Annotated in this window: 53 protein-coding genes, 2 tRNA genes and 1 pseudogene (1 of these 56 cut by a window edge); 16 read left to right on the top strand and 40 right to left on the bottom strand. The window is 68.9% G+C overall.

Annotated elements, in window-relative coordinates; genetic code table 11:
- The 12 genes from murG to ACE3OG_RS01610 form a co-directional block, all read right to left on the bottom strand.
- Window positions 1–822 carry the 5' portion of an undecaprenyldiphospho-muramoylpentapeptide beta-N-acetylglucosaminyltransferase gene (murG, locus tag ACE3OG_RS01665; protein ID WP_374305443.1) on the bottom strand. The gene continues 303 nt to the left of window position 1, outside the view, so 822 of the gene's 1,125 nt are visible here — the first part of the coding sequence; its start codon is at window positions 820–822; the stop codon falls past the left edge of the window.
- Window positions 819–1,985, bottom strand: a complete 1,167-nt coding sequence (locus ACE3OG_RS01660) for an FtsW/RodA/SpoVE family cell cycle protein (RefSeq protein WP_374305441.1) — start codon at window positions 1,983–1,985, stop codon at window positions 819–821. The genes murG and ACE3OG_RS01660 overlap by 4 nt, the downstream gene beginning before the upstream one ends.
- A gap of 69 nt (window positions 1,986–2,054) precedes the next feature.
- Window positions 2,055–3,446, bottom strand: a complete 1,392-nt coding sequence (murD, locus tag ACE3OG_RS01655) for a UDP-N-acetylmuramoyl-L-alanine--D-glutamate ligase (RefSeq protein WP_374305439.1) — start codon at window positions 3,444–3,446, stop codon at window positions 2,055–2,057.
- A gap of 2 nt (window positions 3,447–3,448) precedes the next feature.
- Window positions 3,449–4,531, bottom strand: coding sequence for a phospho-N-acetylmuramoyl-pentapeptide-transferase (gene mraY / locus ACE3OG_RS01650; RefSeq protein ID WP_374305437.1), 1,083 nt, complete (start codon window positions 4,529–4,531; stop codon window positions 3,449–3,451).
- A gap of 1 nt (window position 4,532) precedes the next feature.
- Window positions 4,533–6,002 (bottom strand): UDP-N-acetylmuramoylalanyl-D-glutamyl-2,6-diaminopimelate--D-alanyl-D-alanine ligase, encoded by a 1,470-nt coding sequence (locus ACE3OG_RS01645; RefSeq protein ID WP_374305436.1) that lies wholly within the window; start codon window positions 6,000–6,002, stop codon window positions 4,533–4,535.
- 1 nt (window position 6,003) lies between these two features.
- Window positions 6,004–7,458, bottom strand: a complete 1,455-nt coding sequence (locus tag ACE3OG_RS01640; RefSeq protein ID WP_374305434.1) for a UDP-N-acetylmuramoyl-L-alanyl-D-glutamate--2,6-diaminopimelate ligase — start codon at window positions 7,456–7,458, stop codon at window positions 6,004–6,006.
- Window positions 7,458–9,263 carry a peptidoglycan D,D-transpeptidase FtsI family protein gene (locus ACE3OG_RS01635; protein ID WP_374305432.1) on the bottom strand — a complete coding sequence of 602 codons (1,806 nt, stop codon included), beginning with the start codon at window positions 9,261–9,263 and terminating at the stop codon, window positions 7,458–7,460. Before ACE3OG_RS01635 ends, ACE3OG_RS01640 begins: the two co-directional genes overlap by 1 nt.
- 19 nt (window positions 9,264–9,282) lie before the next feature.
- Window positions 9,283–9,663, bottom strand: a complete 381-nt coding sequence (locus ACE3OG_RS01630) for a hypothetical protein (RefSeq protein WP_374305430.1) — start codon at window positions 9,661–9,663, stop codon at window positions 9,283–9,285.
- 106 nt (window positions 9,664–9,769) lie between these two features.
- Window positions 9,770–10,816, bottom strand: coding sequence for a 16S rRNA (cytosine(1402)-N(4))-methyltransferase RsmH (gene rsmH / locus ACE3OG_RS01625; RefSeq protein WP_374305429.1), 1,047 nt, complete (start codon window positions 10,814–10,816; stop codon window positions 9,770–9,772).
- Window positions 10,813–11,304: a division/cell wall cluster transcriptional repressor MraZ gene (locus ACE3OG_RS01620; protein WP_374305427.1), complete on the bottom strand. Its 492-nt coding sequence runs from the start codon at window positions 11,302–11,304 to the stop codon at window positions 10,813–10,815. The genes rsmH and ACE3OG_RS01620 overlap by 4 nt, the downstream gene beginning before the upstream one ends.
- Before the next feature lie 371 nt (window positions 11,305–11,675).
- Window positions 11,676–11,852: a hypothetical protein gene (locus tag ACE3OG_RS01615; protein WP_374305425.1), complete on the bottom strand. Its 177-nt coding sequence runs from the start codon at window positions 11,850–11,852 to the stop codon at window positions 11,676–11,678.
- Window positions 11,853–11,938: 86 nt separating this feature from the next.
- Window positions 11,939–14,335: an ATP-binding protein gene (locus tag ACE3OG_RS01610; RefSeq protein ID WP_374305423.1), complete on the bottom strand. Its 2,397-nt coding sequence runs from the start codon at window positions 14,333–14,335 to the stop codon at window positions 11,939–11,941.
- Between the two features lie 311 nt (window positions 14,336–14,646).
- Between ACE3OG_RS01610 and ACE3OG_RS01605 the strand changes: the two genes are divergently transcribed.
- Window positions 14,647–14,723 (top strand) — tRNA-His (locus ACE3OG_RS01605).
- Window positions 14,724–15,053: 330 nt separating this feature from the next.
- On the opposite strand, the gene ACE3OG_RS01600 is transcribed toward ACE3OG_RS01605, so the two are convergent.
- Window positions 15,054–15,290: a hypothetical protein gene (locus tag ACE3OG_RS01600; RefSeq protein ID WP_374305421.1), complete on the bottom strand. Its 237-nt coding sequence runs from the start codon at window positions 15,288–15,290 to the stop codon at window positions 15,054–15,056.
- On the opposite strand from ACE3OG_RS01600, the gene ACE3OG_RS01595 reads away from it, so the two are divergent.
- Entirely contained in the window at window positions 15,281–15,493 is a 213-nt protein-coding gene (locus tag ACE3OG_RS01595; protein WP_374305419.1) for a hypothetical protein, read from the top strand. The genes ACE3OG_RS01600 and ACE3OG_RS01595 overlap by 10 nt on opposite strands.
- Before the next feature lie 49 nt (window positions 15,494–15,542).
- On the opposite strand, the gene ACE3OG_RS01590 is transcribed toward ACE3OG_RS01595, so the two are convergent.
- The 6 genes from ACE3OG_RS01590 to ACE3OG_RS01565 form a co-directional block, all read right to left on the bottom strand.
- Window positions 15,543–16,256, bottom strand: coding sequence for a hypothetical protein (locus ACE3OG_RS01590; RefSeq protein ID WP_374305417.1), 714 nt, complete (start codon window positions 16,254–16,256; stop codon window positions 15,543–15,545).
- Window positions 16,253–16,735, bottom strand: a complete 483-nt coding sequence (locus tag ACE3OG_RS01585; RefSeq protein ID WP_374305415.1) for a helix-turn-helix domain-containing protein — start codon at window positions 16,733–16,735, stop codon at window positions 16,253–16,255. Before ACE3OG_RS01585 ends, ACE3OG_RS01590 begins: the two co-directional genes overlap by 4 nt.
- An 8-nt stretch (window positions 16,736–16,743) precedes the next feature.
- Window positions 16,744–16,911, bottom strand: coding sequence for a helix-turn-helix domain-containing protein (locus ACE3OG_RS01580; protein ID WP_374305413.1), 168 nt, complete (start codon window positions 16,909–16,911; stop codon window positions 16,744–16,746).
- A gap of 105 nt (window positions 16,912–17,016) precedes the next feature.
- The gene (locus ACE3OG_RS01575) at window positions 17,017–17,736 is read right to left on the bottom strand and encodes a hypothetical protein (RefSeq protein ID WP_374305411.1); all 720 of its coding nucleotides are present in this window, start codon (window positions 17,734–17,736) and stop codon (window positions 17,017–17,019) included.
- 83 nt (window positions 17,737–17,819) lie between these two features.
- Window positions 17,820–19,040 (bottom strand): tyrosine-type recombinase/integrase, encoded by a 1,221-nt coding sequence (locus ACE3OG_RS01570; protein WP_374305409.1) that lies wholly within the window; start codon window positions 19,038–19,040, stop codon window positions 17,820–17,822.
- Between the two features lie 155 nt (window positions 19,041–19,195).
- Window positions 19,196–19,280 (bottom strand) — tRNA-Leu (locus ACE3OG_RS01565).
- A 130-nt stretch (window positions 19,281–19,410) separates the two neighbouring features.
- On the opposite strand from ACE3OG_RS01565, the gene ACE3OG_RS01560 reads away from it, so the two are divergent.
- Window positions 19,411–20,418 carry a complex I NDUFA9 subunit family protein gene (locus ACE3OG_RS01560; RefSeq protein WP_374305407.1) on the top strand — a complete coding sequence of 336 codons (1,008 nt, stop codon included), beginning with the start codon at window positions 19,411–19,413 and terminating at the stop codon, window positions 20,416–20,418.
- A gap of 2 nt (window positions 20,419–20,420) precedes the next feature.
- Here the strand turns inward: ACE3OG_RS01560 and ACE3OG_RS01555 are convergent, their stop codons facing one another.
- Both ACE3OG_RS01555 and ACE3OG_RS01550 read right to left on the bottom strand, forming a co-directional pair.
- Window positions 20,421–21,107 carry an EI24 domain-containing protein gene (locus ACE3OG_RS01555; protein WP_374305405.1) on the bottom strand — a complete coding sequence of 229 codons (687 nt, stop codon included), beginning with the start codon at window positions 21,105–21,107 and terminating at the stop codon, window positions 20,421–20,423.
- A 20-nt stretch (window positions 21,108–21,127) separates the two neighbouring features.
- Window positions 21,128–21,319, bottom strand: a complete 192-nt coding sequence (locus tag ACE3OG_RS01550) for a YqaE/Pmp3 family membrane protein (RefSeq protein ID WP_374305403.1) — start codon at window positions 21,317–21,319, stop codon at window positions 21,128–21,130.
- Window positions 21,320–21,556: 237 nt separating this feature from the next.
- Here ACE3OG_RS01550 and ACE3OG_RS01545 point away from each other — a divergent pair, with 237 nt between their 5' ends.
- The 5 genes from ACE3OG_RS01545 (at window position 21,557) to ACE3OG_RS01525 (ending at window position 26,890) form a co-directional block, all read left to right on the top strand.
- Complete coding sequence (locus ACE3OG_RS01545; RefSeq protein WP_374305401.1) at window positions 21,557–22,615, top strand: class I SAM-dependent methyltransferase; 1,059 nt, start codon at window positions 21,557–21,559, stop codon at window positions 22,613–22,615.
- Between the two features lie 6 nt (window positions 22,616–22,621).
- Entirely contained in the window at window positions 22,622–23,425 is an 804-nt protein-coding gene (locus ACE3OG_RS01540) for a hypothetical protein (RefSeq protein WP_374305399.1), read from the top strand.
- Between the two features lie 64 nt (window positions 23,426–23,489).
- The gene (gene bioB, locus ACE3OG_RS01535; RefSeq protein ID WP_374305397.1) at window positions 23,490–24,512 is read left to right on the top strand and encodes a biotin synthase BioB; all 1,023 of its coding nucleotides are present in this window, start codon (window positions 23,490–23,492) and stop codon (window positions 24,510–24,512) included.
- A gap of 327 nt (window positions 24,513–24,839) precedes the next feature.
- Window positions 24,840–25,550 (top strand): hypothetical protein, encoded by a 711-nt coding sequence (locus ACE3OG_RS01530; protein WP_374305395.1) that lies wholly within the window; start codon window positions 24,840–24,842, stop codon window positions 25,548–25,550.
- Between the two features lie 29 nt (window positions 25,551–25,579).
- Window positions 25,580–26,890: a hypothetical protein gene (locus tag ACE3OG_RS01525; RefSeq protein ID WP_374305393.1), complete on the top strand. Its 1,311-nt coding sequence runs from the start codon at window positions 25,580–25,582 to the stop codon at window positions 26,888–26,890.
- 12 nt (window positions 26,891–26,902) lie between these two features.
- Here ACE3OG_RS01525 and trpB read toward each other — a convergent pair whose 3' ends face one another.
- The 8 genes from trpB to ACE3OG_RS01485 form a co-directional block, all read right to left on the bottom strand.
- A complete protein-coding gene (trpB, locus tag ACE3OG_RS01520) occupies window positions 26,903–28,153 on the bottom strand; it encodes a tryptophan synthase subunit beta (protein WP_374305391.1) in 1,251 nt (416 codons plus the stop codon).
- An 82-nt stretch (window positions 28,154–28,235) separates the two neighbouring features.
- The gene (locus tag ACE3OG_RS01515) at window positions 28,236–28,901 is read right to left on the bottom strand and encodes a phosphoribosylanthranilate isomerase (RefSeq protein WP_374305389.1); all 666 of its coding nucleotides are present in this window, start codon (window positions 28,899–28,901) and stop codon (window positions 28,236–28,238) included.
- Between the two features lie 37 nt (window positions 28,902–28,938).
- The gene (locus ACE3OG_RS01510; protein WP_374305387.1) at window positions 28,939–29,265 is read right to left on the bottom strand and encodes a lipopolysaccharide assembly protein LapA domain-containing protein; all 327 of its coding nucleotides are present in this window, start codon (window positions 29,263–29,265) and stop codon (window positions 28,939–28,941) included.
- 75 nt (window positions 29,266–29,340) lie between these two features.
- Window positions 29,341–29,631, bottom strand: coding sequence for an integration host factor subunit beta (locus tag ACE3OG_RS01505; RefSeq protein WP_374305385.1), 291 nt, complete (start codon window positions 29,629–29,631; stop codon window positions 29,341–29,343).
- Between the two features lie 134 nt (window positions 29,632–29,765).
- Window positions 29,766–30,737 (bottom strand): signal peptide peptidase SppA, encoded by a 972-nt coding sequence (gene sppA, locus ACE3OG_RS01500; protein WP_374305383.1) that lies wholly within the window; start codon window positions 30,735–30,737, stop codon window positions 29,766–29,768.
- Window positions 30,738–30,822: 85 nt separating this feature from the next.
- The gene (locus ACE3OG_RS01495; protein ID WP_374305381.1) at window positions 30,823–31,383 is read right to left on the bottom strand and encodes a GNAT family N-acetyltransferase; all 561 of its coding nucleotides are present in this window, start codon (window positions 31,381–31,383) and stop codon (window positions 30,823–30,825) included.
- Between the two features lie 4 nt (window positions 31,384–31,387).
- A complete protein-coding gene (locus tag ACE3OG_RS01490) occupies window positions 31,388–32,086 on the bottom strand; it encodes a phosphatidylserine decarboxylase (protein ID WP_374305379.1) in 699 nt (232 codons plus the stop codon).
- 95 nt (window positions 32,087–32,181) lie between these two features.
- On the bottom strand, window positions 32,182–34,122 hold the full coding sequence (locus ACE3OG_RS01485; protein WP_374305377.1) for an ABC transporter ATP-binding protein/permease: 1,941 nt from the start codon (window positions 34,120–34,122) through the stop codon (window positions 32,182–32,184).
- A gap of 273 nt (window positions 34,123–34,395) precedes the next feature.
- Here ACE3OG_RS01485 and ACE3OG_RS01480 point away from each other — a divergent pair, with 273 nt between their 5' ends.
- The 3 genes from ACE3OG_RS01480 to ACE3OG_RS01470 all read left to right on the top strand — a co-directional run bounded on the left by ACE3OG_RS01480 (window position 34,396) and on the right by ACE3OG_RS01470 (window position 36,966).
- Window positions 34,396–35,034, top strand: a complete 639-nt coding sequence (locus ACE3OG_RS01480) for a TIGR00730 family Rossman fold protein (protein WP_374305375.1) — start codon at window positions 34,396–34,398, stop codon at window positions 35,032–35,034.
- A 107-nt stretch (window positions 35,035–35,141) separates the two neighbouring features.
- On the top strand, window positions 35,142–36,182 hold the full coding sequence (locus ACE3OG_RS01475) for a TonB family protein (RefSeq protein ID WP_374305373.1): 1,041 nt from the start codon (window positions 35,142–35,144) through the stop codon (window positions 36,180–36,182).
- A gap of 94 nt (window positions 36,183–36,276) precedes the next feature.
- Window positions 36,277–36,966 carry a hypothetical protein gene (locus ACE3OG_RS01470; RefSeq protein ID WP_374305371.1) on the top strand — a complete coding sequence of 230 codons (690 nt, stop codon included), beginning with the start codon at window positions 36,277–36,279 and terminating at the stop codon, window positions 36,964–36,966.
- 58 nt (window positions 36,967–37,024) lie between these two features.
- On the opposite strand, the gene cimA is transcribed toward ACE3OG_RS01470, so the two are convergent.
- The 3 genes from cimA to cysS are packed head-to-tail and all read right to left on the bottom strand — an operon-like array spanning window position 37,025 to window position 40,508.
- Window positions 37,025–38,683, bottom strand: coding sequence for a citramalate synthase (gene cimA / locus ACE3OG_RS01465; protein ID WP_374305369.1), 1,659 nt, complete (start codon window positions 38,681–38,683; stop codon window positions 37,025–37,027).
- Complete coding sequence (locus tag ACE3OG_RS01460) at window positions 38,680–39,156, bottom strand: GNAT family N-acetyltransferase (protein WP_374305367.1); 477 nt, start codon at window positions 39,154–39,156, stop codon at window positions 38,680–38,682. The genes cimA and ACE3OG_RS01460 overlap by 4 nt, the downstream gene beginning before the upstream one ends.
- Window positions 39,153–40,508 (bottom strand): cysteine--tRNA ligase, encoded by a 1,356-nt coding sequence (gene cysS, locus ACE3OG_RS01455; RefSeq protein WP_374305365.1) that lies wholly within the window; start codon window positions 40,506–40,508, stop codon window positions 39,153–39,155. The genes ACE3OG_RS01460 and cysS overlap by 4 nt, the downstream gene beginning before the upstream one ends.
- Window positions 40,509–40,857: 349 nt before the next feature.
- On the opposite strand from cysS, the gene ACE3OG_RS01450 reads away from it, so the two are divergent.
- A complete protein-coding gene (locus ACE3OG_RS01450; protein ID WP_374305363.1) occupies window positions 40,858–41,271 on the top strand; it encodes a hypothetical protein in 414 nt (137 codons plus the stop codon).
- 9 nt (window positions 41,272–41,280) lie between these two features.
- Here the strand turns inward: ACE3OG_RS01450 and ACE3OG_RS01445 are convergent, their stop codons facing one another.
- On the bottom strand, window positions 41,281–41,805 hold the full coding sequence (locus ACE3OG_RS01445) for a CreA family protein (RefSeq protein WP_374305361.1): 525 nt from the start codon (window positions 41,803–41,805) through the stop codon (window positions 41,281–41,283).
- 220 nt (window positions 41,806–42,025) lie between these two features.
- On the opposite strand from ACE3OG_RS01445, the gene ACE3OG_RS01440 reads away from it, so the two are divergent.
- The gene (locus tag ACE3OG_RS01440) at window positions 42,026–43,096 is read left to right on the top strand and encodes a DUF2865 domain-containing protein (protein WP_374305359.1); all 1,071 of its coding nucleotides are present in this window, start codon (window positions 42,026–42,028) and stop codon (window positions 43,094–43,096) included.
- Here ACE3OG_RS01440 and ACE3OG_RS01435 read toward each other — a convergent pair.
- A complete protein-coding gene (locus ACE3OG_RS01435) occupies window positions 43,059–44,417 on the bottom strand; it encodes a glutamate--tRNA ligase (protein WP_374305357.1) in 1,359 nt (452 codons plus the stop codon). The two genes, ACE3OG_RS01440 and ACE3OG_RS01435, sit on opposite strands and share 38 nt — an antisense overlap.
- A 97-nt stretch (window positions 44,418–44,514) precedes the next feature.
- On the opposite strand from ACE3OG_RS01435, the gene ACE3OG_RS01430 reads away from it, so the two are divergent.
- Window positions 44,515–45,654: a ceramide glucosyltransferase gene (locus ACE3OG_RS01430; RefSeq protein WP_374305356.1), complete on the top strand. Its 1,140-nt coding sequence runs from the start codon at window positions 44,515–44,517 to the stop codon at window positions 45,652–45,654.
- Window positions 45,655–45,676: 22 nt separating this feature from the next.
- Here the strand turns inward: ACE3OG_RS01430 and ACE3OG_RS01425 are convergent, their stop codons facing one another.
- The 5 genes from ACE3OG_RS01425 to rpiA all read right to left on the bottom strand — a co-directional run bounded on the left by ACE3OG_RS01425 (window position 45,677) and on the right by rpiA (window position 50,583).
- Window positions 45,677–47,068 (bottom strand): class II 3-deoxy-7-phosphoheptulonate synthase, encoded by a 1,392-nt coding sequence (locus tag ACE3OG_RS01425; RefSeq protein WP_374305354.1) that lies wholly within the window; start codon window positions 47,066–47,068, stop codon window positions 45,677–45,679.
- A 181-nt stretch (window positions 47,069–47,249) separates the two neighbouring features.
- Window positions 47,250–47,807, bottom strand: a complete 558-nt coding sequence (locus ACE3OG_RS01420) for a sugar O-acetyltransferase (protein ID WP_374305352.1) — start codon at window positions 47,805–47,807, stop codon at window positions 47,250–47,252.
- Window positions 47,807–49,225: a glutathione-disulfide reductase gene (gene gor / locus ACE3OG_RS01415; protein WP_374305350.1), complete on the bottom strand. Its 1,419-nt coding sequence runs from the start codon at window positions 49,223–49,225 to the stop codon at window positions 47,807–47,809. The genes ACE3OG_RS01420 and gor overlap by 1 nt, the downstream gene beginning before the upstream one ends.
- Window positions 49,226–49,246: 21 nt before the next feature.
- A complete protein-coding gene (locus tag ACE3OG_RS01410) occupies window positions 49,247–49,840 on the bottom strand; it encodes a DUF2059 domain-containing protein (RefSeq protein WP_374305348.1) in 594 nt (197 codons plus the stop codon).
- A 26-nt stretch (window positions 49,841–49,866) separates the two neighbouring features.
- Complete coding sequence (rpiA, locus tag ACE3OG_RS01405; protein WP_374305346.1) at window positions 49,867–50,583, bottom strand: ribose-5-phosphate isomerase RpiA; 717 nt, start codon at window positions 50,581–50,583, stop codon at window positions 49,867–49,869.
- Window positions 50,584–50,956: 373 nt separating this feature from the next.
- On the opposite strand from rpiA, the gene ACE3OG_RS01400 reads away from it, so the two are divergent.
- Window positions 50,957–51,655 carry an HAD-IA family hydrolase gene (locus tag ACE3OG_RS01400; RefSeq protein WP_374305344.1) on the top strand — a complete coding sequence of 233 codons (699 nt, stop codon included), beginning with the start codon at window positions 50,957–50,959 and terminating at the stop codon, window positions 51,653–51,655.
- Window positions 51,656–51,703: 48 nt separating this feature from the next.
- Here the strand turns inward: ACE3OG_RS01400 and ettA are convergent, their stop codons facing one another.
- Window positions 51,704–53,356 carry an energy-dependent translational throttle protein EttA gene (gene ettA, locus ACE3OG_RS01395; protein WP_374305342.1) on the bottom strand — a complete coding sequence of 551 codons (1,653 nt, stop codon included), beginning with the start codon at window positions 53,354–53,356 and terminating at the stop codon, window positions 51,704–51,706.
- Window positions 53,357–53,639: 283 nt separating this feature from the next.
- On the opposite strand from ettA, the pseudogene ACE3OG_RS01390 reads away from it, so the two are divergent.
- Window positions 53,640–54,102, top strand: a pseudogene (locus tag ACE3OG_RS01390) (hypothetical protein); the annotation flags it as partial.

Below are 54,102 nucleotides of genomic sequence, written 5' to 3'. Positions count from 1 at the left end.
CGAGGCGCCGGCCCGCCCGATGACGAGATGGGCGCCCGCGATGCGCGCCGGCAGGTCGGAAAAGAAGCTTTCGACCTCAGCCTCGACGCCGAGCCGCGCATAGGCCTCGCGCACGCGCGCCTCGTCCTCGCCGCGCGCCTGCTGGACGACGACGAGCGCCTTGCGCTCTTCCTCCGGCAGCGCTTCGACCGCCGCCGGCACGACGTCCGACATCACCCGCGCGCCCTGCGAGCCGCCGGTTACGAGCAGCCGCAGCCTGCCGTCGGAGAAGCCCGGATAGGGGATCGCCGCCGCCTCCACCACCATGGGGCGCACCGGATCGCCGGTCAGATGCGTCTTCGCGGCGACCGCGGCGCCGATCCCGCCGAGCGACGCAAATCCCTTGGCGATCGCGTCGACGCGGGGGCTGAGGAAGAGATTGGCCTTGCCGATGACGGCGTTGCCCTCATGGATCACGGCGGCGACGCCAAGCTGCGTCGCGGCGAGCACGGGCGGCACGCTCGGGTAGCCGCCGAAGCCGACCATGGCGAACGGCCGCGCCCGGCCGACGATCCCGCGCGCCTGCAGCGTCCCGCGCGCGAGCGCCAGCGCCGCGACCGCCTTGGCCATGACGCCCGCGCCGCGCGGCGAGGCCGAGGCGACGATATGGATCTTTCGCGCCGGGAAGGCGCCGCCGTATTTGCGCGCGCGCTCGTCGGTGAACAGCTCGACGGCGCAGCCGCGCCGGGCGAGGGCCTGAGCCAGCGCCTGCGCCGGAAACAGATGGCCGCCGGTGCCGCCGGCGGCGAGCATGACGAGACGCCGCTCGGCCTGCGCGCTCACGCGTAGGCGTCCTTGACCGGAGCCTGCGGCGGCGCCGGCGCGGCCTCGGCGACGAGGCGTTCGCCGGGCCGCCGGCGGGTGACGGCGAGGAGGAAGCCGACGCTGAGGCCGAGCGAGACGAGCGAGGAGCCGCCGTAGGAGATGAACGGCAGCGTCATGCCCTTGGCCGGCATCAGGTGCAGGTTGACCGCCATGTTGATCGAGCTCTGGACGCCGAACATGATGGAGAGGCCGGCGGCGGCGAAGCGGCGGAAAGGGTCTTCCGCGCGCGAGGCGAGCACGAGGCCGCGCAGCACGATGAAGGCGAAGATCGAGGCGACGAGCAGGCAGGCGGCGATGCCGAACTCCTCGCCGGTCACCGCGAAGATGAAGTCGGTGTGCGAGTCGGGCAGGATGCGCTTGACCGTGCCCTCGCCCGGCCCCTTGCCGAACCAGCCGCCGGAATAGAAGGCGTCGAGCGCGGTGTCGACCTGGAAGGTGTCGACGATGCCCCCGCCCGCGCTCGGATCGAGGAAGCGGATCACGCGCGAGCGCACGTGCGGCACGAACTTATAGGCCAGAAACGCGCCGCCGAAGCCCGCGCCGCCGATGAAGGCGACCCAGAACCAGTGCAGCCCGGCCATGAAGAACAGGCTCGCCCAGACGACGCAGACGAGCAGCGTCTGGCCGAAGTCGGGCTGCAGGATGAGCGGGACGATGGTCAGCGGCAGCAGCGCGAGGGCGATCAGATTGCCGGGCGTGTCGCGCCGCTTCGCCCCTTCCGAGAAGGCCCAGGCGGCGAGGATGGCGAAGGCCGGCTTTAAAAACTCCGAGGGCTGCACGCCGAAGATCCAGCGCCGCGAGCCCTTGACCTCGGCGCCGAACAGCAGCGCGGCGATGATCAGCGCCATCGAGACGGCGAACACGACGAGGGCGGCGCGGCGCGTCTGGCGCGGCGACAGGAAGGAGGCGGCGAGCATCACGACGACGGTCGGAATCAGCGCCAGCGCCTGCCTGTGCACGAAATGGAACGTCGGCAGGCCGAGCCGCTCGGCGACCGGCGGGCTGCCGGCCATGGTCAGCACCAGCCCGACGACGATCAGCGCGCCGATCGCGGCGAGCAGCCATCGGTCGATCGTCCACCACCAGTTGGCCAGGGCCGATCGTTCGGTGCGCGCCGCCATGCCTGACCTCTCGAAAGCCGGAACTTCAATCGTTCGGACTTTCGCAGCCTTTGGTTAATGTTTCGTAGGTTAGCGCTTCGAGCCGGCGATGAGCGAGAGGGCGATCTCGCGGAAGCGGTCGCCGCGCTTCTCGAAGTCGGGGAACTGGTCGAAGGAGGCGCAGGCCGGCGACAGCAGCACGACCGGCTCGGACGCCGCGCTTTTCTGCGCATCCGCGACGGCGGCCGGGACGGCCTTTTCGAGCGTCTCGCACCGGGCGACCGGAAAAGCGTCGCCGATCTCCTGCGCGAAGGCGTCGGCCGCCTCGCCGATCAGATAGCCCTTCGCGACGCGCGGGAACAGCGGACGCAGCGGGGCGATCCCGCCCGCCTTGGGCCGCCCGCCGAGGATCCAGTAGATGTCGCGGAAGGAGAGCAGCGCCTTCTCCGCGGCGTCGGCGTTGGTCGCCTTGGAGTCGTTGACGAGCAGCGCCTTGCCGGCCCGCCCGACCTCCTCCATGCGGTGCGCAAGACCGGCGAACGAGGCGAGCGCCCGCGCGACGCCGACGCCTTCGAGCCCGACCGCGCGCAGCGCCGCGACGGCGGCGGCGGCGTTCTGCCCGTTATGGGTGCCGCGCAGCGAGCCGATCCCGGACAGGTCGGCGATGAGGCCGCGCCCATGCTCGTCGAGCCGGTAGAGCGCGCCGTCCTCATAGGAGACGCCCCGCCCTTCGAGCCGGCCGGCGGCCGAGATCTCGACGACGTCGCGCCCCGATTCCTCGAGCCTGCGCGCGACGGCGGCGCAAAAAGCGTCGTCGACGCCGACCACCGCGTGCTCCGCCCCGGCGACGAGGCGCTCCTTGATCGCGGCGTAGTTCTCCATCGTCCCGTGCCGGTCGAGATGGTCGGGCGTCACGTTGAGCAGCACGCCGACCGTCGGATCGAGCGTCGGGGCGAGGTCGATCTGGTACGACGAGCACTCGACGACATGGACGCGCCCGGGCGCCGGCGGCGCGAGCGCGAGGATGGGCGTGCCGATGTTGCCGCCGACCTCGACGTCGAAGCCGAGCTCGCGGAAGAGATGGGCGGTCAGCGCCGTCGTCGTCGACTTGCCGTTGGTGCCGGTGATGGCCACGAAGGGCGCGTCGGGGGCGAGGCGCCGGCGCTCGCGGCAGAACAGCTCGATGTCGCCGACGACTTCGACGCCGGCTTCGCGCGCCTTGACGACGCTCCAGTGCGGCGCCGGATGGGTCAGCGGCACGCCGGGCGACAGGACGAGGGTTTCGAACCAGCTCCAGTCGGCGCCGGCGAAATTGTCGATGCGCAGCCCCGCCGCCCGCGCCTTCTCGCGCGCGTGCTCATTGTCGTCCCAGACGCGCACGTCGGCGCCGCCGGCGACGAGGGCCTGCGCGGTGGAAAAGCCCGAGCCGCCGAGGCCGAAGACCGCGACGCGCTTTCCCGCGAAGGCGAAGACGGGGATCATGCCTATCTCAGCTTGAGGGTGGAGAGGCCGATCAAGGCCAGCACGAAGGCGATGATCCAGAAGCGCACCACCACCTGCGGCTCGGCCCAGCCGAGCTGCTCGAAGTGATGGTGGATCGGGGCCATCCTGAAGACGCGCTTGCCGGTGAGCTTGAACGAGATCACCTGCACGATGACCGAAAGCGTCTCGAGCACGAACAGGCCGCCGACGATGGCGAGCACGATCTCGTGCTTGACGGCGACGGCGATCGTCCCGAGGAGGCCGCCGAGCGCCAGCGAGCCGGTGTCGCCCATGAAGATCTGCGCCGGCGGCGCGTTGAACCACAAAAAGCCGAGCCCCGCGCCGATCACCGCGCCGGCGACCACCGAAAGCTCGCCCGCGCCGGGCACGAAATTGATGCCGAGATAGTTCGAGAAGATGGCGTTGCCGGCGAGATAGGCGATGACGCCGAAGGTTCCGGCGGCGATCATCACCGGCACGATGGCGAGGCCGTCGAGGCCGTCGGTGAGGTTGACGGCGTTGCCGGCGGCGACGATCACGAACGCCCCGAACGCCAGGAAGAACAGGCCGAGGTCGAAGGCGAAGCCGTTGATCGCCGGCAGCGACAGGAAGGTGGTGTGCGGTCCGCCGAACGCCATCATGACGCCGCAGGCGGCGGCGGCGATGGCGACTTCGAGCGCGAGGCGCAGCCGGCCCGAGAATCCCTTGTCGGTCTGCTTCGTCACCTTGAGATAGTCGTCGTAGAAGCCGATCGCGCCGAAGCCGATGGTCACGAACAGCACGACCCAGACATAGTGGTTGCGCAGATTGGCCCACAAAAGGGTCGAGACGACGAGCCCCGAGAGGATCATCAGCCCGCCCATCGTCGGCGTGCCCTTCTTGGTGATGAGGTGCGACTGCGGCCCGTCGAGGCGGATCGGCTGGCCCTTGCCCTGCTTGAGGCGCAGCGCGGCGATGATCCGCGGCCCGAAGAAGAACACGAAGAACAGCGCCGTCGCCGTCGCCCCGCCGGTGCGGAAGGTGATGTAACGGAACAGGTTCAGCGGCTGGAAATGAGCCGAGAGAAGGGTGAGGAAGGTCAGCATCTCAGGCGTTCCGCGCGGCGTCGGCGCCAGCCGAGGCCTCCTTGAGAGCCGCGACGACGGCCGAAAGGCGCGCCCCGTTCGAGCCCTTGACGACGATGAGGTCGCCGGCGCGGACTTCGCCCGCGACGGCGGGGGCGATCCCGGCCGCGTCCGGCGCCCATGCGCCGCGCGCCGACGCCGGGAGCGCGTCGTAGAGATGGCGCGACAGCGGTCCGGCGGCGAAGACGAGGTCGAAGCCTGCTTCAGCAAGCGGAGCGGCGAGCTCGGCGTGCAGGCGCGCGGAGTCTTCGCCGAGCTCCAGCATGTCGCCGAGTACGGCGATGCGCCGACCTCGCCCCTGCGGCGCGAGCGCGCCGGCGAGCGCGAAGGCGGCGCGCATCGAGGCGGGGTTGGCGTTGTAGCTCTCGTCGATCAGCGCATAGCGGCCGCCCGGCGCCTCAAGCGTCAGCCGCTCGCCGCGTCCCGGCTGCGCCCTGAAGCCTTCGAGCGCGGCCGCCGCAGTCTTGAGGTCGGCGCCGAGCGCGTGGGCGCAAAGCAGCGCGGCGATCGCGTTCATCGCTTGGTGGGCGCCCGGCGCGCCGAGCCGGAACGACAGAATGCGGCCGCAGACATCGGCCTCGACGAAGCCCCGCCCGTCCTCGATCGTCGCCGACAGCAGCCGCGCCTCGACGCCCTGCGCCTCGCCGAAGCTCGCCACGACGTCGGCGCCGCACGCCCTCGCGCGCGCCTTCAGCCGCGCGAAATAAGGATTGTCGGCCGGCAGGACGGCGACGCCGCCGGGCTCGAGCCCCTCGAAGATCTCGCCCTTGGCGTCGGCGATCGCCTCGACGCTCTCGAAGGCCTCGAGATGCACTGGCGCGACCGTGGTGACGAGCGCCAGGTGCGGGCGGACCATGCCCGTCAGCGGCCTGATCTCGTCCGGGTGATTCATGCCGATCTCGAACGCTCCGAAGCGGGTTTCGCGCGGCATGCGCGCCAGGGTGAGCGGCACGCCCCAGTGATTGTTGTAGGAGGCGACCGAGGCGTGCGTCTGCCCCGCCGTCGCCAGCGCGAGCCGCAGCGCCTCCTTGGTCGAGGTCTTGCCGACCGAGCCGGTGACGGCGGCGACGCGCCCGCCCGTGCGGGCGCGGGCCGCGCGGCCGAGATCCTCGAGGGCGCGCTGCGTGTCGCGCACGACGTAGAGCGGCCCTAGCCCATTGAGCGCGTCGGCGCGCTCCTCCTCGACCACGGCGGCGAGCGCGCCCGTTTCGAACGCCGCCGCCACATGCTCATGGCCGTCGCTCGAGACGCCGCGGATGGCGAAGAACAAATCGTCCGGCTGCAGGGTGCGCGTGTCGATCGAGACGCCGCCCGCACCCCGCCGCGGCACGCCGCCGCGCACATGCGCGCCGAGCGGAGCGACGAGCTCGAGCCCGGTCCACAAGGAGGGCGCGGACGCGACAGGCCCGTCGCGCAAGACGGCATCGCTCATCTCAGGCAAATTCCCTCAAGGCCTCCCTGGCGCAGTCCGCGTCGGAAAACGGGAGCACGACCTCTCCCACGATCTGGCCGGTTTCATGGCCCTTTCCGGCGATGAGCAGGATATCGCCGCGCTCGAGCCCGGCGACGCTCTCGCCGATGGCCTGCGCGCGGTCGCCGATCTCGCGCAGGTCCCGCGCGCCGGCGGCGCCCGCGAGGATGGCGGCGCGGATCGCCGCCGGCGCCTCGCTGCGCGGATTGTCGTCGGTGACGACGACCCGGTCGGCGAGGCGCGCGGCGACCTCGCCCATGATGGCGCGCTTGCCGGCGTCGCGGTCGCCGCCGCAGCCGAACGCCACGACGAGCTTTCCGCTCGCGTAGGGCCGCAGCGCGGCGAGCGCCTTTTCGAGCGCGTCGGGCTTGTGCGCATAATCGACGTAGACCGCGCCGCCGCGCCGTTCGCCGATCTTCTCGAGCCGGCCCGGCGCGCCCTCGAGCTTTTCGAGCGCCGCGGCCACCGCCTTCGCCGGCGAGCCGACGGCGAGCGCGAGGCCGGCGGCGACGAGGGCGTTCGAGGCCTGGAAGGCACCGGCGAGCGGCAGCCTGATTTTTTGCCGCGTTCCCAGAATTTCGAGATCGAGCAGCGTCGCCGCCGGCTCAAGCCCGGCCGCGCGCACGCGCAGCGCCTCGCCCGCCGCGCCGACCGTGACGAGCTTCAGCCCCCGCGCGGCGCAGGCGGCCGCGACCGTCCGTCCGGCGTCCGCATCGACGTCGACGACGGCGGGCTGGCCCGGCGCCAGCAGCCGCTCGAACAATTCGAGCTTGGCGGCGAGATAGTCCTCCATCGTCGGGTGATAGTCGAGATGGTCGCGCGACAGGTTGGTGAAGCCGCCGGCCGCGAGCCGCACGCCGTCGAGGCGGCGTTGGCGCAGCCCGTGCGAGGAGGCCTCCAACGCGAGATGGGTGACGCCCTCCCCGGCCAGCGCGTCGAGCGTCTCGTGCAGGCTGATCGGGTCCGGCGTCGTCAGCGAGCCGTAGACGGCGCCCGACGGCGCGACGACGCCGAGCGTGCCGAGCGAGGCCGCTTTCAGTCCCTGCGCGGCGAAGATCTGCCGCGCGAAGGCGGCGACGGAGGTCTTGCCGCTGGTGCCGGTCACCGCGACGATCGTCTCCGGCTGGCGCGCAAAGGCGCGCGCGGCGGCTCTCGCCAACGTCTCACGCACATCCTCGACATGGACGACCGGAACGCCCTCGACGCTTTCGGGAGCGCCCTTTCCCGCGACGATCGCCGCCGCGCCGCGCCGCGCCGCCTCGGGGGCGTAGGCGAGGCCGTCGGCCCTGACGCCGGGGACCGCGAAGAACAGCGCGCCCTTCGTCGCCTTGCGGCTGTCGCAGCATGGCGCCGCGACTTCGGCCGCTTCAAGAGACTTCGGAAGAACCGCGCCGGGAAGTAGCTCGGCGAGCCGCATCAATGCTCCCTTCCGCCGCTCTGCGGAACATTGGCGAACCCATAGCCCAGTTTGGCGAGAAGCGGAAAGGGCTGCGTCGGCAGCTCGAAGCGCGGCGGCAGGCCGAGCAGCGGGCCGACGCGCTCGATGATCTTGCCGGCGACCGCGCCGGCGTTCCACGCCGCCGTGCGGTAGCCGTGCGTCTCGGGCAGCGCCTGCGGCTCGTCGAGCAGCGTGAGCACCAGATATTTCGGCTTGTCGGCCGGCATGATCGCCATGAAGGTGGTGAACACCCTGTCCTGCGCGTAGCGGCCGTGCACGATCTTGTCGGCGGTGCCGGTCTTGCCGCCGATGAAATAGCCGTTGACGTTGGCGATCTTGGCCGAGCCGATCTCGGCGTTGAGGCGCATGACGTAGCGCAGCTCCTCCGAGGTCTCGGGCTTGACGACGCGGGTCGCGATCTTGCGCGCCGCCGCCTCGTCGCGTTTGAGGAAGGTCGGCGTCACCAGCAGACCGCCGTTGACGAGGGCGCCGACCGCCATCATCGCCTGCAGCGGCGAGACGTTCATGCCCTGCCCGAAGGCGATGGTCATGGTGTTGAGCTCGCCCCAGTTCTTCGGCACCAGCGGCTCGGCGGTCTCGGGCAGCTCGGTCTTCAGCTTGCTCATCTGGCCAAGCTTGCGCAGGAACGCCTTGTGCCCCTCGACGCCGACCATCAGGGCGAGCCGCGCCGCGCCGATGTTCGAGGAGTAGGTGAACACCTCCGGCACCGTGAGGATGCGGTGCTGGGCGTGGAAGTCGTGGATGGTGAAGCGCCCGTAGCGCAGCGAGTCGCGCGCGTCGACGCGCGAGTTGAGGTTCGCCTTGCCGGAGTCGAGCGCCATGGCGACGGAGATCGCCTTGAAGGTCGAGCCCATCTCGTAGACGCCGACCGAGACGCGGTTGATGTGGTTCGGGTCGAGCGCGTCGGCCGGGGTGTTGGGGTCGTAGTCGGGCAGCGAGGCGAGCGCGACCACCTCGCCGGTGTTGACGTCGAGGATGACCGCCGCGCCCGACTTCGCCTTGAACTTGGCGATGCCCTTCATCAGCTCGTCGCGCGCGGCGTAGCTCGCCTTGCGGTCGAGCGAGGTGGTGATCGGCGACAGCGCGTCCGGGGTGAGGCGGAAGCCGGCGCCCGACAGCTCCGAGAGACCCTGCCCGTCGATGTATTTCTCGAGCCCAGAGACGCCGACGCCGTCGAGGTTGGCGAAGCCCAGCACATGCGCGGCGAGCGGCCCGTTCGGATAGACGCGCTTGTTCTCGGGCAGGAAGCCGACGCCCGGCAGACCGAGCCGGTAGACCTCCTCCTGCTGCTTCGGCGTCACCGCGCGCTTGACCCAGATGAAGCCCTTGCGCGAGCCGAGGCGCCGGCGCAGGTCCGCGGCGTCGACGTCGGGCAGCACGGCGGTCAGCAGCTCGACCGCCTCGTCCTTGTCGATGATCCGGCGCGGCTCGGCGAACACGCTCATCACGCGAATGTCGGTCGCCAGCACGTCGCCGTTGCGGTCGAGGATGTCCGGGCGAGCCGCCGCGACCACGTCGCCGCCGCGCCGCGCGACGCTCGCCTGCTCCTGATGCAGGCCGAAATAGACGAGCCGCCCGGCGATCACCGCGTAAAGCGCGAGGAAGGCGCAGCCGACCAGCTTGAGGCGCGTCGGCGTCTTGGCGAGATTGGTCGAGAACAGCCCGGCGACGAGCGCCTTCAGCCGGCGCGGTTTCGACGCCGCTTGCGGCCTCGCCGGCGAAGACGGCTGCGGGTGTGGCAGGGGCTCGATCCTGTCGGCCATCGCGTCGATCCGGTTGTCGTTAACGCGCCGCGGGCGCTTGCGTCGGGGCGGGCGCCCCCGGCTGGGCGGCGTCTTCGGCGAGGCCGAGGGCGCCGAGCTTGTCGCCGATCGCGTCGGAGCGCTCGACGCGCCGCGGCAACGCGTCGAGGGCGACGATCTGGCGCAGGGCGAGCGGCTGAAGGTCGAGGAACTTGTCGGCGAGCATCTGCACGCGCTCGGGCCGGGTGAGGTGCGACCATTCCGCCTTCAGCGTCGCCACGCGGTCCTGCTCCGCCTTGATCTGGTGCTTGAGCTTGGCGATTTTCTCGGCGTGGAAGATCGTGTCGTACTTGATCGAATAGGCGTAGATCGCCGAGCCGATCAGCGCGAGCACGGCGAGCACGTTCAGGATGCGGACCATGGCGCCTCCGCCGACGCGCCGGCCGCGCGCCCCGGCTCAAAGAAGCACGGCGGTTCGGAAGAAATGGTTAACGAAGCGCTGCCGCTACGCCGTTCTTTTGACTCTGCTAGGCTTTCCCCCGACGCGCCGGCGCGCGCGCCGGCAACGTCGCGAGGGCGGAAAGCTCGGCGTCGGACGCGAACGCCGGCGCGCTGGTGCGCGTCCCCCAGCGCAGCTTGGCCGAGCGGGCGCGCGGGTTGGCCTCGACCTCGGCGACCGACGGCGCGATCGGCTGCGGTCCCGTGACCTCGAAGGTCGGCGCCGGCGCCTCGGGCTCGCCGGGCAGGCGGCGCGAGCGCGCCTGCCCGCGGCCGGCGCGTCGCGCGAAGAACAGCTTGGCGATGCGGTCCTCGAGCGAATGGAACGTCACCACTGCGAGCCGGCCGCCCGGCTTCAGCACGGCCTCGGCGCCGGCGAGTCCCGCGACCAGCTCGCCGAGCTCGTCGTTGACGGCGATGCGCAGCGCCTGGAAGCTGCGCGTCGCCGGATGGACCTCGCCCGGCTTGCCGGGCGCGACGCGGGCGATCATCGCGGCGAGCGCGCCGGTCGTCTCGAAGGGCTTCTTCGCGCGGTCGGCGACGATGGCGCGGGCGATGCGGCGCGAGGCCCGCTCCTCGCCGAAATAATAGAGGATGTCGGCGAGCTTGGCCTCGCTCGCGCCGTTGACGATGTCCGCCGCGCTGCGCCCGCCGATGCCCATGCGCATGTCGAGCGGCCCGTCGAGGCGGAAGGAGAAGCCGCGCTCCGCCTCGTCGAGCTGCATGGAGGAGACGCCGACGTCGAACAGCGCGGCGTCGAAGCCCGAGAAACAGCGCGCCGCGGCGGCCTCGGCGAGCCGCGAGAACGGCGCCTCGATCAGCGTGAGGCGCCCTTGCGCCTCGCTGACGAGCGGCGCGCCGCCGGCGATCGCGCGCGGGTCGCGGTCGAGCGCGACGACCGTCCCGCCGCGCTCAAGCAGGGCGCGCGAATAGCCGCCCGCCCCGAAGGTCGCGTCGAGATAGAGGCCGCCCTCGCGCGGATCGGCGATCTTCAGGATTTCCGCGCGAAGCACGGGAACGTGCCGGGCCGGTCCGCCTGCGGCGAGCGTCTCGCGCCCGCCGCGACCCGACATCATTCCCGTGCTCCATGCGGGCGCGGCGTCCCGTCGGGAGCCGCGTGTCTGGCGCTGAGCCGTCTTCGCAGTTCGCGCACCCGGTCTCTGGCCTCGTCCAGATGCGCGCGAAAACGTCCCGGCTCCCAGATCTGAAACTTGCGTCCATGCCCGACGAAGGTGACCTCGCCGGCGATATGCGCGTAGCTCTTCAAGGATTCGGTCAGGATCGCCCGCCCTTCCGAATCCACCTTCAGGATCTCGCTCGTGCCGATCAGCGCGGTCGAGAACAGGTCGCGCTCCTCCGAATAGGGAGAGAGCCCGGAAAGCAGCCCCTCGATCTCCCGCAGCAACGCGTTGCCGCCGCAGTCGAGCGCCTCCTGATCGATCGAGGGATGCACGTAGAGCCCCTCGAACCCGTCGCGCGCCAGAGCGGCGCGAAACGGAGCGGGAATCGACACGCGCCCCTTGGCGTCGAGCCGGTTGGTGTAGTGGGAGACATAGCCATCCACCTATGCCGCCCCACCCATCTCCGCTCGCCTGAGGCGGCCCGCTCCCAGCAGCCTTCGACGCCCGGCGCGACGCCCCCGACAGGCGCCGGCCGCCGGCGGCGTAGCCGCCGCGCCCAAGCTTGATCAGGGACGGTTTGGGATACCATGGGATGATTTGGGGGGTCAACGCGGATTCGGCTTCATCGCCGCCCTCCGCCCTGGGTCAGGACGGCGAGGCGGTTGAAGCGCAAGGCGAAACGGGCGGCGAATTTTTTTTGGCCGCGCCGCCGGGCCGACGCGCAAAAGAAAAGCGGAGCGCGCCAGCCGGCGCGCTCCGCTTTCAGGACCTGCTCAACGGGCCCCAGCCCGCTGACTGCGGCCGTCCGCCGACCCTACTTCTTTTTCTTGCGGACGGGTTCGCCCGGCGCGGTGGCCAGCTGCGTCATGGACGGCGGATCGCTCGCCGGGAAGGAGCCTTCAAGCTCCTCGTCGAGCTCCTCGCTCTGCTCCTCCTTCGCGGCCTTCGCCTTTCGCGCCTCGTCCGCGTCGGCCTTGGACTTCCCAACCATCTGCGCACCCCGTTGGAAGCTCGCCAAAATCATCCCAGCAAGATCAACGGCCGGCGCGGCGAAGCGTTCCCGGCGGCGCGAGCGCTCTATTTGCGGGCGGCGACGATCCGCGCCGGCGGGAAGGCGATCTCGACCAGCGTGCCCTCGTCGGGCTTGCTGCGGATCGAGAAGGCGGCGCGGTTCGCCTCGACCAGCGCCTTGGTGAGCGGCAGGCCGAGGCCCGTGCCGCCGGCCGCGCGCCCGCGCGAGGCCTGGCCGAACGGCTGCAAGGCGATCTTGAGGTCGTCCTCGGACATGCCGACGCCGGTGTCGCGCACGCGCAGCGCGGCGCAGTTCTGGTCGTTGAGCGCGGTCGAGACGACGACCTGCCCCCCTCCTTCGGTGAATTTGATGGCGTTGGAGAGCAGGTTCAGCGTGATCTGCCGCACCGAGCGCTCGTCGGCGTAGATCTGCGGCAGCTGCGGGGCGAGCGACAGGCCGATGACGACGCGCGCGCCGCTCGCCTGCGGCTGCATGATCGAGACGCATTCGGCGACGATGCGGTTGAGGTCGGCCGCCTCGAAGGCCAGCTCCATCTTGCCGGCCTCGATCTTGGACAGGTCGAGCAGATCGTTGACGAGGCTCATGACCAGCGCGCCGGAGCTGTGGATGTCCTTCAGATATTCCTTGTAGCGCTCGGTTCCGACCGGGCCGAAGCGCTCCTCGAGCATCACCTCGGCGAAGCCGAGGATGGCGTTGAGCGGGGTGCGGATCTCATGGCTGACCTTGGCGAGGAAGTCGGACTTCAGGGCGCTCGCCCGCTCCGCCTCGCTGCGCGCGTCCTTCAGCTCGCGCTCGATCGTCTTCCAGTGCGTCATGTCGCGCAGAAGGGCGCAATAACGCGGCTCGGCGCGCGGATCGCCCGCCTCGCCGATCTCGCCGAGCGTTATGAAGAGCGGGATCGCGCCGCCGCGCCGCGTGAGCCCGAGGATCTCGCGCCCGTCGTTGAACACGCCGGCGAGGCCGCCGCCGCCGAGTGCGGCGAAATAGGCCTTCGCCCGCTCCCGGCTCTCCGGCGCGACGAGAATCGTGAAGTCGCGCCCGGCGACCTCGGCGCTCTCGCAGCCGAACAGCGCTTCGCCCGCTCGGTTGAGGCGCAGGATGGCGCCGCGCGCGTCGAGGACGCATACGCCGTCCATCGCGGTGTCGAGGATGGCGTTGAGCTCGCGCGCCTCGCGGCGCTCCTCGGCGAGCCTGCGCGCCGCCGCCCGCGCCGCGGGCGCCTCGGGCTCCGGCGCGAGCGAGACGATCTCGACGTCGCGCTCCCCGCGCGCGAGCCGGGCGCGGCGCAGGGCGAAGCGGACGGAGCGCCCGCCGGCGAAAAGGACGACGGCGGCTCCCTCTGCGTCGTCGCGCCGCGACAGCACGGGCTCGAGCGCGCCGGAAAGGCGCGCGCTGCGCAGGTCGGGCTCGCCGAGCGCGTCGAGCAGGAAGCGGTTGGCGAACAGCGCCGCCCCGGCCTCGACGACGAGCACGCCGGTCGGCAGGCCGTCATAGGCGGCGCGCTCCTGCGCGTTCAGGATCGCCCCGCCTGCGGCGCCGGCGTCGTCGTTCGGCCCCTCCTCCGCGCCCCGCGGCCAGGCCTCGGCGAGCCGCCTGCGCAGGTCGAGGACGCCGCCGGCGCCGCCCGGCGCGGCGCGCGGCGCGGCCGGCCGGCGGGAGAGCACGAGGCCGAAGCCGCGATAGCCGAGGAAACGCCTCTCTCCGTCGAACACGGGCGAGCCGGCGAGCGACACGCTGGCGACGAAGGCGTCGTCGGGCGAGGGCCAGTCGACCGAAAAGCCGCGCCAGCTCTGGCGCCTGTCGAACAGGCGCTGCAGCTCCAGCCCGCGGTCGGCGTCGAAGGCGCCGACGAGGCGGGCGAGCTTCACGCCGAGGAAGGCCGCCGCCGGCTCGCCGGCCGCAAGCTCCAGCGCGTCGCCGACCTCGACGAGCGCGTCGTCCGGCCCGGCGCGCCAGACGAAGCGGGCCGGCGCCGACTCGGGCGGCCCTTGCGTCGCCGTCGCGTCGTCGCGCGCGGCGGGCGGGTCCTGCGCCGGCGCGGCGCGGAGCGACGCGGGCATGTCGAGCGCGGCGGCGACGAACAGCGGCGCGGGCGCGTCGAGCCGCCGGCACAGGAAGATGACGGGATGGGCGAGGGCCGGGAAGCTCAGCCGCTCGAGGCGGGCGGGTCCGCCCGGAGCGTAGTTTTGCGCGAGCGCCGCCAGTTGGCGGGCGGGTGCGCGCTCGGCGGCCTGCGGCGCGCGCAGCGCCAGGGAAAGGCCTTCGAGGGAGCCCGCGCCGAACAGCCGCAGGATCGGCGCGCTCGCGAAAACGACCCTTCGCTCGTCGCCGGCGCCCATGGCGAGCAGAGGCGCGTCGAGGGCGAGCCGCGGCGAAAGAAGGCGCAGCGCCGTCGCGACGTCCTCGTCGCCGTAGCCGGGACTGAAGCTGATCCCCGTCATGCCGATCGGCTTCCCTGAATCGTGGTCCGCGCCGGCCGGCGCGCTCCGGCCGGACGAGGCTCGCGCTGTCGAGACGGCGCCTTGCGCGGGGCGACGCCCCGAAGGCGCTTCGGCGGCGCGCCGCCCTTAACCTCATGCTAACCATGGCTCCGCGGCCGGTCCATGCGCCGCGCGCCGCAGTTGCGAAATTAAGTCAAAATTGATTAATTTTCGTTAACGCAATTCTTCCGGCCGTCGGCGTGGCGACAAGCGGACGGCGTGAGGCTTGCAATCGCTCTCGCCCGCCGTTAGGGTCCGCCGCCTGTCGCCGGGCCGCCATAGCTCAGTTGGTTAGAGCGCTAGATTGTGGATCTAGAGGTCCCCCGTTCGAGCCGGGGTGGCGGTACCAGATAGAACAAGGGTTTAGGGGCTATAAGACGGATTATCATAACATCCTTGGTTCGGATTGTAGCCGCCGTGTAGACACGGAAAGCGATTTCGCCGACGTTAGCCGTCGACCTCGAAGCCCTTGACCTCCAGACAAGCCGAATTCGCCAGGCTCCTGATCTCAAAGGCCGTGCAATTCTGCACGGCCGCGCTAACCCATTGATCCGAAACGGCACGATTTCGTGCCGGCCGACATGGCCCCAAATGGGGCCATCCTTCCCCGCGACGGCCGAGCCCGGCTCAAAACTGAGCCCGCTGTTTTCGTTGAGGAAAGCGCCCTCGATCGCCCTGGTCATCGCCGGGGGAGCGAGCGCAGCTCAAAACCTGCCCCGCTCCTCAAATTTGAGGCAAGTGAAATCAACGCCTTCCTCGGCGCCCGGCTGGCCAAGCCCTGCGCGATGACGGAGAACAGCGCCTGGATCTGGCCTTGTTCTTCGGGCTCAAGGTCGAAGGCCGCCATCTGCCCGACCCCCACCAACGCGGCGATATCGTCGAGAGTGTCCATGGCCTCAATGAGGGATGTCGCCATGGCTCAAGCCTCCCCGGCAGCGAGAGGAGGGCGAGCGCGGCCGCGACGGCCTTGGGCGACACGCCGTCAAGGCCGGCGAGATATTCGGCCCGGGCGTTCACATCGGCGACGGTGGCGCATCTGAAGCTGCAGAGGGCGGCCAGCGCGTCGCGTTCGGCGCCCCCGGCGTGTTCGAGTTCCGCGGCGGCCTCGTCGACGCCTGATGCGCGGCGAGCTTCCCTGGCTTGGTCGAAGGCGCCCCGGATGATCCGTTCAGCGTCCTTCCGCCCGCCTTTGAGCGCCGTCAAAATTTGCTTTTGACGCGCAGCGGGAAGCTCGGCGACGGCCGCATTGGCGCAAAAGCCCAATAAACTCGATCATCGCTCGGTCGAGGCGGTTTTGTAAGCCAAAGGGGCGATCAAGAGGCCGCAGCTCTTGTACGCCTCTCCTTTCCAAATCCTCATACCAGCTGGAGAAAGGAACGTGCCTCGGCAGCGCTTCCTTGAACTTCGCCTGCGCTTGGACGTGACGTTCCTTCGCCTCCAAGCGAGCGGCCGCGGTGAAGCCGAACAGCGTGGCGAAGCCGCCCTGGCGGAGAAAGCGGCGGCGGCGCGCGCGGGCGACCGCGACATCCTTGTCCGGCAGATTGAAATAATCGGCGTCGGAAAAGGCAATTTTCGACCTATAGCCTGGCTCGCGCGCCAGCCAGAGGAAGAAGACGCGCAGATCGCGCAGCGTGGAAAGGACGGTCGCCTTGCTGAGACGCTCCCCGGTCCGGGCGTTCGCCGTCTCAAGCAGGCGCGCCTTGAAGGCGACGGCCTGTTCTCGATGGAAGCGCGCAAAATCGCGCGCTTTCGTGCTCGCCTCGAAGCGCGCGAGCGACGCGGCGACGCGATCGATCGTCGTTTCGTCGCGACCATGCGCTTCCCGCAGGAAGGCGAAATAGGCGCGCTTCTGCCGCTCGTTTTCAGGGTTGGGCTTGGTCATGCCGAACGTTGCTCCTTTGACCCACAATTCAGGGAGGGATCGAGACTCTCAACTAGGGTCGGCGCCGCCTGCCTGATTTGCACGTCAAGACCCGGCATGATCGCGCCAAGCCGGTCGCGTCCCGCGCGCCGATTCATGATCGCGCCGCAGCTCTCGCAGATGGCGGTCAGATTGCCGGCGCCATTCTCGCGATCGACGTAATCCACGAGACCCAGCGCTGGCTTGCGGCGCTCCCGACAGCGGAAGCAATAAAAGAAACCTGGCGGGCACGGCTGCCGACGCTCGGCGCTGCGAACGCTGAGAAACGCGCGCACCGTCCCGCCGTGAAAGAGAGCCGGGCGGCCGCCGAGGCAAGGAAGGCCGGCGCGCATCCAGTTCCGCACCGTGTTCTTGTGTATGCCGAGACGCTTGGCCAGTTCGCTGGCGGTATAGCTGAAATGCGTCTTGATCAGATTGAGGTTGACCCGTTTACCGGGCACGGCGCGCCTCAGCGCTTCGATGCCACCAATCGCCGCACAGACTCGACAGTCACCAACCTGCGCCGCCCAAGCTTGAATGCCTCAAGGCGCCCGTCAGCGATCATTGCATAGATCGAGGTGCGCCCAAGGCCCAGCGCCTTCGCCGCGTCATTGATCGAGATAGACAAAGCTTCCATTACCGCACTCCTTGAGGTCGCGGGCGAGCGCCAGCGAATACGTTGGAGGATGCGGAAGTTCGGAGCGCGCGTCGGCCGGCAACGCCGAAAAAGGAGAAATACGACTTACGGACTTTCAGGCGCTTTCAAAGCCCGCATGATCTTCGCCGCGTGTTGCCGCAACTGGCTAGAGGACGGCGTGTTTCCAGAAACGGAAACAAACCAGTCCGCGATGAAGCGCTCGATCTGCGCTTGCGCGCCGGGCCCCGTCGGAAGCCCGTCAGGAGTTTGAGCGATACTTAATAAGTAGGTTGTCGCGCCTTCCCAATCCCAAATTCTCGGACGACCCGTTCGGGCAGTTACTGCGCTTTTTGAGAATGATTGTTTGGCCAGCTCGATATGCGGTTGCATCATTTCTATTTGCTGGCGGAGAAAACAAAAGCCAGCAAGCGAAACTTCGTAGGTTGGCTCACTGAACTCACCTGCTACAATATCTTCACCTTCATAAAATAAAGATATATCCTTTATTTGCTCCTTATCTAAGTTAACATTGACGACGCCATTATCCCAATCGATGTCAGAAGACAACACGACAAAGCCTGGCGAGACGGGCATTGGGTCGTCACTGTCTTCAAACTCATATATTAAATTTTCAATGTAGCCAGATTCTTCAGCTGCAATAAGTCTCTCAGCCATATCACTTGCAAAATGTTCCCTTATAAGCCTCTCCCTATCATTCGATCTACAATCTCCACCCAGAGCCTCTAATATAATTGAAAAAACAGGCTCACGCTCCACAGAACGAATTTTAGAAAATATCGGCTCCAACTCCTTGCTATATATCATCCACAATATCATACGCTTAAGCCATGCCATTGAGGAACTTTTACTTAAGAAATCAAGAGTTTCGCCCGAACTTATCAATTTAACTACACAGCAACTTCAAGGAATTGGATAATTTTAGCGCCTCCATGCAATGCGTCGAGATGATCGCTCCACCATTGCGCCATCGCGACGCGTTCTTTCCAATGCGCTCCCCGATGATACGCCGCGCGCACCTTATCATTGTCCTGATGCGCCAAAGCCCTTTCAATGGCATCCGGCGACCATTTTCTGGACTCGTTCAAAAGCGTGCTGGCCATCGCTCGGAATCCGTGCGCCGACATCTCCTCAGAGGAGAATCCCATACGACGAAGAGCGCCAGCGACGGTGTTTTCAGACATTGGCTTGTCGGGCTTCCCCAACGCAGGAAACACAAATCGTCCGCCGCCGGAAAGTTTGCGGGTCTGAGCGAGGATTTCGAGCGACTGGCGCGATAGCGGAACGACATGCTCCCTGCGCTTCTTCATCCGCGCTGCGGGGATGCGCCACACCGCCGCCTCTTCGTCAATTTCCGACCACTCAGCTTGGCGAAGTTCCCCGGGCCTGACAAAAACCTGAGAAGAAAACGACAGTGCGAGGCGCGTAAGTGGATTACCTGAATAAATAGCGATGGCGCGTAGCAATTCACCGACGCGATTTGGATCGACGATGGCAGCAAGATGCTTGGGACGCGACGCCGTTACTGCGCCCACCAAGAGAGCGGCCGGATCGTTCTTTGCTCTGGCGGTCGCAACAGCGTATCGAAATACGCGGCTCGCGAAGGCGCGCGTGCGTCGGGCCGTCTCGAACTGGCCCTTCCCTTCTTGTCGCTTGAGCAGCGCCAGCAATTCGTGCGGTTCGATCTGATCGACCGGCCGCCGACCAATCGCCGGTTCAAGCCATTCGCGGGCCCAATGAAGCTTGGCGATCGTCGCCGGCGATCGACCTTCCTTCTCGGCTTTCTCCACGTACTCCAGCGCAATTGCGCCGAATGTCGTTCCCGCAGCCAGCACCCGTGCAACACGCTCGCGACGCTTCGCAGCAGCCGGGTCTTGGCCGCCGCTTACCATAGTCCGCGCTCTGTCGCGCGCCTTGCGCGCATCCACCAAGGTCACGTCTGGATATTTGCCGAACGACAATTTGCGCTCGACGCCATCGGCCCGATATTTCATCCGCCAGAGGCGACCGCCAGCGCGCGTCACTAGAAGATATAGACCGCCGCCGTCGGCGAGCTTGTAATCGCGCTCGCGTGGCTTCGCGTTGCGGACCACGATATCTGTAAGCGCCATCGAGGGCCCCTGTCAGAACTCAGAGCCCCTAAAAAGGCCCCCAGATCGGCCCGGCTGTCAGCGCACAAACACGAACGGCCTCAACCGATGCAGCCGAAAACTTAAATGAAATCCGACACTTTGTCCACGTCGCCGAACATGCGCGAACGTGGACTTGGTGCCCTGGAGAGGACTCGAACCTCCACGGCTTGCACCACTGGTACCTGAAACCAGCGCGTCTACCAATTCCGCCACCAGGGCCCGGGCGCTCTGATACGCAGCGCGCGCGCCTTTTGTCAATGAGCCGTCGCCCTTTTGCGCCGGCCCCTGTACAGCCGCGGCGACGCCGCCTAAAACGGCGCAATAGTCAAGGGCGCGCGGGGGGCGGAACATGGCGGAGGCTTTGGTCAGGACGGGTCGGCTGGCTGTCGTGTTCGGCGGCGCGGGCTTCATCGGCAGGCATGTCGTGCGCGCGCTCGTCAAGGACGGCTGGCGCGTGCGCGTCGCCTCGCGCCGTCCTGATCTCGCCTTCCATCTCCAGCCGATCGGCAAGGTGGGGCAGATCCACGCCGTGCAGGCCAATCTGCGCTACAAGGATTCCGTCGAGCGCGCCCTGCGCAACGCCGACGCCGTGGTCAATCTCGTCGGCCTTCTCTCCGAATCGGGCGAGCAGACTTTCGCGGCGGCGCACGCCGACGGCGCCGAGACTGTCGCCAGGGCCGCGAAGGCCGCCGGCGTGAAAACCTTCGTCCAGCTTTCGGCGATCGGCGCCGACGCGAGCTCCGCGTCGGCCTACGCCCGCACCAAGGCGGACGGCGAGGCGCGCGTCGCCGCCGCCTTTCCGGGCGCCGTCATCCTGCGTCCTTCAGTGGTGTTCGGCCCGGAGGACCAGTTCTTCAACCGCTTCGCGACCATGGCGCGCCTCATGCCGTTCCTGCCGCTCGTCGGCGGCGGCGAGACGAAGCTGCAGCCGGTGTTCGTCGGCGACGTCGCGAAAGCGGCCGCCATCGCCCTGAACGGCGGCGCGAAGCCGGGAACGGTCTATGAGCTCGGCGGCCCGCAGGTGGTCACGCTGCGCGAGATCATGGAGTTCGTCGAAGACGCCACGCAGCACAAGCGCCCGCTCGTCAAGGTCGGCTTCGAGCAGGCCTCGGCGCTCGGCGGCGTCACCGAGTTCCTGCGCAGGGTCTCGCTCGGCCTGCTGCCCGAAACCTTCGTGATCACCCGCGACCAGGTGGAGCTCCTGAGGAGCGACAACGTCGTCTCGGCGCAGGCCGCGGCGGAGGGCCGCGACCTCAAGGGGCTCGGGATCGCGCCCGAATCCTTTGAAGCCGAAGCGCCGGCCTATCTCGGCCGCTACCGGCCGACCGGCCAGTACGCCGACCGGCGCGCGGCCTGAACCTAGACCGCCGCGTCGCGGCGAGGCGCGGCGAGCGCCGTCCGCATCATCGGCGCCGCGATCCGCGTCATGAAGGCGGCGGCGAACAGCGGCGTCAGCAGGTTTGCGACGGGGATCGCAGCGAGAGCCGCGACGACGAGGCCGGCGAAGAAGAGCCTCGGGCCGTTGTCGCGACGCAGCCGCGAGACGTCGGCGGGCGGCAGGAAGCGCAGCGCCGCAAGCTCGAAATAGCCGCGTCCGAACAGATAGGCGTTGGCGCCGAGGAAGGCGACGGCGTTGACGCCCGGCGCGAGCAGCAGGAGCAACGCGAGGACGTTGACGAGGAGCGAGGCGAGCGCGAACTCGAGCGAAACCTTCGCCGCCGCGCCAAGCGGAGGCGTCCGTCCGGCGAGCCGCGGCGAAAGCCCCTCCTCGACGTGGGCGGCGAGCTCGTCGAAGAAGAAGCCCGAGAGGAAGAACGACACGGGACTGACGAGAAAGGCCGCGCCGACGAAGAGCCCGAGCCCGCCGACGACGGCGAGCGCCGTCTCGAGCCAGGCGTAGGGCAGACGCACGGACGCGAGCAGGCGCTCGAACCCGGCCCAGGCGAGGGCGAGCGAAGCCAGCGTGAGCAGGATCGTCTTCCAGAAGACGGACCTGAAGGGCTTCGAGAAAATCTGCGCGGCTGCGGCGAGCGCTGCGTCGAGCATGGCGGGGAGCGAACGCGGCGTCAACGACCGGCGCGCAGGACGCGAATTTTCTCGTCGGTCCTGTGCTGGCTCAGCGCGTAGACGGCCCAGAGCGCAGCGGGAATCCAGCCGATCAGCGTAACCTGAAGAATAAGGCAGATGAGTCCGGCGAACGGCCGGCCGATCGTGAAGAACAGGAGCGGCGGCAGAAATATGGCGATGAACAGGCGCATGACGTCTCCCGCGGCCTCGAGGCCCGTCCTTGCGGCGGCGCCCTGAAAGCGACCGCCGCGACGGTGATTTAGGACGCCGGCGCCAACGCCGCAATGAAGCCGCCCATATTTTCCGTAGCTGCGCGGCTGGAGCTCGGCCAGGCGCTTCGTTATTGCAGGGGAAGGTTTTCTGCGCGCCCGAAGCGAAGCGACGCCGCGGTTGCGGCTCGATTGCGCCGATGGCCGGAGGAGGCGGGAATGGATGACGCTACGAAAGACGATTTCTGTCTCATTGCGAAGGAGCGCGTCCGTGGGCGCTTCGCGCGGGACGTCTTCGCCGACAGTCACGGCGCGTTCGACGGCGTGCTGGGGTGCGGCTACCTCTATTACGGCTTCGCCGCCGCCGTTCGCGCCCAGGTCAGCGTATGCGTCGGGTCTGGCGCAGGCTTCGTGCCGGACCTGCTCGCGCAGGCGCAAAAAGACCTCGGCCTCGCGCCGGCGGCGACCTATCTCGTCGACGCCAATTTGCCCGACCTCGGCTTCGGCAGCCCGATCCAGAACGGCGGCTGGCTGCGCCCGGACAATGATTTCCTGCGCCGCGCCGCCGGCGTGCGCGTCCTGCAGATGCTGTCGAGCGACGCCGCGGCGCTGTTTTTCGCGCAAGGGATCAAAGTCGATTACCTGCATATCGACGGCGACCACTCGACCGATGGCGTCATCGCCGATTTCGAGAATTACGCGCCGCTCCTGTCCTCGCGCGCCGTGGTCAGCCTGCATGACCTCGCGCTTCCCTCAGTGCAGGCGGCGATGCGCGAAATCCTGCGTCGGCGTCCCGACTGGGACTGTCTTGAGCTCGGCGAGATCGGCGTCGGCACGGCGTTCATGCGCCGGCGCGCGGCGGCGCCCGTCGCGCGCATGCCGGAGAGCCTCGGCGCCTTCGTCGACGCCGGCCGGCGCGTCGACCTCGATCCGGACGCGATGGCGGCCGCCCTGGCCGAAAGCCGCCGCAAGACGCGCTTCGAGCGCTGGAGCTATCTGCGCGCGCCCGCCTACCGCATGCGCTACGCCATCGCCGCGGAGATCGTCGACGCGCCCGGCTCCTGCGTCGTGGAAATCGGCGGCTACCCCAATTCCTGCATTGATTTTCTGTCCAAGGCCGCGCGCCTTATCGCCATCGAGGCCTATGCGCCTGAGGAGTTCGCAAAAGAACTCCGCGCGGCGGCGCGCGGCAAGGGCGTCGACCTCATGATCTCCCGCGGTTCGGTCGCGCAGACCGATATGGCGGTCGAGAACCTCGGCGAGTTCAACCTGGTCTAGCTTGGCATGGACATCAGCGCCGACGAACTTGCGTCCGAAGCCTACCAGAGGGAGCTCGCGGCCTGCGTCAAGCTCGTCGGCCGCGCCGCGCGCGTCGTCGTCGAATTTTCCGAGCATACGCCTTCGGCGCTCGTATGGCGCCTCGTGGAGACATGCTTGAGCCCGACAATCCTGCTCGACCTCAAACTGGACCTGACGCGGGACCCGGCGGCGGACGCTTTCTACGTCAAGGATGGGCGCGCCAGGCGGCGGATCATCGCTTTCGCGCCGACGCCCGCCGAAATCGGGGAGCACGCCGACAAGATCGAGCGCTGCGCCGAGGACCTTCTCGTCATTCAGCGGCGGATGGACACCGCCGGCCGAAGCGACGACGAGAAAGGCGTCCACCACTATTGGGCCGCCGAGCTGCCGGCCAATTTCGGCGAAAGCGACGGCGTCGGCCGAACGGCCTGCGCGGAAGACGACGCGTCTGGTTGCTTCACCTTCGGACCCTATGTCCAGCTCGCTCCCGGCGCGTATGTCGCGACGATCTCCTACGTCAGTTCGAAAGGCGACGCGGCGGGGGAGGCGCCGGAAGATTCATGGGACGTTTGCGTCGGCGCGCGCTCGACCATCGCGCGAGGCCCGCTTGAGCCCAGCGCGGGGGAGCCGGCGCAGGCGACGGGACGTTTCGAGATCGCGCCGGGCGACGCGCCGCAACCAGTCGAAATCAGAACCTTCTTCGGCGGCCGCGGCTCCCTCACCGTCGCGGCGGTCGCGATTCATCGCGAGGCTCAAGGTGAGGGCCTTGGCTCCGCGCAAAATCTCTGATTCCCCAAGACCTCCCTGTCCGCGTAAGGTGAGGCGGCATCGCCGCACCAACGAAAGCGAACGTATGACAAGACCAGGCGCCGACGTTTTTCTTCGCAACGACTGGAACGTCGAAGAAATCATCGCAATCCATGATTCGCCCCTGCTCTCCCTCGTCGCGCGCGCGTCGGCCGTGCATCGCGAATTCCACGACGTCGACGACGTGCAGAAGGCGAGCCTGCTCTCGATCAAGACGGGCGGATGCCCCGAGGATTGCGGCTATTGCCCGCAGTCGGCCCATCACAAGGAGGTCAAGCTCGAGCGCGTCCACATGATGTCGCCGGACGAAGTGCTGGCGATCGCGGCCAAGGCCAGGGCGGCGGGCGCCGACCGCTTCTGCATGGGCGCCGCGTGGCGCAGCGTGCGCGACGGCCGCGAGTTCGACGCCGTGCTCGCCATGGTGCGCGGCGTGCGCGAGATGGGCATGGAGGCCTGCGTCACGCTCGGCATGATCAACGCCGCGCAGGCCGGGCGGCTCAAGGAGGCGGGACTCACCGCCTACAACCACAACCTCGACACCGGGCCGGACTATTACGACAAGATCATTTCCACTCGCACCTACGACGACCGGCTCGAGACGCTGAAGGCGGTGCGCGGCGCCGGAATCGAGATGTGCTGCGGCGGCATCATCGGCATGGGCGAGGGCGTCGCCGACCGCGCCGCCATGCTGGCGACGCTGGCGCGCTTCGACCCGCACCCCGAGAGCGTGCCGATCAACGCGCTGACGCCGGTCAAGGGCACGCCGCTCGGCGACATGCCGCGCGTCGATTCGCTCGACTTCGTGCGGATGATCGCGACGACGCGCATCGTGCTGCCGGCCTCGCGCGTGCGGCTTTCGGCCGGCCGCTCGGTCCTCTCCCGCGAGGCGCAGGTGCTGTGCATGGTCGCCGGCGCCAACTCGATCTTCTACGGCGAGGCTTTGCTGACGACGCCGAACGTCGAGGCTTGCGCCGACGACGCGCTGTTCGCCGCGCTCGGCCCGCAGGGCGCGTGCAAGGCCCCGGATTCGCCGGCGGGCGGCTGCGGCGCGGCTGCGGCCGCGCCCTGAAATGTCGGTCGGCGCAAACTGGCGCGCCGCGGCGGAGCCGATCCCGACGCGCCCTGGCGTTTTTGGAAAAATAGACGCGAAACATGCCGAACTCGGAAGACGTCTCCGCCCTCGTGTTCTGACGAATGACAGCAGGCTTCAAGTATTTCGGCCAAATAAGCGTCTTGTTGCAATAATTCATCAACTATAGCCGGAATGGGTGTGGCTTCGCGGAAGGTGCCGCCCTAGGCTTCATTCCAGGCGTGCGACGGCGCATCGCCGTCGCGCGCTCGATCGGCCTCGCGTTCTCGCCCCGGGCGGGCGCAAGCATTTAGACAGGAATTCATTATGCGTCTTGAATTATCTCCGCGCCCAGCCCTTCTGGCCGCTATCGCGACTCTGTCCGCCGCCGTTCCCGCCGCGACGCTGGCTCAGTCGGCGGCGGAGCCCGTCGCGACTTCCGCCTCCACCGTCGTCCTCGACTACGCCAACGTCGTCGCGACGGGCTCGACGATCATCCTCAACCGCCTGCCGATCAAGCTGCCGAACGGCTCCTATATCTACAAGGACGTGACGATCAACCTGACCGCTTCATCCACCGGCGTGCTCACCGTCTCGCCGGCCAAGCCCACGCAGACCGCGTCTCCCCCGGTCCTCAGCGCCAAATTCAACGCCGGAACCTACGTCTATCCGTCCAACCCGAATTATGGCCTCGTCCTCGTCGGCCCCAGCGTGGTCGCCGCCCAGTCGATCACCAGATGGCAGACCAACGCGGCGCCTGCGCTGCTCAAGTACTGCGGCATACCGACGACCTTCTATGTCGGCGACATCAAGCAAAATCCCCTCTACGCCACGCGGCTGAAGCCGGCCGGGATCACCAGCACCGAATACAGCTACGGAATCATAGAAGACGGCGCCGCCTGCGGCGGTCAGTGGGGAGCGGGAACGATCATCGGCGCGTCGCAGAGCGGCGATTATCTGACGGTCGCGTCCTTCAAGACGACGACTGGCCAGGACGCCGCGACTCCGCAGAGCCGTTACACTTACAGACTCAAGTAGGCGCCGAAGGCGATCGGGAGGAAATTCTCATGAAGACGACGATCCTTGCAGCTTTCCTCGCCTCCGGCGCGGCGCTCGGCGCCGTCACGGCGGCGGGCGCGCAACAGGCGAGCCCCGGCGCGTCCGTAGCGGACGGGCCCGGCGCGGGCGTCATCGTCCGCCCCTCCTCCAGCCAGCCTAACGCGACGCAGGATGGGCGGCGTGCGCGCACCCATCTGCGAATCATGATCCCGCCCGCCGGCGCGACGCCGCCGTCCGCCGCGCCGAGTTCGCAATCCGGCCCGCCGACCGCCGGCTCCTTTTTCGAAACGCCGGCCTCCATCGCCTGCGTCTACGGCGTCGCCGCCGGACCCTCGGGCTGCTCCCCGACCAGCGCGCTGACCAATTCGAGCCGCGGAGCGAGGGCCATCGCCATCGTCGACGCGTATGACTACACGAACGCGCAGGCCGATCTCGCCGCCTTCTCCAAGCAGTTCGGGCTGCCCGCGCCCACGTCGTCGAACTTCAAGGTCGTCTACGCCTCGGGCTCGCAGCCGCCGAACGGCGCCGGCTCCGGCTGGGACATCGAGGCCTCGCTCGACATCGAATACGCCCACGGGCTCGCCCCGAAGGCGAAGATTTTCCTCGTCGAGACGAACTCCAATTCCTACTCCGACCTGTTCGCGGGCGTGACCAAGGCCGCCCAGCTCGTCGCCGCCGCCGGCGGCGGCGAGGTGTCGATGAGCTGGGGCGGCTCGGAGTTCTCCTCCGAAACCAGCTTCGACTCCTATTTCAAGGGATCCAAGGTCGTGTTCTTCGCCTCTTCGGGGGACGAGGCGGGCACGGAGTATCCGTGCGTGTCGCCGAACGTCGTCTGCGTCGGCGGGACGTCGAACAGCCGCAACCAGCAGACCGGAAAGCTTCAGGCGCAAGCCGCCTGGGTGGACACTGGCGGCGGCGCCAGCGCCTATGAGAAGCGCCCGAGCTACCAGAAGGGCATAGCCTCCATCGTCAAAGTGCGTGGCGTCCCCGACGTCGCGGCGATCGCCGACCCGCGCACCGGCGCGTGGGTCTATAATTCGACCTATTACGGCTATGGGCGCTGGCTGATCGTCGGCGGCACCAGCCTCGCCTCGCCGGTGACGGCGGCGATCGCCAACGCCGCCGCGACGTTCCGCGCCTCGAGCGCGTCGGAGCTCGCGGTCATTTATGCGACGCTCGGCAAGAGCGGCGCCGGCTGGACCGACGTCACCCTCGGCTATTGCGGCTTCTATCTCGGCGACGCCGCAGGTTCCGGCTGGGATCTCTGCACGGGGCTCGGGACGCCGGCCGGCTTGTCGAACAAGCTCGCCGGCGAGTGAGCCCCTGCGGCCTCACATCCCGCCGAGGTGATCGGCCACAGTGAAGATGTCCTTGTCGCCGCGGCCGGAGATGTTCACCACCATCAGATGATCGCGCGGCTTCAGCGGCGCGATCTCCGCGGCCTTGGCCAGCGCGTGCGCCGGCTCGAGCGCCGGAATGATGCCCTCGAGCTCAGAGCACAGCTTGAACGCCTGCAGCGCCTCGTCGTCCGTCGCCGACAGATAGGTCACCCGCCCGCTCTCCTTGAGCCAGGAGTGCTCGGGGCCGATGCCCGGATAGTCGAGGCCGGCCGAGATCGAATGGCCTTCCTCGATCTGCCCGTCCTCGTTCATCAGCAGATAGGTGCGGTTGCCGTGCAGCACGCCGGGACGCCCGCCGGCGAGCGAGGCGGCGTGCTTGTCGTGCAGGCCGAAGCCGGCCGCCTCGACGCCGAAGATCTCGACCGACGGGTCGTCGAGGAAGGGGTGGAACAGGCCGATGGCGTTGGAGCCGCCGCCGATGCAGGCGAACAGCGAGTCGGGCAGCCGCCCCTCCGCCTCGCCCATCTGCGCTTTCGCCTCCTCGCCGATGACGCACTGGAAATCGCGCACCATGGCGGGATAGGGATGCGGGCCGGCCGCCGTGCCGATGCAGTAGAAGGTGTCGGCGACATTGGTCACCCAGTCGCGCAGCGCCTCGTTCATCGCGTCCTTCAGCGTCTTCGCGCCGGCCTGCACCGGCACGACCGTCGCGCCGAGCAGCTTCATGCGGAAGACGTTGGGCTTCTGCCGCTCGACGTCGACGGCGCCCATGTAGACGACGCATTTAAGGCCGAAGCGGGCGCAGGCGGTGGCCGTCGCGACGCCATGCTGGCCGGCGCCCGTCTCGGCGATGATCCGCGTCTTGCCCATGCGCCGCGCGAGCAGGATCTGGCCCAGCACATTGTTGATCTTGTGCGCGCCGGTGTGGTTGAGGTCTTCGCGCTTGAAATAGATCTTCGCCCCGCCTTCGCGCCCGGCGGTCTGCGCCAGCGCGCGGGCGTGTTCGGTGAGCCGCTCGGCGTAATAAAGCGGGCTCGGCCGGCCGACATAATGCTTGAGCAGGCCGTCGAGCTCGGCGCGAAACGAGGGATCGTCCTTCGCCGCCTCATATTCCCGCTCGAGGTCGAGGATCAGCGGCATCAGCGTCTCGGCGACGAAACGGCCGCCGAAAACGCCGAAATGGCCGCGCTCGTCGGGTCCGGCGCGGTAGGAGTTGGGCAGCGAAACGGCCGCGTCGGTCATATGCGTCTTCCGTGATGCGTCGTGCGAAGAGACGGCGAGGCTTCGGCGAGAAAACGCGCCGGGGCGCCTCGCCGCAGGCTGTTTAGCCCGTCTCGCCCACGCGCGAAACCCCGGCCCGCGCGGCGCGCAGGAAGGCGGCGATCTTCGCCTCGTCCTTGACCCCGGGCGCGCTTTCGACGCCGGAGGAGACGTCGACGCCCGGCGCGCCTGAGGCTGCGAGCGCCTCGGCGACGTTGCCGGCGTCGAGCCCGCCGGCGAGCAGCCACGGCGCCGGCGCGGCGAAGCCCCGCAGCAGGCGCCAGTCGAAGCTCCGGCCGTTGCCGCCGGGAAGCGCCGCGCCTCTGGGCGGGCGCGCGTCGAACAGCAGCATGTCGGCGGCCTCGGCGTAGGCGTTCGCGGCGGAAAGGTCCGCGGCGTCCTCGACGGGAAGCGCCTTGATGATCTTCACGTCGAAGGCGGCGCGCAACGCGGCCGCGCGCTCGGGCGGCTCGCGCCCGTGCAGCTGCAGGAAGTCGGGCCGAAGCAGGGAAAGCGCGTCGGCGAGGAAGGCGTCGCCGGCGTCGACCGTCAGAAGCGTCCTCGCCGCCCGCGTTCCGGCGCGCGCGAAGAGCTTTCGCGCGAGGTCGAGCGAAACGTGGCGCGGGCTGCGCTCGAAATGCACGACGCCGATCATGTCGGCGCCGGCGGAAAGCGCGGCGTCGACGGCGCGCGGCGTCGACAGGCCGCAGATCTTGACGAGGACGCTCATGTCTCGACGAGGCGGCTCACGACGCCCCCTGGCGCCTTCAGGCGCCCTTGCGATGCTCGAGCGCCGGCAGCAGGTCGTTGCGGGCGAGCTCGGCATGGGCGCGCCGCAGATCGGCCCGCGTCCGGCGCGCCTCCCGGCGCCTCGCCCCCTGGCGCACCCAGGCCGCGACGCCGCCGATCAGGACGCCGAGCATGAGGGTGAGCAGCAGCACGAGATAGAAGGGCGCCGCGACCTGCGGCCCGTCCGGGACGCCGCCGGGGAACGGGTCGAGATAGATCGTCACGCTGTGACGGTTGGCCACCGCGAGGGCGAGGACGACCGCGGCGACCGGCAGGAGGATCAACCATTTCAGAAAGCGCGCCATCGGCCGGATCGTTTCGCTTGGGGTGGAGGATTCATTGCGCCGGAGACCAGAGGCTCGACGAAAGGACGGCGCCGGTCAGCCGGCGTCGCCGTCGTTCAGCCGCTCGCGCATCTCCTTGCCGGTCTTGAAGAAGGGCACGACCTTTTCGTCGACCTCGACATGGGCGCCGGTGCGCGGGTTGCGGCCGACGCGCGCGTCGCGATGCTTGACGGAAAAGGCGCCGAAGCCGCGCAGCTCGACGCGGTCGCCGCGGGCGAGCGCGCTGGTGATCTCGTCGAGGATGGCGTTGACGATCTTCTCGACGTCGCGAAGGTAAAGATGAGGGTTGCGGTCGGCGATGCGCTGAACCAGCTCGGATTTGATCATGCGCCCCGCCCAGAAACAGGCATCATTGGAATTGGCCGGCGTAGAAATCGTGGAGGGCGGCGCGCCGCCGGGACAGGGAGCGCCAAGACGAAAACGCCGGCGACGCAACGCCGAGACGACGTTTCATCGGGCCGTCAATCCGCGCCGTCAACTTGCCAAATCGAGACGAGACCGTCAAGCATTCGGCCCTCCACGCGCTCTCCGCCACGCTCGAGCATGCGGGCGAGATCGTCGAGCCCGAGCAACGTCGCCACGCCCGCCGCGGACGAGAACAGACCGAAGCGGAAGGAGCGGTCAGCGCGCCAGTCCTGCACGCTGAGGCCCTTGGCGACGCCTTTCTCCTGCTCGAGCCAGGCGATCGCTTCGCGCTCGCCCCCGAGCCGGTCGATCAGGCGCAGGCCGAGCGCCTGCCGGCCGGTGAACACCCGCCCGTCCGAAACGGCGGCGAGCTGCGCGTCGTCGAAGCCGCGGCGCTCGCGCACGAGGCCCTTGAACCAGCCGTAGCTGTCCATCACCAGCGATTCGAGCGCCGCCCGCGCCTCCGGGCTCGTCGGCTCGAGGCCGTTGGGGGCGGCCTTCAGCGGCGAGGACTTCACGCCCTCGACCTTGACGCCGATCTTGTCGAGCAGCTCCGAGACGTTCGGATATTGCACCAGCACGCCGATGGAGCCGACGAGCGAGTTGCCGAGCGCGACGATCTGGTCGGCGCCGAGCGCGGCGATGTAGCCGCCGGACGCGGCGAGCGAGCCGACCACGGCCGCCGTGGGCTTCTTGGCCGAGAGCCGGCGCAGCGCGTCGTAAAGGCGCTCGGCGCCCGCCGTCGTGCCTCCAGGACTGTCGATCGACACCAGCACGGCGGCGGCGGCGGAGTCCTCGAGGCGCGAGATCAGCCGCAACGTCTCGCGGTCGCCGGTGATGACGCCGCGGATGTTGAGGCGCGCGATATGGGGGGAAAGATGCGGCCCGTCCTCGCCCGAGAACAGGCGCAGCCCCAGGACGAGGATGAACAGAGCCGCCGCGACGAAGGCGGCGAGGCGCCAGAAGGACAGGCGGCGGCCGAGAAGCCGCCGCTCGACGAGATAGTCGGAGAATTGAGGCGCGGCCATCGCGGATCCGGTTCAGGGGTGCATCAGCGCGCGCGACGATACGGAAGGCGCGCGGCGCGGGCAAATGATTTGCGGGGCGTCAGGGTCACAGCTCCATCCGCACATGGACGACGCCTTCCTCGAGCTCCCGCTCGAGCGGCAGGCCGCTGCGCCTGAACACGGTGAGCATGCCGACGTTGGTGCCGAGCACCTCGGCCTCCAGGCGGCGGACGCCGACGGCGCGGGCGGAGTCGATCAGCCGCCGCATCAGCTCCAACGCGAGCCCCTGGCGCTGAAAATTCTCCTCGATCGTGAAGGCGACCTCGGCGCGCTCGGGCGGCGTCGCCCCGTCGAGGGAGAAGAAGCTCGCGCCGCCGATCACGAGCTCGTCCTCCCCGTTTCCCAGGGTGGCGAGGAAGGCGCAGTCGCGGGAGAAATCGACCTCGGTGATGCGCTCGAGCTCGGTCGTCGAGACTTCTGTCTTGTAGCCGAGGAAGCGATTGTACCGCGTCTCGGGGCCAAGCTCGCCGAAGGCCCTGACGATCTTCGGCTTGTCGCCCGGCCGCGTCGGGCGGATCAGGCAGACGACGCCGTTCCGCAGCCTGAACGGACACGGCTCCAGATCGGGGCGGGCGAGGCGCGCGACGGCGGGATCGGGACGAGGCATCGGCTCAGCTCGACTTGAAGGCGCGCCGGCCGTCGCCGGGCTTGAGATCGGCCAGCGGCGTTTCTCCGGCGACCGCGCGCGAGCCGACGGCGACGAGGGCGCGGCCGGCGCGCGGCAGATAGACGTCGACGCGCGAGCCGAAGCGGATGAGGCCAATGCGGTCGCCCACGCCCACGCTCTCGCCCTGGCGCGCGAAGCAGACGATGCGCCGCGCGACGAGGCCGGCGATCTGCACCACGCCGTAGCGGCCGGCCGGCGTCTCGATGACGAGGCCGTTGCGCTCATTGTCCTCGCTCGCCTTGTCGAGGTCGGCGCTGACGAACAGGCCCGGCTTGTAGGCGATCTTGACGATGCGGCCGGCGACGGGCGCGCGGTTCACATGGCAGTCGAACACCGACATGAACACCGAGATGCGCTGCAGCGGCTCGGCGCCGAGGCCGAGCTCGGGCGGCGGGACGAAGAAGCCGACGGACGAGATCATCCCGTCGGCGGGCGAGATCAGCAGGGAGTCGTCGAGCGGCGTCTGGCGGACCGGATCGCGGAAGAAATAGGCGCACCAAGCGGTGGCGACCGCGCCGATCCAGAACAGCGGGGCGAAGAAGGAGCCGAGCACGAGGGTCGCGACGCCGAAGCCCGCGACGAAGACATAGCCCTCGGGGTGGATCGGCGCGACCTGCCTGCGGATCGTCTCGATGAACGACATGAAGCCTCTTGAAGCGAGCGTTGCGCGCCCGGGCGCGCCCAGGCGCCGCGCCGCCATGGTTTGACACGGCGGCGCGAAAATCGAAAGACGGTCCCTCAGGCCGCCGCGGGGCCGCGCCGGGGCGACGGCGCGGCGTGCGGCTCGTCCTCCCGCTCCTCGTCCGGCTCGATGGCGATCGACACCCTGTCGCCCTCCTCCCGGGCGGCGCGGCGCAGGGTCTCCTCGGCGCGGCGGATCTCGTACTGGCGCGCCCACATCGCGGCGTAGGCGCCGTCCGCCTCGATGAGGCGGGCGTGCGGGCCGCGCTCGACGATGCGCCCCCTGTCCAGCACGATGATCTCGTCGGCGTCGACCACCGTGGCGAGCCGGTGGGCGATGACCAGCGTGGTGCGGCCCTTCGCCACGCGCTCGAGCGCGTGCTGGATCTCGCGCTCGGTGAAGGAGTCGAGCGCCGAGGTCGCCTCGTCGAGGATGAGGATCGGCGGGTCCTTCAGGATGGTGCGGGCGATGGCCACGCGCTGCTTCTCGCCGCCCGAAAGCTTCAGCCCGCGCTCGCCGACCTGCGCCCCGTAGGCGCCGGGCGCGGCCTCGATGAAGGCGTCGATCTGGGCGAGGCGGGCGGCCTCGCGCACCTCGGCGTCGCCCGCGCCGTCGCGTCCGTAGCGGATGTTGTAGGCGATCGTGTCGTTGAACAGCACGGTGTCCTGCGGAACGATGCCGATCGCCGCGCGCAGCGAGACCTGCGTGACCTGCGAAATATCCTGTCCGTCGATCACGATGCGCCCGCCCTGCGGCTCGTAGAAGCGGAACAGCAGCCGGGCGATGGTCGACTTGCCGGCTCCCGAGGCGCCGACGATGGCCACCGTCCGGCCGGCCGGGACCTCGAAGGAGAGGCCCTGCAGGATCGGCCGGCGCGGATCGTAGCTGAAGCTGACGTTCTCGAAACGCACGTCGCCGGCGCCGACGACGATCGGCTTCGCGTCCGGCCGGTCCTTCACCTCCGGCGTCTGCGCCATGATCTCGAACATCGTCTCGATGTCGATCAGCGACTGGCGGATCTCGCGATAGACCATGCCGAGATAGCTGAGCGGCTGGTAGAGCTGGATCATCATGGCGTTGACCAGCACGAAGTCGCCGACGCTGTTCTCGCCGCGCGCGACGCCGCGCATGCTCATCGCCATGACCGCGGTGAGGCCGACGGTGAAGATCGCGGCCTGGCCGGCGTTGAGCAGCGCGAGCGAGGTGTAGGTCTTGACGCTCATGCGCTCGTAGCGGGCGATGGAGACGTCGTAGCGCGCCTTCTCGCGCTCCTCGGCGTTGAAATATTTCACCGTCTCGAAATTGAGCAGGCTGTCGATCGCCTTGGTGTTGGCGTCGGTGTCGCTCTCGTTCATCGCCCGGCGGATGCCGATGCGCCAGTTCGTCGCCGCGAAGGTGAAGGCGAGATAGGCGGCGATCATCGCCGACGTCACGGCGACGAAGCGCCAGTCGAAATGAAGGCTCAGCACGGCGAGGATGAGGACGAACTCGACGAGCGTCGGAACCGCCGTCAGCATGGTCGTGCGCACGATCGTCTCGATCGAGTTGCGGCCGCGCTCGAGGATGCGCGTCAGACCGCCGGTCTTGCGCTCGAGGTGGAAGCGCAGCGAAAGCAGGTGCAGATGCTCGAACACGTCGCTCGCGAGGCGCCGCACGGCGTGCATGGCGACGTCGGCGAACACCGCGTCGCGCGCCTGCGTGAACAGCGCCATGGCGACGCGCAGCAGGCCGTACAGGATGACGAGGGCGAGCGGGGCGGCGAGCAGGCCGGAGAACGGGACGCTCGCAGGATCGACCAGCGCGTCGGTCGCCCATTTGAAGGCGTAGGGCACCGCGATGGTGACGAGCTTGGCCGCCAGCAGAAACGCGACCGAGACATAGATGCGCCGGATGAGGTCCGGGCGCCCGGACGGCCACACATAGGGCGCGAGGCGCGCGAGAAGCTGCGCGAGGCCGAGCCTTCCTCTTGAGGGCGCCAGGTCCGCTCCCGGCGCCAAGTCCGCTCCCGGCGCCGCGCGGCGCCCGATCGGCGCTTGCGCGAGGCGGGGCGAGGCGGAGTCCGCCGATGGCTGCTGCGGCGTCAAATCGGGATAAACCTTTCGTGAGGGCGCGCGCCGCGGCGGGACGTCGCCAGACGCGCTGCGCCCTATATAGTCGCGCCGCGCGCGCGCCGCATCGCCCGCGCGCGTCTTCGCCGCGCCGACCCCGCTTGCCTTCGGGCGGCGGCGGACCGAAGCTCGACCGCGACGGGAGCCGCCCGGAAGGAGAACATGAGCGAAGCCGCGAAAAGGCGAGAAGACGAAAATCCCAGCCGCATCAGGTCGGTGTGCGTCTACTGCGGCTCGGCGCGCGGCGTCGAGCCGGACTACGAGGAGGCCGCCGCCGCCCTCGGGCGCGCGATCGCCGCCGAGGGGCTCGAGCTCGTCTATGGCGGAGGCGGGCTGGGCCTCATGGGCGCGCTGGCGCGCTCGGCCGCGGCGGCGGGCGGCGCCGTCACCGGGATCATCCCCGAGTTCCTGCATCGCAAGGAAGGCTCGCTCGCCGACGTCGTCGAGACGGTGGTCGTGCCGGACATGCACACGCGCAAGCGTTTGATGTTCGAACGCGCCGACGCCTTCGTCGCGCTGCCCGGCGGCGTCGGCACGCTCGAGGAGCTGGTCGAGCAGCTGACCTGGGTGCAGCTCGAGCGCCACACCAAGCCCGTCGTCATCGCCGACGTCGGCGGGTTTTGGCGCCCGCTCATCGACCTGTTCGCGCATATGCGCGAGCGCCGTTTCATCCAGCCCTCGTTCGAGGTGCGTTATCTGGTGGCGGAGCGCGTCGAGGACGTTCTGCCGATGATTTTCGGGGCCGCGGCGCGACTCGACCGGCTCGGCCTGCGCAGGGAGAGCGTCGACCCGCGGCTCTGATCCGCCCGCTTGCCTTTTGCGGCGCCTCATGATTTCCAAATCTCAAGGCGGCGCGCTTCGATCCGATCGCAAGGGACTCTCCGGCCGCGCCGCAGCCGCAGGAGACGATGCTGCAACACGCCGCCGGCGAATTTCTCGCGCGCGAGGCGCCGGACGATCCGGCGTTCGAGACGGATTCGCAGCTCACGGCGCGGCCCGAGGACCATCTCGTCGCGCCCGAGGCGGCGCGGCGCGGGAGCGGCCGGTTCGGCGTCATCCTCGCCTTCGTGCTCGCGATCCACGCGGCGATCGTCGCGGTCGTCCTTTACGAAGCCTCGCTCGAGAAACAGCAGACGTCGGCGCCGGAGGAGATTCCGGTCGAGCTCGTGCAGGAGCCGCCGCCCGAACCCGCCCCGCCGCCTCCGCCCGAGCCGCCGCCTCCGAAAGAGAAAGCCGAGAAGAAGCCGAAGCCCAAGATCGACGACGACGCGCGCATAGCGACCGACGCGCCGCGCTTCGAGAACAAGGAGAAGATCGAGCGCGTCGCGCCCGACCAGGAGACGAAGGCGCAGGCGAAGGCCGAGCCCTCGAAGCAGACGGCGCAGACGCCGGCGCCGCCGAAGCCGCCCGAAGCGCCGGCCGACGCCGACAAGCAGGGTCCGGCCGAGGACGCCCCCGCCAAGCCGGCCGAAGACAAGCCCGGCGCCGAGGCGCTCGACAAGGCGACCCCTGCGCCGCCGAAGCGCGCCGTCGAGAAAAAAGCGCCTGCGCCCTCGAAGGCGCCGCCGACGCAGGCCAAGCGCCAGACCCTGTCGGACCAGCTCGCCTCGCTCGCTCCCGTCCCCGACTACAAGGTCGGCTCGAGCGCCAAGCCCTCGCCGGTCGGCGGCGGAACCGCGCCGACGAGCTATCTGTCGATCCTGTACGGGCTGATCATGCCGCACATGAAGATTCCGGCGGATCTGCGCGACGGGCGCCAGGCGGCGGACGGCATCGTCGCCTTCTACGTCGACGAGCGCGGCAACCTCACGCATCAGGTGGTCTATCGGGCGAGCGGGCGTCCCGACCTCGACCGTGCGGCGATGGCCGCCGTCAAGGCCGCCGCCCCCTTCCCGCCGCCCCCGCGCGGCGACCCGCATTCGATCTGGTTCCACTACGACACGCGATAGAACCGTTTACACTTGCTTTTTCTCTCATTTTTATTTATATTTTTAAATATGATAATATGTATGTAATATATAAATAGCGTAAAGGTATTTAAACATGCCGGCTGCGGTAATGCTTGGTAATTTTCGTCATTTCTTTTATGTAATTATAATTACTTTTGTATTTTATACGTCTATTTTGCCTACCGCAAACGCACAGTTTAGTTGGTCAAATATCTTAAGTGCCGTTTCTAACGGAGATATTGGCAAGCAATTAAAGGAGGTTTTTGACGCCGTTCGTTTCGGCGGCAATCTAATTATCAACGTAGCTGACACCGTGGTCTGCCTCAAAGATAAAGGTCAATTATCAAAAATTCAAAGTAATATTAATTTACTGGCAAGCAATAAATTAAGCCTCGCGGAAACTGCCGATCGTTATGTCTCAAATGACACCACGTTAGAGACAGACATTTTTATAGCGCAAATTAAAGACGTCACGGATACAACTCAAAATTTATTTTCAGCGCTTTATGAGGCAAATTACCTTTTTACATCTTCTGAGTTAAGTGCGCCCTACAGACAAATTGTTATTAATTTAAGAAACAAGAAAAATGGCATTTTACCACGAATGGAAATGGCTGTGCATGTCGCTGAGTTGCACGAAGGCGACAAAGAAGCCGCGTTAGCAAAATCTACCATATTGCTCGAAATTAATAAATTACGTTCTGAAGCAATTAATTTGGGGGCCACGAGCGATAAGATTTCATTAATTATTACAAAACTCGATTGTCATATTAAAAACCCGTGATATTAAACATTAATTATATAGCAACACTCTTGTTTCATTTGAAATTTCAACGCCATACCTAAGACTTCAGCAGCTTGTAGGTCAGCGCGTCGGTCAGCGCCTGAAACGAGGCGTCGATGATGTTCGGCGACACGCCGACCGTCGACCAGGTGTCGCCCGAGGCGTCGCGGAACTCGACGAGCACGCGCGTCACGGCGTCGGTGCCGCCCTGGAAGACGCGCACGCGATAGTCGACGAGCTCCAGATCCTCGATGAAGCGCTGGTAGCGGCCGAGGTCCTTGCGCAGCGCAAGGTCGAGGGCGTTGACCGGCCCCTGCCCCTCCGCGGCCGAGATCATCGTCTCGCCGTCGACGACGAGCTTGACCACCGCCTCCGAGACCGTGACGAGCTCGCCCTGCGCGTTGTGGCGGCGCTCGACGTCGACGCGGAAGCGCTCGACCTCGAAGAAATTCGGGACCTCGCCAAGGACGCCGCGCGCGAGCAGCGCGAAGGAGGCGTCGGCGCCTTCATAGGCGTAGCCCTGCGCCTCCTTGTCCTTCACCGCGTCGAGCAGGCGCGGCAGGCGCGGATCGTCCTTGTCGAGCCTGACGCCGATGCGCGCAAGCTCGGCGAGGAGGTTCGACTTGCCGGCCTGCACCGAGACGAGCAGGCGACGCGAATTGCCGACCGCATCGGGCGGGACATGCTCGTAGGTCTTCGGCTCCTTGGCGAGCGCCGAGGCGTGGATGCCCGCCTTGGTGGCGAAGGCGGAGGCGCCGACGTAAGGGGCGTGGCGGTTCGGCGCGCGGTTCAAAAGCTCGTCGAGCGTGTGGCTGACCTTGCTCAGATCGGCCAGTTTCGAGCGCTCGACGCCGATCTCGAAGCGGTCGGAAAAATCGGGCTTCAGCAGCAGCGTCGGAATGATCGAGGTGAGGTTGGCGTTGCCGCAGCGCTCGCCGAGGCCGTTCAGCGCGCCCTGGATCATGCGCGCTCCGGCGCGCACGGCGACGAGCGAATTGGCCACCGCCTGCTCGGTGTCGTTGTGGGTGTGGACGCCGATTTTTTCGCCCGGAAAACGGGCGCACACAGCTTTGACGACGCGCTCCACCTCATGCGGCAGGCTGCCGCCGTTGGTGTCGCACAGCGCCGCCCAGCGCGCGCCGGCGCCAAGGGCGGCCTCGACCACGCGCAGCGCATAGTCCGGGTTCGCCTTGAAACCGTCGAAGAAGTGCTCGCAGTCGACGATCGCCTCGCGCCCCCGCGCCCGCGCCGCCGCGACCGACTGGCGGATCGCGTCGAGGTTTTCCTCAAGGCTCACGCCGAGCGCGACACGCACGTGATAGTCCCAGGATTTCGCCACGAAGACGATCGTGTCCGCCCGCGCCGCGAACAGCGCCGACAGGCCGGGGTCGTTGTCGAGCGAGCGCCCGGCGCGCCGCACCATGCCGAAGGCGGCGAAGCGCGCATGGGAGAAGCGCGGCGGCTCGGCGAAGAACTCCGTGTCGGTCGGATTGGCGCCGGGATAGCCGCCCTCGACGTAGTCGAGGCCAAGCTCGTCCAGCATGGCGGCGATGCGGCGCTTGTCGGCGAGCGAGAAATCGACGCCGGTCGTCTGCGCGCCGTCGCGCAGCGTCGTGTCGAACAGGGTGAGCCGCTCCTTCGCGACGGCGGGCGCAAGCGGCGCCGACGGCGCGTCGGCGTTGACGAGAGCGTCCTGCGTCCAAGCCTCCTGCGTCATGGCGCGAGGACCTTCTTCATGCGCGTGTTTCCAAGCCATACGTCGTCGATCTGGACGGTGTTGCGGCGCTGCGCGACATAGCCGCGCCGGTCGAACAGCGGCTTGGCCGTGTCGCTGGCGTCGACCTCGACGGCCTTCAGCCCCCGCGCGCCGGCGAGCTTCTCGACGGCGTCGACGAGCGCGTCGCCGACGCCGGCGCGGGCGACCGAGGGATGGACGTAGAGCTGGTCGACGAGCCCGTCGGCGAAGACGACGAAGCCGACCGCCGCGCCGTCGCGCAAGGCGACGAGGCTGAGGCCGCGCTTCAGCTTGTCGCCGAGCTCCTCCTCGTCGCTCGCCGCCTCGACCCAGGCGCGCCGCTGCGCGTCGTCGTAATCCTCGGCGGTCAGCTCCTCGATCGCCGAAAGGCGGATCTCGTAGAGCAGCGGCAGGTCGGCCGGCAGATAGGGACGCAGCGAGGGCGGCGCGCTCAAGGCCGGAACTCCCAGCTCGTCGTTCCGTCCTTGTTGTCCTTGACCGCGACGCCAAGCCCCGCGAGCGCGTCGCGCAGCCGATCGGATTCGGCCCAGTTCTTTTGGCGCCGCGCCGCCTCGCGCTCGGCGATGAGGCCCATGAAAGCGGCGAAGTCGGCGCCTTCGCGCGGCTGCGCGCCGCTCTCCGCAGGCAGACCGTCGAAAGAAACCCCCAGCAGTCCGAGCCCGCCGAGCAGCGCGCCGGGACGTTTCGCCTTCAGCGCGTGCAGCTCGGCGATGGCGCGCGGCGTGTTGAGGTCGTCGGCGAGCGCGGCGACGACGTCTTCGGCCGGCGCCTCCGGCTCGACCCCGTCCGTCGCCCTGCGCCATTCGACGAGCGTGCGCTCGGCCTCCTCCAGCGCCCTGACGGTGAAGTCGATCGGCTGGCGGTAATGGGCGCGCAGCATGGCGAGGCGCAGCGCGCCGCCCGGCCAGCTTCGGCCGCCGAACTTATCGCTCGTCAGCAGCTCGTGGATGGTGACGAAGTTGCCGAGGCTCTTCGACATCTTCTCGCCTTCGACCTGCAGATGGCCGTTGTGCATCCACACATTGGCCATGACCTGATGGCCGAAGGCGCAGCGCGTCTGGGCGATCTCGTTCTCGTGGTGGGGAAAGACGAGGTCGATCCCGCCGCCATGGATGTCGAAGACCTCTCCGAGATGGCGCCAGCTCATCGCCGAGCACTCGATGTGCCAGCCGGGCCGTCCGCGCCCCCACGGGCTGTCCCAGCCGGGCTCGTCCCCGGCGGCGGGCTTCCACAGCACGAAATCCATCGGCCCGCGCTTGTAGGGCGCGACCTCGACGCGCGCGCCGGCGATCATCTCGTCGAGCGGGCGGCGCGACAGCCGCCCGTAATCGGGCATCGAGGGCACGTCGAACAGCACATGGCCGTCGGCCTGATAGGCCGAGCCGTTGGCGATCAGCCGCCCGATGATCTCGATCATCTCGGCCATGTGCCCGGTGGCGCGCGGCTCGACGGTCGGCGGCAGGCAGCCGAGCCCCGCCGCGTCCGCGTGGAAGATCGCGGTCATCTCCTCCGTCAGGACGCCGATCGGAATTCCGCGCTCGGCGGCGCGCGCGTTGATCTTGTCGTCGACGTCGGTGATGTTGCGGACGTAGCGCACATGGCCGGCGCCATAGGCGCGGCGCAGGACGCGGAACAGCAGGTCGAAGACGATCAGCATCCGGCCGTTGCCGATGTGCAGATGATCGTAGACCGTCGGGCCGCAGGCGTAGACGCGCACGTCCTTGGCGTCGATCGGCGAGAAATCCTGCTTCCGGCGGGTCAGCGTGTTGTAGAGCCGCAACGACATGTCAAGACCGTTCCCAGGGAGGCGGGCGCTTCCGGCCCGCCCGGAGCGCGGAGCCTCGCCGGCCTTCGAGCGTCTGAAGACGTCGCTGTCGGAGTTTATGAACGGGGAGGCGACATAAACGGGACGGGACGGCTCCGGCCGGCGCGCGCGCCAGCTTCAGCAAATGGACGAAACGCCCGTCCGGCGACATTGGGGAGCCCGCGCCATCTCGCCCGCTATAGGCGCGCCGGGGCCGCCGCGTCAAGGTTTTCCACCCTTGCGCGACGCCGCGGGGGCGTCGGCTTAACCGAATTTTCAGTCGGCTTGCGGATGCTTCGTAAAGCCTCCATTGACCTTGAGCCGAGCGCCCATGACCCTCGTCACGCCCTTCCCCGGCAAAGCCGCGCGCCTCGCTCCGTTCACGTCGCCTCGCCGCGCCGCGTGGCCGCGCGGACGCATGGCGCGCGCCGGACGGGCGCCGGCGACGGGCGCGAGAACGGCCTTCCGCGCCACGCTTCTGGCGCTCGGCGCCGCCTGCGCCCTCGCCGCGCTCGCAGCCTCGGCGAGGGCCGGGCAGTCGCGCACGCTGATCATTCCGGCCGACGACGGCTACGGCTTCGGCGAATGCTTCACAAACCATTCCGCGTGCGGCGCGATGGCGGCGAGCGCCTGGTGCGAGGCGAACGGCCTCAAGGGCGTGCAGGGATTCGGCCGCGCCGAGGAGCTGCCGGCCGGGACGGCGGCGCCCGGCTCCTTCTACGTCTCCTGCTCCGACGCGAGCTGAGGCGTCCGCCTACTTCACCCAGTCGCCGCATTTGGGCGCTTCGGCGCCGCCCCACGGCTGCACCGGCACCGCCGAGGTCGCGTTCTTCGGCGAGCCCTCGATCAGCTTGTCGGAATAGGCCATGTAAATCAGCACATTGCGCTTGGCGTCGCAGCCGCGCACGATCTGCATCCGCTTGAAGATCAGCGAGCGGCTTTCGCGGTGCACGACATCGCCCTGCTCGAACTTCTCCTTGAAGACGACCGGGCCATATTGACGGCAGGCGAGCGAAACGTCGGAGGCCTGCTCCGCCACGCCGAATATGCCGGCGACCCCGCCCTTCTCGGGAATGGTGTAATAGCAGGCGACGCCGTCGACGTCGGGATCGTCGAGCTCATAGGTGGCGAGCTTGTCGTCCGGCGTCAGCAGCTTGAACACCGTCGACTTGCGGAAGACGAGCTCGGGCTCGGCCGCGCGCGCGGGGCCTGCGGCCGACGCGGCGAGCAGAAGCGCGAGGGCGAGGCGGCTGACGGCGGGCGGCGATCTGGATGGCATGGGGCTCGGCTTCTCCTTGCGGGGGCGTCCCTGATATGACGGCGCGGCCCCTGCGCCGCAAGCGGCCTCGCCGCGCGTCCGGCGCGAGCCGTTCGCCAAACGCCCGCGAACGGATTATTAAGGCTCGCGCGGCGCGAAGGCCATGGTTCCACCATGAAGCGGCGCCACGAAGATTCGCGGCGTCCCGCGCGCCGCCGCAAGGGGTCGCCGAAGCGCCAAGATGTCCGAATCCGCCAGACCTCGCAGCCCGGCCTCGCGGCGCCCGAAGTGGGGTCCGCGCCGTTCGTTCCGCTTTCCCGCCCTCCTCCTTCTCGCGCTCGCGCCGGCGACGCAGGGCGCGCTGGCGCAGGGCTACGACTGCTCCGGGCTGCAGGCGAAGATCGCCGAGCTCGACCGCGGCGGCGGCGCGGCGCGGGGGCCCGGCCCCTCGCGCGAGCAGCTCGGCGAGCTGAACCGCCTCATCGCCGTCGCGCGGTCGATGAGCTGCGACCAGGCGCCCTACGCCTATGGCGGGCGCTGCCCCGGGCTCAACGCGCAGATTCGCCAGCTTCAGGACCAGGTCGGCCAGGCGCGCTCGCGCGGCGACGCGTCCGACCGCGCGGCGGCGAGGGTCGAGCTCGTCGCGCGCTTCAACACCTATTGCCGCAACCAGCCGCCGCGTCAGCGCGGCTTCTTCGAGCAGCTGTTCGGCATTCCGAGCGCGTCCGAGTCGCCGCCGCAGCCCGATCAGGCCGTTCCAGCCGAGGACGCGCCGCGGCAGGAGGAGGCTGACGGGCGCCCGCGCGGCGGATCGCAGGCGGTGTGCGTGCGCACCTGCGACGGCGGCTTCTTTCCGCTCGGCGTCTCGGCGCGCGGCGCCGACGCCGGCCAGCTGACGAGCCTTTGCCAGTCGCTTTGCCCCAACGCCTCCGTCGAGGTCTTCACGCGCAACCCCGACCGGACGATCGAGACCGCCGTCTCGCTTGAGGGCGCGCCCTATTCGGAAATGCCCAACGCCGGCAAGTTCGAGAAGACCTTCGATCCCGCCTGCTCCTGCAAGGCGCCCGGCCAGTCCTGGGTCGACGCGCTCGCCGGCGCCGAAGCCGCGCGCCAGTCGCGCAAGGGCGACATCCTCGTGACGCCCGAGAAATCCGCCGAATTGTCCGCGCCAAAGGCCGCTCCCGCGTCGCCGGCGCCCGGCGCCCAGGGGCGGACGGCCGCCCCGCCGCCGGAGGGCGACGCGCAGACGCGCGAGGTCGTCGGGCCCGACGGCGTCAAGCGACGCGTCCGCGTAGTCGCGCCGACGCTCTGACGCGGCCGATCAGCGGCAGCAGCGCCGCGAGCTCCGGGCCGTCCTCCCGCCCGGTGAGCGCGAGGCGCAGCGGATGGAACAGCGCCCTGCCCTTGCGGCCGGAGCTCTCCTTCAGGGCGGCGGTCCACGCGCTCCAGCTCGTCGCGTCGAGAGGCTCGGGCGGCAGCGCGGCGGCGGCGGCGGCGAGGAACTCGCTCTCGGCGGGCTGCTCGGGCGGCGCGATCTCGCCCTCGACGACGCGCCACCAGTCGAAGACGTCGAGGAAGACGCGCAGATTGCCGCGCACGGCGAGCCAGAAGGGCTCCGCCTTGGCGCCGACGACGTCATGGGCGGCGAGCCGCTCGCGCGCCGCCTCGAAGTCGAAGCCGTGCAGCGTGCGCGCCGACAGGGCCTCGAGCTCGGCGAGGTCGAAACGCGCCTGGCTGCGCGAAAGCTGGGCGAGGTCGAGCTCGCTCGCGAGCTGACGCAGCGAAGCGACCGGATGCAGCGCCGCCGACGAGCCGATCTGCACGGCGCAGGCGGCGACCGCGAGCGCCTCGACGCCGGCCTCGCGCAATCCGCCGATCGACAGCGCGCCGGTGCGCTTCGACAGCCCCTCCCCGCTCGCCGAGGCGAGCAGATTGTGATGGGCGAAGCGGGGCGCGGCGCCCTCCCCGCCGAGCGCCTCGAACAGCTCAATCTGCACGGCGGTGTTGGCGACGTGATCCTCGCCGCGGATGACGAGGCTCACCTTGCAGTCGAGGTCGTCGACGACCGACGGCAGCGTATAGAGATAGCTGCCGTCGGCGCGGATCAGCACCGGATCGGAGAGCGAGCCCGTCTCGACGTGGCTCGCGCCGCGGATGAGGTCGTCCCAGCGCACGGTCTTCCGGTCGAGCAGGAAGCGCCAGTGCGGGCGCCGCCCCTGCGCCTCGAGCGCCGCGCGCTCCTGCGCGGACAGGGCGAGCGCGGCGCGGTCGTAGACGGGAGGGCGTCCCCGCGCCTGCTGCAGGCGGCGCTTGCGCTCGAGCTCCTCGGCGGTCTCGTAGCACGGATAGAGGCGGCCGGCGGCGCGCAGCCTCACGGCCGCGGCGTCGTAAAGCGACGTGCGGGCCGACTGGCGCAGCGTCAGGTCGGGGACGATCCCGAGCCAGGCGAGGTCGACCTCGATCGCCGCGGCGTAGTCCTCGCGCGAGCGTTCGGCGTCGGTGTCATCGAAGCGAAGAATAAAGTCGCCATGATGCTTTTCGGCGTACAGGCAGTTCAAAAGAGCCGTCCGCGCATTGCCGATGTGGATCGCGCCCGTCGGCGACGGCGCGAAGCGGACGATTGGGTGCGGCATAAACTTCCGAATCCTTGAGGGCGACGCCGGCCATGGCGCGGCGACGTTACGCCAAGTCCCGAAGCTTCCTCAAGGAAGGCTTTCCCGGAGCGCGTTCATGACGGCGACCTTGGCGGCGATCCTTTTCTGCGCCGCGCTGACCCTGACCAATCTCGCGAGCGTCGTCATCGCCTTCTTCAGGGCGCGCCCGCCGAAGGCGCCCGTCCCCGCGCCCGCGCCGGCGCCGGGCGTTTCGATCGTGCGCCCTCTCTGCGGGCTCGAGGCGTTCTCGCAGGAGACGCTGGCCTCGACCTTTTCGCTCGACTATCCCGACTATGAAGTGATCCTCTGCGTCGCCCGCGCCAATGATCCGGTCGTTCCTCTCGCGCGCCGGCTGATCGCCGGGAATGCGCACGTGCCGGCGCGGCTGATCGTCGGCGACGAGAATGTGTCGGCCAATCCCAAGCTCAACAATTGCGTGCGCGGCTGGGACGCGGCGGCGCACGGCTTCGTCGCGCTCGTCGACTCCAACGTGCTGATGCCGAAGGATTACATCCAGCGGATGCTGGCGGCGTTGCGGCCGGACGCCGGGCTCGTATGCTCGATGCCGCTCGGCTCGCGACCGCGGAACCTGTGGGCGGAGCTCGAATGCGCCTTCCTCAACACCTATGAGGCGCGCTGGCAATACGCGGCCTCCGCCGTCGTCGGCGGCTTCGCGCAAGGCAAGAACATGATGTGGCGCAAGTCGGTTCTGGAAGCCGGCGGGGGGATTCGCGCGCTCGGCGCGGAGATCGCCGAGGACGCCGCCTCGACCAAGCTCGTCAAGGCGCAGGGAATGCGGGTCGATCTCGTCGAGGGACCGTTCGAGCAGCCGCTCGGGCGGCGCAGCCTGCGCGACGTCTGGATGCGGCAGGCGCGCTGGGCGCGCATGCGCCGCAAGACGTTTCCGCTGTTCTACGCGCCCGAGATCTTCTCGGGCGCGGCGCCGGCCGTCCTCGCCGGCGCCTACGCCGCCCATCTCGCCGACCTGGGCCCGCTTGGCGTCCTCGCCGCCGCGCTGGCGGTCGCCGCGTGCTGGCACCTGCCGGAAATGGCGCTGGCGCGCGCCGCCGGCTGGCCTCTGTCGTGGCGCACGCCGTTCCTGCTCGCGCTCCGCGACCTCGCTTTGCCGGCGATGTATCTCGACGCCTGGCTCGTCGACGACTTCACCTGGCGCGGCAACGCCATGAGCGTGCGCGAGGAGCCGCGCGCGTCCTGAGAGGCGCGCGGCTGCGGGACGCCTACTCCGCCGCCGCCGGATGCGCGGCGAGGCCCCTCTGGTCGCGCCGCGCCTTCAACAGCTCGGCGATCAGGAAGGCCACCTCGATCGCCTGCTCGGCGTTGAGGCGCGGGTCGCAATAGGTGTGGTAGCGGTCGCGCAGGTCCGCTTCCGAGATCGCCCGCGCGCCGCCGGTGCATTCGGTGACGTTCTTGCCGGTCATCTCGAGATGCACGCCGCCGGGATAGGTCCCCTCGGCGCGGTGGACTTCAAAGAAGCTCCTGATCTCGCTCATGATGCGCTCGAACGGCCGCGTCTTGTAGCCGCCCGCGGCCTTGACCGTGTTGCCATGCATCGGATCGCACGACCACACGACGCTGCGCCCCTCCGCCTGAACGGCGCGGATGAGCTGCGGCAGCCCGGCCTCGACCTTGTCGACGCCGAAGCGGCAGATCAGCGTCAGGCGCCCCGCCTCGTTCTCCGGGTTCAGCACGTCGATGAGCCGCAGAAGGCCGTCGGGCGTGAGCGAAGGCCCGCATTTGAGGCCGATCGGGTTCTTCACGCCGCGCATGTATTCGACATGGGCGTGATCCTCCTGGCGCGTGCGGTCGCCGATCCAGATCATGTGGCCCGAGGTCGAGTAGAAGTCGCCGGTCGTCGAATCGACGCGGGTCAGCGCCTCTTCATAGCCGAGCAGCAGCGCCTCGTGCGAAGTGTAGAAATCGGTCTGGCGCAGCTCCTGATGCGACTCGGGGTCGAGGCCGATGGCGCGCATGAAGCCGAGCGTCGCGCTGATCTCGTCGGCGAGCGCCTGATAGCGCGCCGACTGCGGGCTGTCCTTGACGAAGCCGAGCATCCACTGATGCGCGTTCTCGAGATTGGCGTAGCCGCCGGTGGCGAAGGCGCGGATGAGGTTCAGCGTCGCCGCCGACTGGCGATAGGCCATCAGCTGGCGATGCGGGTCGGGCACGCGCGCCGCCTCGTTGAAGGCGATGTCGTTGACGATGTCGCCGCGGTAGCTCGGCAGCGAGACGCCGCCGACGTCCTCCATCGGCGCCGAGCGCGGCTTGGCGAACTGGCCGGCGACGCGGCCGACCTTGACCACCGGCAGCGCGGCGGCGAAGGTCTCGACCACCGCCATCTGCAGGAAGACGCGGAAGAAATCGCGAATATTGTCGGCCGAATGCTCGCCGAAGCTCTCGGCGCAGTCGCCGCCCTGCAGCAGGAAGGCCTCGCCGTTGGCGACCTTGCCGAGCATGCGCTTCAGCTTGCGCGCCTCGCCGGCGAAGACGAGCGGGGGAAAGCCGGCGAGCTGGCGCTCCACCTCGGCGAGCGCGGCCGCGTCGGGATAGACGGGCGACTGCTCGATCGGCTTGCTTCTCCAGCTCGACGGCGACCAGTTTTCGGCGGACATGTCTTTGCTACTCCTGCGCGCGGCCCTGTCCGGCCGATCGCGCCGCCTGCGGCTTCAGGGATCGGAACTCCGGCGCTTCGCCGCGGCCGGAACTGGCGCAAAAGGCGGCGCCGCCCGGACAAACGTTCCGGGAAACGCCTCCTCTAGCAGCACGGGCCGCGCAAGGGCAAGAAATTTGGCGTCACGCGCCGGTCCGGATCGCCCGCGCCGGATTGCCCGCGACCGTCGCGCCCTTCGCCACGTCGCGCGTCACCACCGCGCCCGCCCCGACGATCGCGTCGTCGGCGATGGCCACGCCCGGCAGGATCAGCGCGCCGGCGCCGATCCAGCAGTTCTCGCCGATCGTCACCGGCTTGCCGCTCTCCAGCAGCGCGCGGCGCTGGAGGGGATCGCGCGGATGGTCGGCGGCGAGAATCTGGACGCCGGGGCCGATCTGCGTCAGCGCGCCGATGCGCACGGCGCAGACGTCGAGGATGACGCAGTTGAAGTTCAGGAAAACGCCGTCGCCCAGAAAGACGTTGAAGCCGTAGTCGCAATGGAAGGGCGGGCGCACGACGACGTTCTCGCCGACCGCGCCGCAGATGTCCCGCAACAGGGCGGCCCGCTCGTCCCGCGTCGCGTCGAGCGCGCCGTTGTAGCGGGCCATGAAGGCGCAGGCGCGGGCGTGGGCGGCGGCGATTTCCGCGTCGTCGGCGCGGTAGAGCGCGCCCGCGAGCATCTTCTCCATTTCGCCCGGCATCACGCCTCCGAAGGCATGGCGTCGGGCGCCTCGGGGCCGGGCGTCGCGCGCTCGTAGCGCGCCGTCCGCGTGCGCATGGTGACGAGCTCCTCCGCCGCCGTCGGATGCACCGCCACGGTCGCGTCGAAATCGGCCTTCTTCGCGCCGAGCCGCACGGCGATGGCGACCGCCTGGATGATCTCGGCGGCGCCCTCGCCGAGGATGTGCACGCCGAGCACGACGTCGGTCTTGCCGTTGACGACGATCTTCATCGTCGTCTTCTGCGCCGAGCCCGAGAGCGTCGCCTTCATCGGCCGGAAGCTCGCCATGTAGACGTCGACGCAATCGCACGCCTCGCGCGCCTGCGCCTCGGTCAGGCCGACGACGCCAAGCTCCGGCGTCGTGAACACCGCGGTCGCGACATGCTCGTGGCGCACCGGCGTCGGCCTGTCGCCGAACACGCTGTCGGCGAAGGCGTGGCCCTCCCGGATGGCGATCGGGGTCAGCGCCATGCGGTTGGTCGCGTCGCCGACCGCGTAGATCGAGGGAACGCTCGAGCGCGAGAACTCGTCGACCACGACGGCGCCGACGCCGTCGAGGGCGACGCCGACGGTCTCAAGCCCGAGCCCCGGGGTGCTGGGCCTGCGCCCGGTCGCCAGCAGGACCTGGTCGACGTCGAGCGAGAGGCCGGAGGTGAGGCTCACCTTCAGCTCCTCGCCCGTCTTCTCGATCGCGGTCGGCAGATGGCTGAAATGGGTCTCGACGCCCGCCGCCTGCAGCGCGTCGCGCACGCCGCAGCGCATGTCTTCGTCGAAGCCGCGCAGCACGTTCTCGCCGCGCGAGGCGAGCGCGACCCTCGAGCCGAGGCGCGCGAAGATCGAAGCGAACTCGACGGCGATATAGCCCGCCCCGACGATCAGCAGGCGGCGCGGCATCGCTGGAAGGTCGAAGACCTCGTTCGAGGTGATCGCCAGCTCGCGGCCCGGAACGTCGGGCTCGAGGACCGGCGCGCCGCCGGTCGCTATGAGGATGGTCCTCGCGCTTATCGCGCGCCCGTCGGTGAGGATGCGGACCTCGTTCGGTCCCAGAACCTCGGCGCGGCCGTCGATCATCTCGACGCCGGCCTTATGCAGATTGTTGCGGTAGATCGCCGACAGGCGGGTGATCTCCCGCTCCTTGGCGGCGACGAGCGCGCTCCAGTCGAACATCGTCGCCGGGACAGTCCAGCCGAAGCCCGCCGCCTCCTCGAACTCGTCGTGGAAGCGGCTGGCGTAGACCATCAGCTTCTTCGGCACGCAGCCGCGGATGACGCAGGTGCCGCCGACGCGGAACTCCTCGGCGACGGCGACGCGCGCGCCGTAGCCCGCCGCGATCCGCGCCGCGCGCACGCCGCCCGAGCCCGCGCCGATCACGAAGAGGTCGAAATCATGCTCCGCCATGGCGCGCCGTCTCCGCAGGCTTCAGACGTCGTGGCCCTTCTTCTTCATCTCCTCGCGCACGCGGGTCATCATCTGCGTCGAGATCTTGCCCTGCCAGCCCTGCATGGCGGCGACGATGTCGCTCAGCACCGCCGGCTGGGCGGCGACGTAGTCCTTGCCGGCCGCGCTGGTGAAGAAGGCGACGGCGGCGTTGATGTCCGCCTCGCTCATGCGCTGGGCGAAGATCTGCGCCGAAAGGCCGATCATCTCGTCGGGCAGGCGCTCGAACTCGGGCTGAAGATTGCCGAGCACGGTGCGCAGATCCTGCGCCAGCTCCGGCCGCGTCTGGGCCAGCGATTCGCCGATCTGCTCCATGAACTGCGGCACCACCACGGTGAACGAGCGCGACATGCCGGAGGCGAGCACGAGGGCGCGCGCGGCGGCGAGATGCGACGGCTTGATGACCGGAGCGGCGGGAGCGGCCGGGGCGGGGGCCGGCGCCGCCGGCGCAGGCGCCGGCTTTTGCGCGTGAGCGGCCGTGTGGGCCAACGTCGCGGCGAGCGCGGCGAAAAAGGCGGCGCGCGCGAGCCCGGCGCCCGCCCTTGTCGCGCCTCTTGCGGCTTCAGTGAAGGTCATGCGCAAACTCCTTCCGCGACGGGACGTCAGCTCCGCCAGTCGAACGCGCCACGGCGGACGATTCCGTTCGGCCCGGCGACGATGGCGCCGCTGCAAAGTCCGATGAACAGGCCGTGCTCGACGACGCCGGGCGCGGCGCTGAGGCGCGCGGCGAGCGCGTCCGGCTCTTTGAGCGCGCCGAAATGGCAGTCGAGGATGAAATTGCCGTTGTCGGTGACGAAGGGCTCGCCGCAGGCCGCGAGGCGCAGGACCAGCTCGCCGTCGGCTCCGCTCGCCCGCGCGGCGGCGGCGACGCGGCGGCGGGTGGCCTCGAGGCCGAAGCGCACGACCTCGACCGGCAGCGGAAAGCGGCCGAGCGTCTCGACCTCCTTCGAGGCGTCGGCGATGACGACCATCGCGCGCGAGGCGGCCGCGACGATCTTTTCACGCAGGAGCGCGCCGCCGCCGCCCTTGATGAGGCGAAGCGCGCCGTCAATCTCGTCCGCGCCGTCCACGGTGAGGTCGAGCTCCGGCGTCTCGTCGAGCGTCGTCAGGGGGACGCCGAGGCGTTGCGCCTGCGCCCGCGTCGCGTCCGACGTCGGCGCGCACAGAACGTCGAGGCCCTGCGCGACTTCAGCCCCGAGGAGCTCGACGAAATGGCGCGCCGTCGAGCCGGTGCCAAGACCGAGGCGCATGCCGGGCTTGACGAGGCGCAGGGCGGCGGCGGCGGCGGCGCGTTTGGGGTCGTCGTTCGAAGCGGTCATGCGCCGAGCTCCCGTCGGCCCTGCGCGGCCTGTCAGACGTGGGGTTAGTCCGATGCGGGGCGCGCCGTCAAGCCATGCGCGCGGGAGGGTTGGCCCAAGGCGCAGGCCGCCGCCCGGCGACGCGGACAAGACCAGCGCCCCAACGCGCAAATAAAGCCGCGCCCGCGCCGCGCGCCGGGCCGATTTCGGCGCGCGCCGTCCCCGTCTCGCGCCTGCGCGCGCCGACAAAGCGACGACGTGAAGCACCCTTATCGCGCGAACAACTCTGCTCGACAGGAAGGGTCCGCAGGCGAATGCTTAAAACTGCGGCTTGCATTTGCGGCGCTCATCGCCGATTCTTCCACGCTGAACAGACACGACCTGAGCAGCGCCTATGAACGCCACCCTGACCACGCCGCCCCTGATCGTCTTCGATCTCGACGGGACGATCGCCAACACCGCGGTCGACCTCGTCGCGACGCTGAACGCCCTGCTGACGCGCGAGGGGCTGAAGCCCATTCCGTTCAAGGACGCGCTCGGCATGGTCGGCGCCGGGGCCAAGGCGCTGATCCAGCGCGGCCTCAAGGCCAATGACGTGATCGTCGACGAGAAGCGGCTCGATGAGCTGTTCTCGGACTATATCGCCCATTACGAAGAGCATATCGCCGACGAGAGCGTGCTCTATCCGGGCGTGCTCAAGGCGCTCGACCGCTTCGAGGCGGCGGGCTGGAGCTTCGCGATCTGCACCAACAAGCTCGAGGGCTCCTCGCGCCTGCTGCTCACCGCGCTCGGCGTCGCCGGCCGCTTCAAGGCGATCTGCGGCAAGGACACCTTCGCGGTGTCGAAGCCCGACGGCGAGGCCTTGCTGCGGACCATCGCCAAGGCCGGCGGCGACCCGCGCCGGGCGGTCATGGTCGGCGACTCGCGCGCCGACGTCGACGCCGCCCACAACGCCAGGGTGCCGGTGGTGGCGGTCGATTTCGGCTATTCCGACCTGCCGGTCGAGACCTTCGAGCCCGACCGGATCATCTCCCATTTCGACGAGCTCTACGACGCCGTCGAGGAGCTCTCCTCCGTCTTCCACGTGGCGTGACGCAGGCCAGCTAAAAGGCCCGGCCTTCTGGCCGGGCTTTCGCGCCCGCTACCGCGAAAAGCGCTTGTACTTCATGCGGTGGGGGATGAGGCTCTCCTGGCCGAGGCGGCGCTTCTTGTCCTCCTCATAGTCCTGGAAGTTGCCCTCGAACCATTCGACGTGGCTGTCGCCCTCATAGGCGAGGATATGCGTCGCGATGCGGTCGAGGAAGAAGCGGTCGTGCGAGATGATGACCGCGCAGCCGGCGAAATCGGTCAGCGCGTCTTCGAGCGCGCGCAGCGTCTCGACGTCGAGGTCGTTGGTCGGCTCGTCGAGCAGCAGGAGGTTCGCGCCCGACTTCAGCATCTTGGCGAGATGCACGCGGTTGCGCTCGCCGCCCGAGAGGTTGCCGACCTTCTTCTGCTGGTCCGGCCCCTTGAAGTTGAAGGCGCCCGTATAGGCGCGCGAGTTGATCTCCTTCTTGCCGAGGTAGATCACCTCGTTGCCTTCGGAAATCTCCTCCCAGACCGTCTTCTTCGGGTCGAGCGCGTCGCGCGACTGGTCGACATAGCCGAGCTTGACCGACTCGCCGACCGTGATCGAGCCCTTGTCGGGCTTCTCCTGCCCGGTGATCATGCGGAACAGCGTGGTCTTGCCGGCGCCGTTCGGGCCGATCACGCCGACGATGCCGCCGGGCGGCAGCTTGAAGGTCAGGTCGTCGATCAGCAGCGTGTCGCCGAAGCCCTTGGAGATGTGCTCGAAGTTGACCACCGTGTTGCCGAGCCGCTCGGCGACGGGAATGACGATCTGCGTCGCGCTCGGGGTCCTCTCGCCCTGCTTGGCGACGAGGTCCTCATAGCGCTGGACGCGCGCCTTCGACTTCGCCTGGCGCGCCTTGGGGCTCTGCGAGATCCACTCCGCCTCCTGCGCGATGGCGCGGATGCGCGCCTCGTCCTCGCTCTTCTCCTGCTGCAGGCGCTTCTGCTTGGCCTTCAGCCAGGCGGAGTAATTGCCCTCGTAGGGGATGCCGCGGCCGCGGTCGAGCTCGAGAATCCAGCCCGTCACATTGTCGAGGAAGTAGCGGTCGTGGGTGACGATCAGGATCGCGCCCGGATAGTTGCGCAGATGCCCTTCGAGCCAGTTGACCGTCTCGGCGTCGAGATGGTTGGTCGGCTCGTCGAGGAGAAGGAGGTCGGGCTGCTCCAGCAGCAGGCGGCAGAGCGCGACGCGGCGGCGCTCGCCGCCCGACAGCTTGTCGACCGCGGCGTCGTCGGGCGGGCAGCCGAGCGCGTCCATGGCGAGCTCGACCTGCGCGTCGAGATCCCACAGGCCCTTGGCCTCGATCTCGTCCTGCAGCCGCGTCATCTCGTCGGCCGTCTCGTCCGAATAGTTCATCGCGAGCTCGTTGTAGCGCTCGAGGATCGCCGTCTTGGCGGCCACGCCCTGCATCACGTTCTCGCGCACGGTGAGCGCCGGATCGAGCTGCGGCTCCTGCGGCAGGTAGCCGACGCGCGCGCCCTCGGCGACGAAGCCCTCGCCGGCGAACTCCTTGTCGATGCCGGCCATGATCTTGAGCAGCGTCGACTTGCCGGCGCCGTTGACGCCGAGCACGCCGATCTTGGCGTCGGGGTAGAAGGAGAGGTTGACGTTCTCGAGGACCTTCTTGCCCGTCGAATAGGTCTTGGTCAGACCCTGCATATGGTAGATGAATTGCCGCGCCATCAGGGCTCCGCGTCGATGCTTAAGAGCGTCCGCCCGGAAAGCGCGGGACTTTCCGGATAAGGCGGATGCGTCGGGACAGGGGGTGAGCGCGAGCGGACGGACCCGATCGGCCGGCGCTCCCGCGTTCGGGTTGGCGCGTTATGTAGACGCGGCCGGCTCGGCGGTCCAGCGCTTTGGCCGGGCGCCGCGGGCGAAGCGCCGGACCGCCGATATGGGCCCGCATTGATCGTTCGCCCATATCGGCTAGAACGGGCTCCGCCTCTCGCAACCAAGGAACTGAGCCTTGCCCGACAAAGGACCGCTGAGCTTCGGATCGCTCATTCCCGGCGCGCGGGACGCCGGCCAGAGGAAGGATGCGGAGCCTGCGCCCGGCGTCTCCGCCCAGGCCGCGCCCCCGAAAGGCGCGCCCGCCGCTCCTGCGCAAGCCGCGCCCGTCCGGCCCGCGCCCTCCCCGTCCGAGCGGCCGGAGGCCGCGGCCGCCGGCGCGCAAAGCCTGTTCGCCGCCGACGTCGCCGAGGGCGTCGCCTTGTCCTGCGACGCCGGGGCGGCGCCGCTCGACCTTCTCGCCGAGCTCGCCTTGCACAGGAGCGCCGAGACGCCGCTGTGCGTCGGCGTCCTCGGCCCGGCGGGCTCAGGCAAGAGCGTCGTGCTCAACACGCTCCTCGACAGGATCGAGCGCCTCGCCGCCGCGGCGAGGCGCGCGCCCGGCTCGCCCTTCGTCGGCGAGACGCTGACGCTCAAGCTCG

The organism is Methylocella sp., from assembly GCF_041905455.1.
Taxonomy (GTDB): Bacteria; Pseudomonadota; Alphaproteobacteria; order Rhizobiales; family Beijerinckiaceae; genus Methylocapsa.
This window is presented reverse-complemented; position numbering and strand designations above follow the sequence as displayed.

Bases quoted from the DNA above. Each gene is read 5' to 3' on its own strand.
- bioB (WP_374305397.1), top strand. From the start codon at position 23,490: ATGACAAGACCAGGCGCCGACGTTTTTCTTCGCAACGACTGGAACGTC.
- mraY (WP_374305437.1), bottom strand. From the start codon at position 4,531: ATGCTGACCTTCCTCACCCTTCTCTCGGCTCATTTCCAGCCGCTGAAC.
- ACE3OG_RS01425 (WP_374305354.1), bottom strand. From the start codon at position 47,068: ATGTCCGCCGAAAACTGGTCGCCGTCGAGCTGGAGAAGCAAGCCGATC.
- ACE3OG_RS01510 (WP_374305387.1), bottom strand. From the start codon at position 29,265: ATGGCGCGCTTTCTGAAATGGTTGATCCTCCTGCCGGTCGCCGCGGTC.
- ACE3OG_RS01545 (WP_374305401.1), top strand. From the start codon at position 21,557: ATGGATGACGCTACGAAAGACGATTTCTGTCTCATTGCGAAGGAGCGC.
- ACE3OG_RS01435 (WP_374305357.1), bottom strand. From the start codon at position 44,417: ATGCCGCACCCAATCGTCCGCTTCGCGCCGTCGCCGACGGGCGCGATC.
- ACE3OG_RS01600 (WP_374305421.1), bottom strand. From the start codon at position 15,290: ATGGCGACATCCCTCATTGAGGCCATGGACACTCTCGACGATATCGCC.
- ACE3OG_RS01590 (WP_374305417.1), bottom strand. From the start codon at position 16,256: ATGACCAAGCCCAACCCTGAAAACGAGCGGCAGAAGCGCGCCTATTTC.
- ACE3OG_RS01480 (WP_374305375.1), top strand. From the start codon at position 34,396: ATGAGCGAAGCCGCGAAAAGGCGAGAAGACGAAAATCCCAGCCGCATC.
- ACE3OG_RS01570 (WP_374305409.1), bottom strand. From the start codon at position 19,040: ATGGCGCTTACAGATATCGTGGTCCGCAACGCGAAGCCACGCGAGCGC.
- ACE3OG_RS01630 (WP_374305430.1), bottom strand. From the start codon at position 9,663: ATGGTCCGCATCCTGAACGTGCTCGCCGTGCTCGCGCTGATCGGCTCG.
- gor (WP_374305350.1), bottom strand. From the start codon at position 49,225: ATGGCGGAGCATGATTTCGACCTCTTCGTGATCGGCGCGGGCTCGGGC.
- ACE3OG_RS01560 (WP_374305407.1), top strand. From the start codon at position 19,411: ATGGCGGAGGCTTTGGTCAGGACGGGTCGGCTGGCTGTCGTGTTCGGC.
- ACE3OG_RS01530 (WP_374305395.1), top strand. From the start codon at position 24,840: ATGCGTCTTGAATTATCTCCGCGCCCAGCCCTTCTGGCCGCTATCGCG.
- rsmH (WP_374305429.1), bottom strand. From the start codon at position 10,816: ATGATGTCGGGTCGCGGCGGGCGCGAGACGCTCGCCGCAGGCGGACCG.
- ACE3OG_RS01505 (WP_374305385.1), bottom strand. From the start codon at position 29,631: ATGATCAAATCCGAGCTGGTTCAGCGCATCGCCGACCGCAACCCTCAT.
- murD (WP_374305439.1), bottom strand. From the start codon at position 3,446: ATGATCCCCGTCTTCGCCTTCGCGGGAAAGCGCGTCGCGGTCTTCGGC.
- ACE3OG_RS01410 (WP_374305348.1), bottom strand. From the start codon at position 49,840: ATGACCTTCACTGAAGCCGCAAGAGGCGCGACAAGGGCGGGCGCCGGG.
- ACE3OG_RS01440 (WP_374305359.1), top strand. From the start codon at position 42,026: ATGTCCGAATCCGCCAGACCTCGCAGCCCGGCCTCGCGGCGCCCGAAG.
- sppA (WP_374305383.1), bottom strand. From the start codon at position 30,737: ATGGCCGCGCCTCAATTCTCCGACTATCTCGTCGAGCGGCGGCTTCTC.
- rpiA (WP_374305346.1), bottom strand. From the start codon at position 50,583: ATGACCGCTTCGAACGACGACCCCAAACGCGCCGCCGCCGCCGCCGCC.
- ACE3OG_RS01575 (WP_374305411.1), bottom strand. From the start codon at position 17,736: ATGATATATAGCAAGGAGTTGGAGCCGATATTTTCTAAAATTCGTTCT.
- ACE3OG_RS01660 (WP_374305441.1), bottom strand. From the start codon at position 1,985: ATGGCGGCGCGCACCGAACGATCGGCCCTGGCCAACTGGTGGTGGACG.
- ACE3OG_RS01645 (WP_374305436.1), bottom strand. From the start codon at position 6,002: ATGAGCGATGCCGTCTTGCGCGACGGGCCTGTCGCGTCCGCGCCCTCC.
- trpB (WP_374305391.1), bottom strand. From the start codon at position 28,153: ATGACCGACGCGGCCGTTTCGCTGCCCAACTCCTACCGCGCCGGACCC.
- ACE3OG_RS01640 (WP_374305434.1), bottom strand. From the start codon at position 7,458: ATGCGGCTCGCCGAGCTACTTCCCGGCGCGGTTCTTCCGAAGTCTCTT.
- ACE3OG_RS01450 (WP_374305363.1), top strand. From the start codon at position 40,858: ATGACCCTCGTCACGCCCTTCCCCGGCAAAGCCGCGCGCCTCGCTCCG.
- ACE3OG_RS01430 (WP_374305356.1), top strand. From the start codon at position 44,515: ATGACGGCGACCTTGGCGGCGATCCTTTTCTGCGCCGCGCTGACCCTG.
- ettA (WP_374305342.1), bottom strand. From the start codon at position 53,356: ATGGCGCGGCAATTCATCTACCATATGCAGGGTCTGACCAAGACCTAT.
- ACE3OG_RS01490 (WP_374305379.1), bottom strand. From the start codon at position 32,086: ATGTCGTTCATCGAGACGATCCGCAGGCAGGTCGCGCCGATCCACCCC.
- ACE3OG_RS01470 (WP_374305371.1), top strand. From the start codon at position 36,277: ATGCCGGCTGCGGTAATGCTTGGTAATTTTCGTCATTTCTTTTATGTA.
- ACE3OG_RS01475 (WP_374305373.1), top strand. From the start codon at position 35,142: ATGCTGCAACACGCCGCCGGCGAATTTCTCGCGCGCGAGGCGCCGGAC.
- ACE3OG_RS01580 (WP_374305413.1), bottom strand. From the start codon at position 16,911: ATGGAAGCTTTGTCTATCTCGATCAATGACGCGGCGAAGGCGCTGGGC.
- ACE3OG_RS01525 (WP_374305393.1), top strand. From the start codon at position 25,580: ATGAAGACGACGATCCTTGCAGCTTTCCTCGCCTCCGGCGCGGCGCTC.
- cimA (WP_374305369.1), bottom strand. From the start codon at position 38,683: ATGACGCAGGAGGCTTGGACGCAGGACGCTCTCGTCAACGCCGACGCG.
- ACE3OG_RS01515 (WP_374305389.1), bottom strand. From the start codon at position 28,901: ATGAGCGTCCTCGTCAAGATCTGCGGCCTGTCGACGCCGCGCGCCGTC.
- ACE3OG_RS01555 (WP_374305405.1), bottom strand. From the start codon at position 21,107: ATGCTCGACGCAGCGCTCGCCGCAGCCGCGCAGATTTTCTCGAAGCCC.
- ACE3OG_RS01400 (WP_374305344.1), top strand. From the start codon at position 50,957: ATGAACGCCACCCTGACCACGCCGCCCCTGATCGTCTTCGATCTCGAC.
- ACE3OG_RS01635 (WP_374305432.1), bottom strand. From the start codon at position 9,263: ATGGCCGACAGGATCGAGCCCCTGCCACACCCGCAGCCGTCTTCGCCG.
- ACE3OG_RS01445 (WP_374305361.1), bottom strand. From the start codon at position 41,805: ATGCCATCCAGATCGCCGCCCGCCGTCAGCCGCCTCGCCCTCGCGCTT.
- ACE3OG_RS01420 (WP_374305352.1), bottom strand. From the start codon at position 47,807: ATGCCGGGCGAAATGGAGAAGATGCTCGCGGGCGCGCTCTACCGCGCC.
- ACE3OG_RS01550 (WP_374305403.1), bottom strand. From the start codon at position 21,319: ATGCGCCTGTTCATCGCCATATTTCTGCCGCCGCTCCTGTTCTTCACG.
- ACE3OG_RS01615 (WP_374305425.1), bottom strand. From the start codon at position 11,852: ATGGTTGGGAAGTCCAAGGCCGACGCGGACGAGGCGCGAAAGGCGAAG.
- ACE3OG_RS01495 (WP_374305381.1), bottom strand. From the start codon at position 31,383: ATGCCTCGTCCCGATCCCGCCGTCGCGCGCCTCGCCCGCCCCGATCTG.
- cysS (WP_374305365.1), bottom strand. From the start codon at position 40,508: ATGTCGTTGCGGCTCTACAACACGCTGACCCGCCGGAAGCAGGATTTC.
- ACE3OG_RS01610 (WP_374305423.1), bottom strand. From the start codon at position 14,335: ATGACGGGGATCAGCTTCAGTCCCGGCTACGGCGACGAGGACGTCGCG.
- ACE3OG_RS01595 (WP_374305419.1), top strand. From the start codon at position 15,281: ATGTCGCCATGGCTCAAGCCTCCCCGGCAGCGAGAGGAGGGCGAGCGC.
- ACE3OG_RS01540 (WP_374305399.1), top strand. From the start codon at position 22,622: ATGGACATCAGCGCCGACGAACTTGCGTCCGAAGCCTACCAGAGGGAG.